Here is a 57671-nt window from a genome sequence, read left to right as displayed (position 1 = left end):
CGCCGCCGCGGCCGGGCAGCACCGACTTGACCGGGTCGTGCCGGAAGGCCGGGAGGGGAGACGAGTCGGCCGGCAGGCCGGGCGAGCCGGCCGGGAGGCTACTGGGCAAGGCTCATCTCGCTTTCCGCTCGGTCCGCACCGGGCCGGCCGGTGCGGCGCAGCGCGCGCCAGAACACGAACGCGAGGACGGCGGTGGGGATGCCCTTGCAGGCGACGGCGAGGAAGGTGGAGTCCAGGGCGAACACCGCGCACCAGGCGAGGGGGATGGTCAGCAGGTACGTCACCGCGGTGGAGGAGACGAACAGCAGCCCGCCGCGCTGGTGGACCGTGAGCATCTCGCCGAAGAGCTGCTCGAAGAAGTAGGCGGGTACGTACAGGAGATAGGCGAGCAGCAGGTTGCGCGCGAGGTCCCGGTCGAGGCCGGGACTGGCGAAGGCGTCGACCAGCCAGGGCGCGGCGAGCGCGGTGACGGCGGTCGCCACCACGGTGGGTACGGCGGCGTACAGGCGCATCTTGCGTACCGTGCGGGTGAGGTCGTCCGGGTCGCGGCCCAGGGCGTAGCCGTAGAAGACGAAGGACCCGGCGAAGCAGGCCTGCGGGACACGGCAGAACAGGGTGTAGATCTTGGTGGCCACGGTGGCGGCGGCCAGCTGGACCACGCCGAGCGTGCCGATGAACAGCAGCGGGATGGTCGTGCCCATGTAGTCGTTGAAGTGGCGCAGTCCGATGCCGGGTGCGGTGCGGGCCATCGAACGGAACTCGGTGAGGACCTCATGGCGTCGGGGGCGTACGAAACGGTCCGGGCGGGTGCGCAGCCGGCGGACCAGGACGATGCCGCCGGTGGTGGCCATGACCGCCTGGGCGACCAGGGTCGACGCGGCGACGGCCTGGGCCGGGGAGGCGAACAGGCGGGCCGCGCCGGTGTCCAGGAAGATCCAGTTGAACAGGGCGTTCACCGCGAGGCCGAAGACCAGGTTGACGGCCGACAGGTTCTTCAGGCCGCAGATCTTCAGCGACGCGCTGATGACGATGTAGCCGAGGACCAGGGCGATGCCGTAGGTGCGGACCTGGACGTAGTCGCCGACCAGCGGGATCAGCTCCGCCTTCTGCCCGGTGGCCCGCAGCAGCGGCTCGATGCCGAGGCCGAGGGCGATGCCCAGGAGCTGACAGGGGATCAGCAACAGCAGCAGGGCGGTGCCGAGCACCGGCAGGCGGTGGCCGGTCCGCTGCTCGCCCTCGGCCATGGCGAGCCGGCTGCTGAAGACGTCGACGACGCCGATGAAGACGGCGTAGATGGCCGAGATCAGCACATCCGCCTGGCCGACGGCCGCCGCCTGGTCCAGGCCCTTCGGCGCGACCATGATGAGGTCGAGGGCGCCGAACCCCACCGAGACCACGCCCAGGCCGAAGACCACCGCGGTGTAGCCGGTGTAGTTCCGTACGGTGAACCGGGTGTGCTCCATGGCGGCTACCGGTCCCCCGCCTGTGGGCCGGCGCCGCGGGTGCCGTCGTGGCCGAGCCGCTCCAGCGCGGCCTGGAACCGGTGGCGGGAGGTGTCGTCGCCCAGGCCGTCGGCCAGGTCGAGGCCGTCGCGCAGTACCTGCTCGTCCTCGGGGGCGAGGCGGGCCAGGTCCCGGTGGAGGGCGAGGGCGCGGTCGGCGGCGCCGGCCTTCCGGTGGCAGCCTGCTGCGCGCAGCATGTGGTGGCCGACGTACGGCGGACCGGCCGCGACCGCCTGCTCGTACAACTCGGCTGCCTCCCCGAGCCGGCCGAAGGCGGCGTAGGCCTCGGCGAGTTCGCCGTAGCTGGGGGCCCAGGCCGGGTCGAGGGCGATCAGGGCCCGACCCGCCTCCTCGGCCCGGTCGAGGTCGCGCGTGAGGTACATGTGCTCCTTGAGCGAGGACTCGTGGTACGTCTTCAGGAAGTGCGTCTCGTAGGCGCGGGGGCGGCGCGCCATGGTGTCCTCGGCGGCTTGCCGCGCGTACTCCATGTAGCGGCGGGTGGTCTCCGCCTCGCCGACGGCGGCCGGGACCATGGCGAGGGCGCGGTACCAGGAGGAGATCGCGCCGGAGTCGAGCCGGTCGTGTGCCTCGGCCAGCCGGACGCCGGTGGCGCGGAACCACTCGTACTCCGCCTCCGGCAGCTCCTTGCGCTTGAGGAACCAGACGACGGCCTGGGAGCAGGCGTCCAGGACGCGGTCCTCGGGCACCTCGCCGGTCTCGGCGGCCTCGCGCATGCGGTGGAACTGGCGGGGCGAGTCGGCGCCGTCGTCGCGGCGATTGGTGACGACGAAGGCGAGCATGGCGGCCTCGAACCGCTCGCGCGGTGTGGCGGCCCTGGCGTAGGCGTCGGCGAGCAGGCGTTCGGCGGGGTCGAAGCGGGAGACGCTGATCAGCGCGGCCGCGGTGTTGACCAGGGCGGTCACCGGGAGGTCGGCCGCGTCGCGGACGAGTGCGGCCAGCCGTTCGACCGGTTCCGTCGGCCGGTGGCTCAGGTCGGCCAGCGAGTCGTAGGACAGGCCGGCGAGGAGGGCGGCCTCGTGCAGGACGTTGGGTTCGAAGACCTGGGCGAGCAGGTAGCCGAAGCGATCGAGCCGCAGGTCGGCGTACTGCTCCACGCAGGCCCGGGAGAACAGGTCGGCCGGCCGGCCGGGGCCGGTGGTGTACTCCAGCCCGAGCAGGGTTTCCTGGAAGGTGTTGGCCTGGACCTCGACCGTCTCGAACGCGATCCGGTCCGGGGTTGCTCCGCTCATCGTCGTCACGCCCTCTCTGCCGCCTGGCGGCATGCCCAGTTGAGAAGATGCAGGAACACCAGTACGGCGCGGCCGGCATCCGAGAGCGTGGTGGCGTCGCGGGCGTCGGCCGGAGCGGCGAACTCCACCAGGTCGAAGCCGACGAGCCGGTTGTCCCGGAGCACCCAGTCGATGAGGCGCAGCAGGTCCCGGGTGCCCAGGCCGGCCTCCGCCGGATAGCCGGTGGAGGACATCACCGAACGGTCCAGGACGTCGATGTCGACGGTGAGGTAGACGTCGGTACCGGTGCCGAGGGCGGCGCGGAAGGCTTCGGGGTCGTCGAGTTCCGGGGCCAGCAGCGGCAGTTGCCGTCCGACCCCGTGCAGAAAGCCGTCCAGGCCGTCGGCGCTGTCGGCCTCCACCGTGGCGTACGGCGCCACCCCGACCTGGAGGAGACGCTCGGGTCCGACCAGGTCGGACACGTGGGACATCACGTTGGTGTTGAAGATCGGGTCCCGGGGAACGTCCCGGGTCGGTGCGCCGTCCCAGAGCTGGAGGTCCAGGTGGTGGTCGAACTGGACGACCGTGAAGGGGCGCCGGCGCCGCTTCCACAGCGCCTGGACGACCGGCAGGGTGACCGTGTGGTCGCCGCCGATCACCGCGGGGACGGTGCCGGCGGGCAGGGCGGCGATCACCTGGGCGAGCGCCTCCTGGGCGTCGGCGAGCGCCATGCCGTCGAAGAGCACGTCGCCGATGTCGACCGCGCGTTCCAGGGGGACGCGTCCGTTGCGCAGCTGGACGATACCGGGCTGTTCCGCACCCCAGGTATGCGCTTTGGAAAGCGTCCGGAGAAAGAAGGGGCCGTTTTCGGCCCCTTGGTGGGCGCTGCCGAGGGAATAACCGGAACCGACGACCGCCGCGGCGGCGTCCGGCGGCACTGCGCCGGGCGCGACCGTTCTCAGTCCGGCGAACGCGGTTTTCGTCCGCAGTCTTGGCACGTCAGCACGTTTCCTTCGGAAATTCGGAACAGCTCGCGGACGGAGGGAGCGGCCGGAGCCGCTCCCTCCTGGGTGCCTTGGTCAGCGCTCGCCGAGGATCGCGTCCAGCTCGGCGTCGACCTCCAGCTCCTCGCCGAGGCTGCTGATCACGGCCTCGGTCTCCATGGCCTCCGCCTCGAAGAAAACCTCCACGTCGGAGGCGCGGAAGAACGCGGGCTTCTTTTCCAGGGTGTACTTCGACATGGCTGCACTCCTTACTGTCGGTCAAACAGTGGGAAAGGGCTTGCCGATCGGCGATCGGCGGCCCAATGTGCTGCACGTACTTGCCGCGAATGCGACGAAGAAAGCCTTGGCGGTCACCTGTCCGGCCGTCAAGGGTCACGAACCGGCCAAGCCGCTTGCCGCCACTTCGAGCGATTATTTTCCGCCATGCCGGAAAGGGTGCGATTGCCCCGAATCGACGACCTGCACCTCGGCACGGGCCGCCTTCCGACTCACGCGGGCGACGATCGGCGCCCCGGCGCAAGTGGCCCGATCCGCTCGCTCGTCGGCCCGGCCACTACGGCCGGGAAGCCGCCCCTCGTCCGCCGTACGCGGACAGGAGCACCGTGGACGCGGTACCAAAGCAGACGTCCCACTGGCCGGTTCCAGTGGGACGGTGCCGAACACGGAACGGGCCCAGAATGCCCCGCCCAGCGGAAACCACACGCTGACAGTTCTTGTGGAACACCCGCTGCCGATCGGGTCCCGGAGTTGAACGGCGAGGCCAAGTTCGAAGGCACTGGAGTGTTTCCGTGCCCGGAGTTCCCGTTGAACCGGGACTGGAGGTCGTCCCCGTCGACGCGGGAACGTTCAGGCCGGCGCCGACCGAGATCCGGACCGTGCCCGGGCCACCGGTCACCTGCCCAGCGGCCAGGCTTTGTGTGGTCAGCTGTCGCCGGGTGTTCGAGGGCTCACACTGGCCCGTCGGCATACGTATGACCGTCCGGCGCGCGAGCCGACGGTGGGCGCCGAGGCCGTAGTGGTCCTTCCCGAGTACGACCTCTCCCCCGCGGCCCGCCACCCGGTGCCTCACCGAGCAGGACTACGCCGTCGCCCAGTAGGTGGTGGACGAGGGCGCGTCCCACGGTCTGGACGGCTCCCGGCCGGCCGTGTCCGGGGACTCGGTGGGCGGCAGCATGACCGCTGCGCTCACCCTGATGACCATGCGTGGAGGCCGGCATCACCCTGGCCACCCGCACGCCGCCCTGCAGCATAGGAGTCAGGTCAAGACGGGTGGACGTTCCGGGGAACCGTAGGGTGGGCAACCGACGCTTGGGCTGGGCAGGTGACGGCTACTGGCGTTGCTCCCGGGCGTCGGAAGGGTGGGGCCGGTTTGCTTGTCGGTCATGGCGTCACCAGCTGTCGGCGGCTGCCAACAGCTCGCCATAATCGCGGGTCCGCGATGCCTGCTCCAGGTCCGACTCGACCATCATCTGCATCAGTTCCTCGAACTTCACCGTGGGCGCCCAGTCCAACGCGGCTCGGGCCATGCCGGAGTCGGCGCACAGCGTCTCCACTTCAGCCGGGCGGACCAGCGATGGGTCGATCATGACGTGGTCCTCCCAGTTGAGGCCCACGGCGTCGAAGGCGATCTGCACCGCGTCACGGACCGAGTGCATGACGCCGGTCCCGATCACGTAGTCCCCCGGCTCGTCCTGCTGGAGCATCAGGTGCATCGCCTTGACGTAGTCGCCGGCGAAGCCCCAGTCACGCACCGCGTCCAGGTTGCCCAGCGCCAGCTTGTCCTGCAGTCCCAGCCTGATCCGAGCGACGGCCAGCGAGATCTTCCTGGTCACGAACTCGGCACCACGGCGCGGGGACTCGTGGTTGAACAGGATGCCGGAGACGCCGTACATATCGAACGACTCACGGTAGTTACGCGTGATGAAATGGCCATAGGCCTTGGCCACCCCGTACGGGCTACGGGGGTGGAACCGGGTCGACTCCCGCTGCGGAGTCTCCGCGACCTTCCCGAACATCTCCGAGGACGACGCCTGGTAGAACCGGATCCGACCGGAGCGGGTCGACCTGGATGTGTTCAGCCCACTGATCATGCGAATGGCCTCCAGCATTCGGAGCACACCGGCGCCGTTGACTTCGGTCACCAGTTCCGGCTGTTGCCAGGACATCGGCACGAACGAGACGGCTCCGAGGTTGTACACCTCGTCAGGCTGGACGTGGTCCAGCGCCGAGACCAGGCTGGCCTGGTCCATGAGGTCACCGTGCACAAAGGAGAGATCGGACGCGAGGCGGCTGACCCGTGACTTTCGCGGGTTGGCCTGGCCCCGTATCAGACCCCATACCTGGTAGCCCTGTGCCAGCAGGTGTTCTGCGAGGTACGAGCCGTCCTGACCGGTGACCCCAGTGATGAGAGCACGCTTGGACACGACATTCCCTTCTGCCGCGACGGGAAAAATGACCGCTACGCGCTGTGAACTTTTCGCGGGAGCAGTCCCTGGTAGTGACATTCACAGCCGCAAGTCCGCAGTGTCAACGAAAGTCGGAGCACCCTAGTGCATCACTGGGAATTGGCACGATCATTTCTCGGGACTGGGGATTCTCCGGTCAGGAATGGGACCTACTCGCCTCTGACGACTGCCCCGAGGAGACCTCATGCCCGTCCCCGGCACCGACGCGGAGCGCTGGCTGCGCCGCTTCCGGCCCAACGCCAGTACCCGCGTACGGCTCGTCTGCTTCCCGCATGCGGGCGGCTCCGCGAGCTTCTACCACCCCGTCGCGATGACCCACGCAGCAGCCGCCGACGTCGTGATCCTCCAGTACCCCGGCCGCCAGGACCGCAGACATGAGCCACTGGTGCCCAGCGTCGCGGAGTACGTCGCTCGCATCGGGCCGGTACTCGAGCAGGAAAGGCCGCTGCCGACTGTCTACTTCGGACACAGCATGGGTGCGGTGCTCGCGTTCGAGACAGCCCTGGCACTCGCTGACACACCCGCCGCGCCCCGAGCGATCGTGGCGTCCGGTCGGCGCGCGCCGGCCACACACCGCAACGAGCGCGTGCACCTGCGGGACGACGAGAGCCTGCTCGACGAGTTGCGGATGCTCAACGGCACCCAGGCGGACCTACTGGGCGACGAGGAGATCGTGAGGATGGCCTTGCCGGCGGTGCGCGGCGACTACCGGGTCATCGAGACCTACCAGGGCGTGCCGGGCAGCACGGTCGACTGCCCGATCACCGTACTGGTGGGGGATGACGACCCGAAAACAACCGTCGCGGAGGCCGACCAATGGCGCGAACACTCCACCGCCGCCTTTCGCCTCCGCACGTTCCCCGGCGGCCACTTCTACCTGGTCGAGCACCAGGCCGAGGTGAACGCCGAGTTGGCGTCCGCGCTGTCCGCCGTCTCCAACGGGGCCGCCATCAGGTAGTCGTTCCCGGGCCGGGTACGGCGGCGAGGCCGTCGTTTCCGAGCGTTCGGCGGTGAGGGCCGGGCGATCACGCCCGGCCCTCACCGCCCACGAATGCCCGGTCAGGCACCCGCTGCCACGACGCGCTCCCTGGTCCTCAGTTCAGGCCCAGCTCGTCATCGAGCAGGCGGAACATGTCGTCGTCGGTGGCCGACTCGACATCGAAGCCGTCTTCTTCCTGTCGATCTGCCGCCCACCTGCTGCGGAGCGCTTCCAGCCGGCCGGCGATCTGCCGATGCAGGCGCTCGTCGTCCACCGTGGTCTCGTCCAGCGCGCGCTCCAGCCGATCCAGATCCGCCAGCAGCGCGGCAGGCCCGGTGGGTTCGTCGGCGACGAGCCTGGGCAGCAGGTGGTCGACCAGGTCACCCGGAGTCGGGTAGTCGAACAGCAGTGCTGCGGGCAGCCGTTGCCCGATCTCCGCACCGATCCTGTTGCGGAACTCCACAGCGATCAGCGAGTCGAACCCGAGGTCCTGGAACCGCCGGTCCGGGGAGAGCTCCGCCGCGTCACCGTGCCCGAGGACGGCGGCGGCGTGCCTGCGAATCAGCTCGAGCACCAGCTCCGGCCGGTCGGCGGGCGCGGCCGCGCCAAGTGCCGCGACGATCCCGCCACCGGAGTACGCGGTGGCCGCCGTACGGCGGGCCGGGGTGCGGACGAGGCCGCGCAGCAGCGGCGGCACCTCACCGGAAGCCCGCAGTCCCGTCAGGTCCAGCTTCACCGGCACCATCGCCGGGTCGGTCGCGGCGTCGAACAGCGCCAGACCCTCCGCGGAACCCAGCGGCAGCACACCCGAACGCCGCATGCGCGCCACGTCCGCCCCGGTCAGCTCGCTGGTCATGCCCGCGCTCCGCTCCCACGGACCCCACGCCAGCGACACTCCCGACCAACCCAGAGCCCGACGATGAGCCGCCAGCGCATCCAGGAACGCATTGGCGGCCGCATAGTTCGCCTGACCGGCCGCACCGAACACCCCCGCCACCGACGAGAACATCACGAACTGATCCACATCCCCGACCAGTTCATGCAAATACCACGCCGCATCCGCCTTCGGCCCCAGCACCCCGTCCAGCCGCTGCGGTGTCATCGCCTCCAGCACACCATCGTCCACCACCCCAGCCGCGTGCACCACACCCGACACCACACGCCCGTGGAGCACCTTCGCCAACGCCGCCCGGTCCGCCACATCACACGCCACGACCTCGGCATCCGCACCCAACCGAGCCAACTCGGCCACCAGCTCCGACACACCCTCCGCAGCCGGACCACGCCGACTCAGCAGAAGCAGCCTGCGCACACCCTGCTCAGCCACATGCCGCGCCACCAACGCACCCAGACCACCCGTACCACCAGTGACCAACACCGTCCCCTCACCACTCCAGGACCGACGCTCACCACCCTCAGCCCCGGCCCGGACCAGCCGAGCCGCGAACGCCTCACCCCCACGCACCACCACCTCCGGCTCATCCGTGACAACCGGCTCACCCCCGCCCTCCACATCCACCAGCCAGAACCGACCCGGCAACTCCCGCTGCGCCGACCGCACCAGACCCCACACCACAGCAGCAGCCGGATCCGCACCACTGACCACACCCCGGGTCACGAACACCACCCGCGAATCCGGCTCCCGCACCAGCTCCAGCGCCCGAACCGCCAACGCACGCGCCGACGCCACCACATCAACGCCACCCACCAACTCCACGAACCGCACATCACCCACCTCGACCGCCGGCACCGACGTCACCCACTCCACCCGATACAAGGAGTCGACCTGGCCGAGCTGATCCGGCGTGACGGTACGCAGCGTGAGCGCATCGGCGGAGAGCACGAGAGTGCCCGCCGGGTCGACCGCGGTCAGCGACGCGGTGTCGCCGTCGACGGCCAGCCGGACCCGCAGTGCTGTGGCGCCGGTCGCGTGCAGGGACACGCCCTCCCAGGAGAACGGCACCCGGCTCGGCTCGCCGTGCGCGGTCGTGCCGAGGGTGTGCAGGGCTGCGTCGAACAGTGTCGGGTGCAAGCCGTACTGTCCCGACATGTGTTCGGGCAGTTCGACCTCGGCGAACAAGACGCCGTCGGCGGCGTGCCAGACCGACCGCAGACCCTGGAACGCCGGTCCGTAGTCGAAACCGAGCTCCAGCACGCGATCGTAGAACCCGTCGAGCGACAGGGGTTCCGCACCGGCCGGTGGCCACGCGCCGATGTCGGCGGCGGGCCTGGTGCCCTGGCCCAGGGTGCCGGTGGCATGCTGCGTCCACGGGCCGTCCGTACCGTCGGGCCGGGAGAAGACACCGATCCGGCCGGTCCCGTCGACCGACACCTGAAGGGCGACGCTGCCCTTCTCCGGCACCACCAGCGGCGCCGCCATGGTCAGTTCCTCGATCTGCTGGAGGCCGAGTTCGTCCCCGGCGCGCAGCGCCAGCTCCACGAAACCGGTGCCGGGGAACAGGACCCGGCCGTGTACGACGTGATCCGCCAGCCACGGCTGTGTCCGCAGCGACAGCCGGCCGGTGAGGACCACGCCGTCGCCGTCGGCCAGTGCCACAACGGAGTGGAGAAGCGGGTGGCCGGCCGTCGAGGGCGCTGCTTCCGACGGCTGCGGCCAGAACCGCTCGTGCTGGAAGGCGTAGGTCGGCAGTTCGACCCGATGGGCGCCCGTGCCGGCGAAGAACGCCTCCCAGTCCACCCTGACACCATGGGCGTGCAGCACCGCCAGCGCCGACACCGCAGCCGTTTCCTCATCCCGGTCTCGGCGCAGTGCGGGAACCGTGGTGACGGCCGCGCTCTCCTGGATCATCGCCGACAGCGTCCCGTCCGGCCCCAGCTCCAGGAACGTACCCACACCATCATCGACCATCGCCCGCACCGCATCGGCGAACCGCACGGCCTCACGCACATGCCGCACCCAGTACTCCGGACTCGTCGGATCACCCGACACCAACCGGATCACCGGCTCACGGAACTCGATCCCCTCGATCGCAGCCGCGAACTCCTCCAACATCGGATCCATCAACGGCGAATGGAACGCATGCGACACCGACAACCGCGTGTGCTTCCAACCCCGTTCACCCGCCGCCCGCGCAACGCTCTCCACGGCGTCTTCCGTGCCGGCCACGACCACCGACGTCGGGCCGTTCACCGCCGCCACACAGGTACCCTCCGGCAACACGGAGACAACATCCGCCTCCGTAGCCGACACCGCGAGCATCGCACCGCCCACCGGCAGCCCGTCCATCAAAGCGGCACGCGCACGCACCAACCGGCACGCATCCCCCAGCGAGAACACACCCGCCACATGCGCGGCCACCACCTCACCCAGCGAATGCCCGGCCACCACCTCAGGCCGCACACCCCACGACTCCACCAACCGAAACAACGCCACCTCCAGCGCGAACAACGCCGGCTGCGACCACCCCGTACGGTTCAACGCACCAGAATCCCCGCCCCACATCACCTCCCGGACATCCGCACCCAACTCCGCGACCACCGCATCGAAAGCCTCCGCAAACACCGGGAACCGGGCATACAACCCACGCCCCATCCCCAACCGCTGCGCACCCTGACCCGTGAACACAACACCCAACCGGCCATCACCAGCCACCCCCTCCACCCCGGCCGCCGACAGTTCGTCCTTGGTCCGTCCGACGAGCACAGCCCGGTACTCGAACGCCGAGCGGGTCGTCGCCAGCGAGTAGCCGATGTCCAGCGGCCGTCCGTGACTGCGGGCGAGCCGCGCGAGCTGCTCCTTCAGGGCGGCCGCTGTCTTGCCGGCCACCACCCACGGCACCACGACGTCGGCAGGTTCCGGCTCGACCGGGCTGACGATGTGCTGCTCGAGGACGGTGTGAGCGTTGGTGCCGGAAATACCGAACGACGACACAGCCGCCCGTCGCGGCCGTTCCACCTCCGGCCAGACGGTGTTCTCCGTGACGAGGTCGACGTCGCCGGCGGTCCAGTCCACGTGTGACGAGGGCCGGTCCACGTGCAAGGTCCGGGGCACAAGGCCGTTGCGCATGGCCATGACCATCTTGATCACACCGGCGACACCGGCGGCGGCCTGCGTGTGCCCGATGTTCGACTTCACCGAACCCAGCAGCAACGGCGTCTCACGATCCTGCCCGTAGGTCGCCAGCAGCGCCTGCGCCTCGATCGGATCACCCAGCGTCGTACCGGTGCCGTGACCCTCCACGACATCCACATCGAGCGGCGACAGACCTGCCCCGGCCAGAGCCTGGCGGATCACGCGCTGCTGCGACGGCCCGTTCGGCGCCGTCAGGCCGTTCGACGCGCCGTCCTGGTTCACCGCCGAACCCCGCACCACGGCAAGGATCTCGTGCCCGTTGCGCACCGCGTCCGACAGCCGCTCCACCACCAGCATGCCGACACCCTCGGACCACCCGACACCGTCAGCGGAGTCCGCGAACGCCTTGCACCGGCCGTCTGCCGACATGCCTCGCTGCCGCGAGAACTCCACGAACAGCTCCGGGGTGGACAGCACGGTCACCCCGCCGGCCAGCGCCAGATCACAGTCACCCGACCGCAACGCCTGGGCCGCCCAGTGCAGGGCCACCAACGAGGACGAACACGCCGTGTCGACCGTGACCGCCGGCCCCTCGAGGCCCAGCGAGTACGCCACGCGCCCGGAGGCCACGCTGGCGGAGCTGCCGTTGCCACGGAAGCCCTCGAACTCCGGGGTGTTCAGCAGTTCCGCGTAGTCGCCGTACATCACGCCGGCGAACACGCCGGTGCGGCTGCCCCGCAGCGACACCGGATCGAGGCCCGCCCGCTCCAGCGCTTCCCATGACGTCTCCAGCAGCAGACGCTGCTGCGCGTCCGTGGCGAGCGCCTCCCGGGGGCTCATGCCGAAGAACGCGGCATCGAACTCCCCGGCCTGGTGCAGGAACCCGCCGGATCGGGTGTAGGACGTGCCGGTGTGCGCCGCATCGGGATGGTAGAGGGCGTCGAGGTCCCAGCCGCGGTCGTCCGGGAAGTCACCGACGGCGTCGACGCCCTCGGTGACCAACTGCCACAGGTCCTCCGGCGACCCCACCCCACCCGGATACCGGCACGCCATGCCCACGATCACGACCGGATCGTCGGAGAGCGACGGCAGTGCCCCGGCGGGAACCGGGGTCTGCTCAGCGGTGCCGAGCAATTCGTCGAGCAGGTGGTGCGCGAGCGCGGCCGAGGTCGGGTAGTCGAACACGAGGGTCGCCGGCAGCCGTAACCCGGTGGCCGCCGACAAGCCGTTGCGTAGCTCCACCGCCGTCAGCGAGTCGAGGCCCAGTTCCTGGAACGAGCGCTCCGGATCGACCAGTGAACCGTCCACGTGCCCGAGCACGGTCGCCGCCCGCCCGCGCACCAGGTCGAGCACCAGGTCGGTGCGGGCCTCAGCGGGCAGGCCGGCCAGGCGGTGCGCGAGGTCACCGGCCTCGCCGGTGCGTGCGACACCACGGCGGGCCGGGGTGCGGACGAGGCCGCGCAGCAGCGGCGGCACCTCACCGGAAGCCCGCAGTCCCGTCAGGTCCAGCTTCACCGGCACCATCACCGGGTCGGTCGCGGCGTCGAACAGGGCCAGACCTTCCGCGGAACCCAGCGGCAGGACACCCGAGCGCCGCATACGCGCCACATCGGCCGCAGCCAACTGCTCGGTCATGCCCGCGCTCCGCTCCCACGGACCCCATGCCAGCGACACTCCCGACCAGCCGCGGGCCCGACGATGAGCCGCCAGCGCATCCAGGAACGCATTGGCGGCCGCATAGTTCGCCTGACCGGCCGCACCGAACACCCCCGCCACCGACGAGAACATCACGAACTGATCCACATCCCCGACCAGTTCATGCAAATACCACGCCGCATCCGCCTTCGGCCCCAGCACCCCGTCCAGCCGCTGCGGTGTCATCGCCTCCAGCACACCATCGTCCACCACCCCAGCCGCGTGCACCACACCCGACACCACACGCCCGTGGAGCACCTTCGCCAACGCCGCCCGGTCCGCCACATCACACGCCACGACCTCGGCATCCGCACCCAACCGAGCCAACTCGGCCACCAGCTCCGACACACCCTCCGCAGCCGGACCACGCCGACTCAGCAGAAGCAGCCTGCGCACACCCTGCTCAGCCACATGCCGCGCCACCAACGCACCCAGACCACCCGTACCACCAGTGACCAACACCGTCCCCTCACCACTCCAGGACCGACCCCCACCCCCCTCAGCCCCGGCCCGGACCAGCCGAGCCGCGAACGCCTCACCCCCACGCACCACCACCTCCGGCTCATCCGTGACAACCGGCTCACCCCCGCCCTCCACATCCACCAGCCAGAACCGGCCCGGCAACTCCCGCTGCGCCGACCGCACCAGACCCCACACCACAGCAGCAGCCGGATCCGCACCACTGACCACACCCCGGGTCACGAACACCACCCGCGAATCCGGCTCCCGCACCAGCTCCAGCGCCCGAACCGCCAACGCACGCGCCGACGCCACCACATCAACGCCACCCACCAACTCCACGAACTGCACATCACCCACCTCGACCGCCGGCACCGACGTCACCCACTCCACCCGATACAAGGAGCGCACGCGATCGGCGTGTTCGGGGGCGCGCAGGTGCAGCGTGCCGACTGTCGCAACCGACCTGCCGGTGCCGTCGGCGACCGCGATCCCGATACCGTCGGACGCGGAACCGCTCAGTCGCACCCGTACGGTGGCCGCGCCGCTCGCGTGCAGTCCCACGCCCGTCCACGCGTACGGCAGCAGGGTGCCGGGCTCAGCGCTCACGAGGAACGCGGCCCCGTGGAGCACGGCGTCGAGCAGTGCGGGGTGGATGCCGAAGGCCGCCACGTCTCGGACAAGCTCCGGCAGCGTGACCTCGGCGAACACGTCGTCCCCGACGCGCCAGGCAGCGGTCACGCCCCGGAAGGTCGGGCCGTAGTCGGTCCCGTCGTAGAAGCCGGTGAGGTCGAGCGCGACGGCCCCGGTCGGCGGCCAGTGCCCCGCGTCCCAGGCCGGTTCGACGGCCGCCGCACGGAGGACGCCGGTCGCGTGCCGGATCCATTCCTCTCCGTCGCGGGAGAAGACATCGAGTTCGGCGCGGCCGTTCGCGTCGGGCTCCGAGACCCTCACCTGCACGGGAACCGCACCCGTTTCGGGCACCTCCAGCGGGACGGACAGCGTCAGTTCCTCGATCTGCTGGAGGCCGAGTTCGTCCCCGGCGCGCAGCGCCAGCTCCACGAAACCGGTGCCGGGGAACAGGACCCGGCCGTGTACGACGTGATCCGCCAGCCAGGGCTGCGCACGCAGCGACAGTCGGCCAGTGAGGATGACACCGCCGCCGTCCGGCAGTTCGACGGCGGCACCGAGCAGCGGGTGTTCCACGGACTCGAGCCCGGCACCGGACACGCCGCCGGTCGATCCGAGCGTCTCCGGCCAGTACCGCTCGTGCTGGAAGGCGTAGGTCGGCAGTTCGACCCGGCGGGCGCCCGTGCCGGCGAAGAACGCCTCCCAGTCCACGGCCGCCCCGTGCGCGAACACGCCGGCCACGGCGGTGACCGCCGAAGTTTCCTCATCACGATCGCGCCGCAGCATCGGCACGGTCGTCACCTCGGCGCTCTCCTGGATCATCGCCGAGAGCGTCCCGTCCGGCCCCAGCTCCAGGAACGTACCCACACCATCGTCGACCATCGCCCGCACCGCATCGGCGAACCGCACGGCCTCACGCACATGCCGCACCCAGTACTCCGGACTCGTCGGATCACCCGACACCAACCGGATCACCGGCTCACGGAACTCGATCCCCTCGATCGCAGCCGCGAACTCCTCCAGCATCGGATCCATCAACGGCGAATGGAACGCATGCGACACCGACAACCGCTTGTGCTTCCAACCCCGTTCACCCGCCGCCCGCGCAACGCTCTCCACGGCCTCTTCCGTGCCGGCCACGACCACCGACGTCGGGCCGTTGACAGCGGCGATGGACACACCAGCAGCGAGCAGGCCACTCACATCGGCCTCCGAAGCCGACACCGCGAGCATCGCACCGCCCACCGGCAGCCCGTCCATCAAAGCGGCACGCGCACGCACCAACCGGCACGCATCCCCCAGCGAGAACACACCCGCCACATGCGCGGCCACCACCTCACCCAGCGAATGCCCGGCCACCACCTCAGGCCGCACACCCCACGACTCCACCAACCGAAACAACGCCACCTCCAGCGCGAACAACGCCGGCTGCGACCACCCCGTACGGTTCAACGCACCAGCATCCCCGCCCCACATCACCTCCCGGACATCCGCACCCAACTCCGCGACCACCGCATCGAAAGCCTCCGCGAACACCGGGAACCGGCCATACAACCCACGCCCCATCCCCAACCGCTGCGCACCCTGACCCGTGAACACAACCCCCAACCGGCCATCACCAGCCACCCCCTCCACCCCGGCCGCCAACAGCTCACCCGACGTCCGGCCCACCGAAACCAGACGGTGGTCGAACCGCGACCGCGCCAACAAGGAGTACGCCACGTCCAGTGGCCGCGCGGAAACCTCCGCCAACCGGGCCAACTGTTCACGGGCGGCCGCCCCGGACCGGCCGCACACCACCCACGGCACCACGACATCCACCGCCGCCGGCTCAACGACCTCACCGGCCGGCGCCTGCTCCAGGATCGTGTGCGCGTTCGTCCCCGAGATCCCGAACGACGACACCGCCGCCCGCCGCGGCCGCTCCACCACCGGCCACGCCCTCGCCTCGGTCACCAGCTCGACGTCACCGGCTTCCCAGTCCACGTGTGACGAGGGCCGGTCCACGTGCAAGGTCCGCGGCGCAACACCGCGGCGGAGCGCCATGACCATCTTGATCACACCGGCGACACCGGCGGCGGCCTGCGTGTGCCCGATGTTCGACTTCACCGAACCCAGCAGCAACGGCGTCTCACGATCCTGCCCGTAGGTCGCCAGCAGCGCCTGCGCCTCGATCGGATCACCCAGCGTCGTACCGGTGCCGTGACCCTCCACGACATCCACATCGAGCGGCGACAGACCTGCCCCGGCCAGAGCCTGGCGGATCACACGCTGCTGGGACGGCCCGTTCGGCGCCGTCAGGCCGTTCGACGCGCCGTCCTGGTTCACCGCCGAACCCCGCACCACGGCAAGGATCTCGTGCCCGTTGCGCACCGCGTCCGACAGCCGCTCCACCACCAGCATGCCGACACCCTCGGACCACCCGACACCGTCAGCGGAGTCGGCGAAGGACCGGCAGCGGCCATCGACGGACATACCCCGCTGGCGGGAGAAGTCGACGAACAGGTTCGGGGTGGACAGCACGGTCACCCCGCCGGCCAGCGCCAGATCACAGTCACCCGACCGCAACGCCTGGGCCGCCCAGTGCAGGGCCACCAACGAGGACGAACACGCCGTGTCGACCGTGACCGCCGGACCCTCGAAGCCGAAGGTGTAGGCGACGCGGCCGGACGCCACGCTCGGTGCGCTGCCGTTGCCGCGGTACCCCTCGAACTCCGGGGTGTTCAGCAGTTCCGCGTAGTCGCTGTACATCACGCCGGCGAACACACCGGTGCGGCTGCCCCGCAGCGACACCGGATCGAGGCCCGCCCGCTCCAGCGCCTCCCACGACGTCTCCAGCAGCAGACGCTGCTGCGCGTCCGTGGCAAGCGCCTCCCGGGGGCTCATGCCGAAGAACTCCGCGTCGAACTCCCCCGCGTCGTGCAGGAAACCCGCCTCACGCGCGTACGTGGTGCCGAGGTGGTCGGGGTCGGGATCGTACAGGCCGTCGAGGTCCCAGCCCCGGTTGTCCGGGAATGCCGACACGGCGTCCACCTCGTCGGTGACCAGCTGCCACAGGTCCTCCGGCGAGCGCACCCCACCCGGGTACCGGCACGCCATGCCCACGATCACCACCGGGTCGTCGGACACGGACGGCAGTGACGCGACCGGCGTCTCCGCCGGCTCGGTCCCCAGCAGTTCCCCGATCAGGTAGGCCGCCAGCCCGGCGGAGGTCGGGTAGTCGAACACGAGCGTCGCCGGCAGCCGCAACCCGGTCACGGCGGCCAGGCCGTTGCGCAGTTCCACCGCCGTCAGGGAATCCATGCCCAGCTCCCGGAACGAGCGCTCCGGATCCACCGGCGCCGAGGCGTCGTAGCCCAGCACGGCCGCCACACGGCCACGAACCAGGTCGAGCACGACCTCCGTGCGGCCGGCCTCTGGGAGCGCTGCGAGGCGGTGGGCCAGGCCGTCGGCCACCTCCCCTCCGTGCGCCGCGAGCCGCCGGCCCCGCATGCGCACGAGCCCGCGCAGCAAGGCGGGCACCTCGCCACGAGCCCGCACCGCCGCCAGATCGAGCAGCACGGGCGACACCACCGCCTCGTCCGGCACGGACAGGGCCGCGTCGAACAGCGCCATGCCCTGCTCGACCGTCAGCGGCGGCACGCCTTCACGGGCGAGGCGGGCGCGGTCGGCGTCGGTGAGCCCGGCGGTCATGCCGGTCCCGGGCGCCCACGCGCCCCACGCGAGCGACAGGCCGGGCAGTCCGTGGGCGCGGCGGTGGGCGGCGAGGGCGTCGAGGAACGCGTTGCCCGCAGCGTAATTGCCCTGGCCGGCCGCGCCGAGGATGCCGGCGACCGAGGAGAAGAGCACGAAGGCGTCGAGGTCGGTGGTCAGCTCGTGCAGGTGCCAGGCGGCATCCGCCTTCACTCGCAGCACCGTGGCGAGGCGCTCGGGCGTGAGGGAGTCGATGACACCGTCGTCCAGCACACCGGCGGCGTGCACGACGGCACGCAGCGGGTGCTCGGCCGCCACGGTGGCAAGTGCCGCCGCCAGCGCCTCCCGGTCCGTCACGTCGCAGGCGAGGACCGTTGCGGTGGCACCGAGTCCTGTCAGATCGGCGACCAACTCGGTGGCGCCCTCGGCGTCGGGTCCGCGGCGACTGAGCAACAGCAGGTGCCGCACGCCGTGCCCGGCGACGAGGTGCCGTGCGAGGCTCGCGCCGAGCCCGCCGGTGCCACCCGTGATCAGGACCGTCCCGTCGGCGTCCCAGTGCGTGCTCGCGGCGGGGGCGGTGAGGCGGGCGAGCCGAGCGGCCCGGACCTCGCCGTCCCGGACGCGCACCTGGGGCTCGTCCGTACCGAGGACCGCGCCCAGCGGCAGCGGTCCGTGGTCGGCATCGACGAGGACGAAGCGGCCGGGGTTCTCGGTCTGGGCGGACCGCACGAGGCCCCACGTCGCGGCCGTGGCCGGATCGGCGCCGTCGATGACGAACACCAGCCGGGTCCCGTCGGACGACACGTCGGACGCGAGCCAGCGCTGGAGCAGGCTCAGCACACGGGCGGCGAGATCATGGGTTCCGGTGAGCACATCACCGTCGGCAGCGAGAGGTACGACGACGGCGTCGGGGGCGCCGGGGGCGTCACCGAGCGTGGCCAGGTCGACGGTGGCCGAGACAGTGACACCTGCCGAACGCAACCGGTCGGCGACACCGCGCGGATCGTCGCCGAGCACGACGGCGGTCACCGGCTCGTTGCCGGCGCGTGCCCGTGCCGACCAGTCGATCCGGTAGAGCGCGTCGGTGCCTGGGCTGACCTGGTCGGCGGCGAACTCGCGGAACACGAGCGAGTCGACGGTGGCAACCATGTTGCCGGCTGTGTCTGCGGCGGCGATGGTGACGCCGTCAGCGGGATTGCCGGTCAGGGCCACGCGCAGCGCGGCGGCCGCCGAGGCGTGCAGGGTCACGCCCTCCCAGGCGAACGGGAGCACACTGCGATCGGTGCCCCCGGTCAGCGACGCCGCGTGCAGAACCGCGTCCAGCAGCGCCGGATGCAGGCCGTACGCGTCGGCCTGGCCGGCCGCCCGGTCCGGCAGCACGACCTCCGCGTAGATATCGCCGCCCCGGCGCCAGGCGGCCGTGAGACCGCGGAACATCGGGCCGTAGCCGAAGCCGAGGCCGGCGAGCCGCTCGTAGAAACCGTCCAGGGCGATGGCTTCCGCACCGGCCGGCGGCCACGTGGAGAAGTCGGCCGTGGCGGCCTCGGAGGCGGCCAGGGCGCCGAACGCGTGTTGTGTCCACGGACCGTCGCTGTGTTCGAGGCGGGAGAACACGCCGAAGGCAGTGCCGTCAACCCGCACCTGCATGTGCACCGCGCCGGTTTCGGGCAGAACGAGCGGGACCGCCAGGGTCAGCTCGTCGATCCGGTCGAGCCCGACCTCGTCGCCGGCGCGCAGCGCCAGCTCGACGAACCCGGTGCCGGGGAACAGAACCTGGCCGTGCACGGCATGATCCGCCAGCCACGGCACGGACCGCACGGACAGCCGCCCGGTGAGCACGGTGACCTCGCCACCGGCGACGGCAACGGCCGCGCCCAGCAGTGGGTGTTCGACCGAAGCGAGTCCGGCCCCGGACACGTCTCCGGTGGCACCGGTGCGCTCCGGCCAGTACCGCTCGTGCTGGAAGGCGTAGGTCGGCAGTTCGACCCGGCGGGCGCCCGTGCCTGCGAAGAACGCCTCCCAGTCCACGGCCACCCCGTGCGCGAACACGCCGGCCACGGCGGTGACCGCCGACGTTTCCTCATCACGATCGCGCCGCAGCATCGGCACGGTCGTCACCTCGGCGCTCTCCTGGATCATCGCCGACAGCGTCCCGTCCGGCCCCAGCTCCAGGAACGTACCCACACCATCATCAACCATCGCCCGCACCGCATCGGCGAACCGCACGGCCTCACGCACATGCCGCACCCAGTACTCCGGACTCGTCGGATCACCCGACACCAACCGGATCACCGGCTCACGGAACTCGATCCCCTCGATCGCAGCCGCGAACTCCTCCAGCATCGGATCCATCAACGGCGAATGGAACGCATGCGACACCGACAACCACGTGTGCTTCCACCCCTGCTCGTCCGCCGCCCGCGCAACGCTCTCCACGGCGTCTTCCGTGCCGGCCACGACCACCGACGTCGGGCCGTTCACCGCCGCCACACAGGCACCCTCCGGCAACACGGAGACAACATCGGCCTCCGTAGCCGACACCGCGAGCATCGCACCGCCCACCGGCAGCCCGTCCATCAAAGCGGCACGCGCACGCACCAACCGGCACGCATCCCCCAGCGAGAACACACCCGCCACATGCGCGGCCACCACCTCGCCCAGCGAATGCCCGGCCACCACCTCAGGCCGCACACCCCACGACTCCACCAACCGATACAACGCCACCTCCAGCGCGAACAACGCCGGCTGCGACCACCCCGTACGGTTCAACGCACCAGCATCCCCGCCCCACATCACCTCCCGGACATCCGCACCCAACTCCGCAACCACCGCATCGAAAGCCTCCGCGAACACCGGGAACCGGCCATACAACCCACGCCCCATCCCCAACCGCTGCGCACCCTGACCCGTGAACACAACACCCAACCGGCCATCACCAGCCACCCCCTCCACCCCGGCCGCCAACAGCTCACCCGACGTCCGGCCCACCGAAACCAGACGGTGGTCGAACCGCGACCGCGCCAACAAGGAGTACGCCACGTCCAGCGGCCGCGCGGAAACCTCCGCCAACCGGGCCAACTGCTCACGGGCGGCCACCCCGGACCGGCCGCACACCACCCACGGCACCACGACATCCACCGCCGCCGGCTCAACGACCTCACCGGCCGGCGCCTGCTCCAGAATCGTGTGCGCGTTCGTCCCCGAGATCCCGAACGACGACACCGCCGCCCGCCGCGGCCGCTCCACCACCGGCCACGCCCTCGCCTCGGTCAGTACCGACACCGCACCCGAGTCCCAGTCCACCCGGGACGACACTTCACCGACGTGCAGCGTCTTCGGCAGCTCGCCGCTGCGCAGCGCGAGGACCATCTTGATGATGCCCGCGACACCGGCGGCGGCCTGCGTGTGCCCGATGTTCGACTTCACCGAACCCAGCAGCAACGGCGTCTCACGGTCCTGCCCGTAGGTCGCCAGCAGCGCCTGCGCCTCGATCGGATCACCCAGCGACGTGCCCGTGCCGTGCGCCTCCACGGCGTCCACTCCGGACGGCTCGAGACCGGCACTGGCCAGCGCGGCCCGGATCACGCGCTGTTGCGAAGGTCCGTTCGGCGCCGTCAGGCCGTTCGACCCGCCGTCCTGGTTCACCGCCGAACCCCGCACCAGAGCGAGGACTTCGTGCCCGTTACGGACGGCGTCGGACAGCCGCTCGACCACGATCATGCCGATGCCCTCGGACCACCCCGTGCCGTCGGCGTCCTCGGCGAACGCCTTGCACCGGCCGTCCGGCGCCAGCCCGCCCTGCCGGGAGAACTCCACGAACAGCCACGGCGTCGTCATCAGCGTCACACCGCCGACCAGCGCCAGCGAGCATTCACCACCGCGCAGTGCCTGCGTCGCCCAGTGCAGCGCCACCAGCGAGGACGAGCACGCCGTGTCCACGGTGACCGCCGGTCCTTCCAGACCGAGCGTGTACGAGAGGCGGCCGGACAGCACACTGGCGGCGAGGCCCGTGCCGGTGTGTCCCTGGCGGCCGGCCTCGGTGCCGGCGAGCACGTCGCCGTAGTCCTGGCCGTTCGTGCCGACGAACACGCCCGAGGAGCTGCCGCGCAGCGACAGGGGGTCGATCCCCGCGCGTTCCAGTGCCTCCCACGACGTCTCCAGCAGGAGTCGTTGCTGCGGGTCCATCGCCACCGCCTCCCGCGGGGAGACCTCGAAGAACTCCGCGTCGAAGCCGGCGATGTCATGCAGGAAGCCACCCCGTTGCGTGGCGCTGCGGTCCGGTCGGTCGCCTGCGAGACCGTCCAGGTCCCAGCCACGGTCCGTGGGAAACGGCCCGATCGCGTCGCTGCCCTCGGCCAGCAGCGCCCAGAGGGCTTCGGGCGAGTCGATGCCGTTGGGGAAACGGCACGCCATGCCGACGATGGCGATCGGCTCGTCAGTGACGGCGGCGACCGGTGCCGTGACGGTGGTTCTCGGGCTGTCGAGCAGCTGGGCGAGCAGGAGCTCCGTCACCCGGGCCGGGGTCGGGTGGTCGTAGAGCAGGGACGCGGGCAGGCTGAGCCCGGTCGCCGCGACAAGCCGGTTGCGCAGCTCGACGGAGGCCAGAGAGTCGAAGCCCAGCTTGCCGAACTCGCGGTCCGGCGTGATGTCGCCGGGCATCCTGTGCAGGACCGCCGCCACGGCGCCCCGCACCACGCCGGCGACCCGTGCCAGGCGTTGGTCCTGGTCGAGAGCCCGCAGCTCTGCGGCGAGTCCGGACGCCGGAACGGCGGAGGATTCGGCGAAGCGGCGCGCCTCCGGCAGTGCCGACAGCAGAGGGCGGTGCGGCCGTGGTGTGAGCAGGGTGGCCACCACGTCGGGGTGGCGCATATCGAGCACGGTGAGCGTGGGGTCGGGCGCCGTGACGGCCTGTCCGAGCACCGTGAGGGCCAGTCGCGGGTCGAGCGCGGCGGCGCCGACGCCCGTCGCGCTGCCGCCCATGCCGTCCCCGGCCCACGCGCCCCACGCCAGCGAGGTGCCGGGCAGCCCCAGCGCGCGGCGACGCTGGGCGACGGAGTCGAGGACCGCGTTGGCCGCGGCGTAGTTCGCCTGGCCGGGGTTGCCGACGGAACCGGCGGCCGAGGAGAACAGGGCGAACACCGACAGGTCGTGACCGCGGGTCAGTTCGTCCAGCACCAGAGCCGAGGCGGCCTTGGCCCGGAACACCGTCTCGAACTGCTCTCCGCCCAGCCTGGTCAGCACGCCGTCCGCGAGGACGCCGGCCGCGTGGACGACGCCGGTCAGAGGCTGGTCGGCGGGAATCGCCGCGAGGACGGCCGCCATGGCGTCCCGGTCCGCTGTGTCCGCCGCGACCAGGTCCACCTCGACGCCGGAGGCGGTCAATTCGTCGTGCAGCTCGGTGGCGCCCGGCGCCGTGCCACCCCGGCGGCTCACCAGTACGAGACGTGCGACACCTCGGTCCGCGAGCCAGCGGGCCACGCGCGCGCCCAGCGCACCGGTACCGCCGGTGATGAGCACCGTGCCGGTCGGAATCCACTCCTGCGCGTCCCCGGCGGGCGCGGGTGTCAGCCGTCGGCCGAGCGCGACGCCCCCGTTGCGGATGGCGACTTCTTCCTCGCCGCCGGGATGCGCGAGCAGGGCGGCGCAACGCGTGAGTGCGGCGTCGTCGGGCTCGACGGGCAGGTCGATCACACCGCCCCAGCCGTCCGGGTGCTCGAGCGCGGCGACCCGGCCCAGCCCCCAGACGCCGGCGCGTTCGGGGTGCTCGACGGTGTCGTCCTCGACGGCGGCGACGGCGCCGCGCGTGACCGCCCACAGGGGCGCGGTGGTGCCGAGCCCGGAGAGAGCGCGGAGCAGCGTGGCCGTGGCAACCGGTCCGGCCGGGTCCTCGGCCAGTAACGACAGCACGCCCGCGAAGCCCGTGCCCTCCGCGATGGACAGCCGCGCGGCGAGAGCGTCGGCGTCGGCGGTCACCGGTACGTCCACACGGATCGCGCCCGGACCGGCCGTGCCGGCGACGCGGCTCACCCAGGTCTCGTCGGCTCCCTCCGGCACGATCACGAGCCAGGTGCCGCGCGGGGCGCCGGTGACGGCTCCGGTCAGCGGTGCCCACGTTTCGCGGTGGCGCACGGCATCGAGGTCGCGTTCGGTCCGTCGGCGGCGGCGCCATGCGGCGAGCGCCGGCACCACTCCGGACAGCTCCTCACCGGTGAGACCGAGGCCGGCGGCGAGGCTGTCGAGGTCCTCGCTCTCGATGGCGTCCCAGAACTCGGCGTCCACCGGGTCGGTCGCGCCCGGCTCGTCATCGGCCGGCTCGGGCCAGTAGTGGTGGTGCTGGAAGGCGTAGGTGGGCAGGTCCACGCGGGTGGCGTGCAGGGGCCCGAAGAACGCTGCCCACTCGACCTGCACGCCGGCCGAGTGCAAGGCGCCGAGCGCGGTGACGACCGACTCCTCCTCATCCCGGTCTCGGCGCAGTGCGGGAACCGTGGTGACGGCCGCAGTCTCCTGGATCATCGCCGAGAGCGTCCCGTCCGGCCCCAGCTCCAGGAACGTACCCACACCATCATCGACCATCGCCCGCACCGCATCGGCGAACCGCACGGCCTCACGCACATGCCGCACCCAGTACTCCGGACTCGTCGGATCACCCGACACCAGCCGGATCACCGGCTCACGGAACTCGATCCCCTCGATCGCAGCCGCGAACTCCTCCAGCATCGGATCCATCAACGGCGAATGGAACGCATGCGACACCGACAACCGCGTGTGCTTCCAACCCCGTTCACCCGCCGCCCGCGCAACGCTCTCCACGGCGTCTTCCGTGCCGGCCACGACCACCGACGTCGGGCCGTTGACAGCGGCGATGGACACCCCAGCAGCGAGCAGGCCACTCACATCGGCCTCCGAAGCCGACACCGCGAGCATCGCACCGCCCGCCGGCAGCCCGTCCATCAAAGCGGCACGCGCACGCACCAACCGGCACGCATCCCCCAGCGAGAACACACCCGCCACATGCGCGGCCACCACCTCGCCCAGCGAATGCCCGGCCACCACCTCAGGCCGCACACCCCACGACTCCACCAACCGAAACAACGCCACCTCCAGCGCGAACAACGCCGGCTGCGACCACCCCGTACGGTTCAACACATCAGCATCCCCGCCCCACATCACCTCCCGGACATCCGCACCCAACTCCGCGACCACCGCATCGAAAGCCTCCGCGAACACCGGGAACCGGCCATACAACCCACGCCCCATCCCCAACCGCTGCGCACCCTGACCCGTGAACACAACACCCAACCGGCCATCACCAGCCACCCCCTCCAGCGCGGCCCAGGCCGTCAGCTTCGCCGCGAGGCCGGCGGCGTCCCGGCCGACGAACGCGGCCCGGTGCGCAAGGTGCGCTCGGCCGGTGGCCAGGGTGAGGCCGACGTCCGCCGGATGCGCACCCGTGTCCAGCCGGAGTGCCAGCTGCTTCGCCTGCGCGCGCAACGCCGTCGGCGTGTGCCCGGACAGCACCCACGGCACGACCGCGTCGACCGGCGCTTCGGCGCGCGGCTCGGCATCCGGGGCCTGCTCCAGGATCGTGTGCGCGTTGGTGCCGGATATCCCGAACGACGACACCGCCGCCCGGCGCGGCCGGTCCACCGCCGGCCATGGGCTCGCCTCCGCCGCCAGTGTCACCGCACCCGCCGACCAGTCCACATGGGACGACGGCGTTTCGGCGTGGAGCGACTTCGGCACGAGCCCATGCTGCATCGCCATGACCATCTTGATCACACCGGCGACACCGGCGGCGGCCTGCGTGTGCCCGATGTTCGACTTCACCGAACCCAGCAGCAACGGCGTCTCACGATCCTGCCCGTAGGTCGCCAGCAGCGCCTGCGCCTCGATCGGATCACCCAGCGTCGTGCCCGTGCCGTGCGCCTCGACGACGTCCACTTCGGACGCTCGCAGCCCGGCGCTGTCCAGCGCCAACTTCATGACCCGCTGCTGCGAAGGTCCGTTCGGCGCGGTCAGGCCGTTCGACGCGCCGTCCTGGTTCACCGCCGAACCCCGCACCACCGCGAGCACCGGGTGGCCGAGCCGCCGTGCGTCCGACAGGCGCTCCAGCACGAGTACGCCCACGCCCTCGGCCCAGCCGGTGCCGTCGGCCGAGTCGGAGAAGGCCTTGCACCGGCCGTCCGCGGAAAGGGCGCGCTGGCGCGAGAACTCCACGAAGGTGCTCGGCGTGGACATCACCGTCACGCCGCCGGCCAGGGCCAGCGTGCAGTCGCCGTTGCGCAGCGCCTGCGCGGCCAGGTGCAGCGACACCAGCGACGACGAACACGCCGTGTCGACCGTGACCGCCGGCCCCTCCAGCCCCAGTGTGTAGGCCACGCGGCCCGAGGCGACGCTGGGCAGGCTGCCGTTGGTGCGGTAGCCCTCGAAGGCGTCGTCGGCGAGCAGTTCCCGGTAGTCGCTGTACATCACCCCCGCGTAGACGCCTGCGCGGCTGCCGCGCAGCGACGCCGGGTCGATACCCGCCCGTTCCAACGCCTCCCATGACGTCTCCAGCAACAGACGCTGCTGCGCGTCCGTCGCCATGGCCTCCCGCGGGCTCATGCCGAAGAGTTCGGCGTCGAAGTTCCCCGCATCGTGGAGGAATCCGCCGGCCCGCGCGTAGGACGTGCCCAGGTGCTCGGGGTCGGCGTCGTAGAGGGTGTCGAGGTCCCAGCCGCGGTTGGCCGGGAACTCGGTGACGGCGTCGGTGCCGTCCACGACCAGCTGCCACAGGTCCTCCGGCGAGCGCACACCGCCCGGGTACCGGCACGCCATGCCGACCACGGCGATCGGCTCGCGTCCCTTCAGCTCGAGTTCCTCTATGCGCTGGCGGGCGGTGCGCAGGTCGACCGTGACACGCCTCAGATACTCGACAACCTTGTCCTGCTGGCCGTGGTCATCCATCGCAGGTCCTCTTCTCCATCAACGAACGGGGGGCGGCGGGCGGTTCAGTTCTGGGAGATGCCCAGCTCGCCATCGATGATCGTGAACAGCTCGTCGACCGAAGCCGAGTTGATCTTGTCGACGTCGATCTCTCCGACGTGTCCGGCCGCGTCTGTTTCCGCCTGCCGCAGCCGTCGGCCGAGCTGCTCGAGCCGGTCGGCGAGGGCCGCGTGATCGGTCGTGGAGCCGGCGGCCGCGACGGCCGCCTCCAGCCGGTCCAGCTGCTCCAGTGGCGTGCCGGTCCCGGCCGCCTCGGGCTCGGCGGAAGGCGTGAGTTCGTCCCGCAGGTACTCCGCGAGCGCCGACGGAGTCGGGTAGTCGAACAGGAGCGTGGACGGCAGTCGGCGGCCGGTGACCGTGTTGAGCCGGTTCCGCAGTTCGACGCCGGTGAGCGAGTCGAAGCCGAGCTGCCGGAACTCGCGGAACTGCTCGATCGCCGCCGGTGAACCGTGGCCGAGGACGGCAGCGGCCTCGGTCCGTACCACGCCGAGCACCAGCCGCACGCGTTCGTCGGGAGCCGCGCCGGCAAGCCGCGATGCCAGTGTGGCGGTGTCCGCCGCTGCGGCGGAGGCGGCGGTGCGGCGTCCGGTGCCGGCGAGACCGCGCAACACGGCCGGTACGTCACTCCTCGCGCGCAGCCTGGGCAGGTCCAGCCGCATCGGCACCAGCACCGGGGCATCGACGGCCAGCGCGGCGTCGAACAACGCCATGCCCTGCTCCGTCGACAGCGGGGCCATGCCGTCGCGGGCCATTCGCGCGAGGTCCGCCTCGGACAGCGTCGCGGTCATGCCGGTGCCCGGCGCCCACGCGCCCCAGGCCAGTGAGAGGGCCGGCAGGCCCGAGGAGCGGCGGTGCGCCGCCAGTGCGTCGAGGAAGGCGTTCGCGGCGGCGTAGTTGGCCTGCCCGGCCCCGCCGACGACTCCCATGACCGAGGAGAACGCCACGAAGCCCGTGAGGCGCCTGTCCTTGGTCGCCTCGTGCAGGTTCCAGGCCGCGTCGACCTTCGCCCGCAACACGGTCGCCAGCCGCTGCGGCGTGAGCGAGCCGACCACGCCGTCGTCGAGCACACCCGCGGTGTGCACGACCGTCGTGAGATCGGGGATGCTCGTGACCAGCTCGCGGGTGGCGTCGGCGTCCGCGATGTCGCAGGCGACCATCCGCACCTCGGCACCGCGTCGTGCCAGTTCCTCGCGCAGTTGCGCCGCACCGTCCGCTGCCGGTCCGCGGCGTGAGGCGAGCACCATCCGGGCCACGCCCTGCCCGGCCAGATGCAGGGCGAGCTTGCTGCCGAGTCCGCCTGTGCCGCCGGTGACGAGGACCGTGCCATCGGTGGCGGGTCCCGCCGGCATCGTCAGGGCGATCTTGCCGATGTGCTTGGCCTGGCTCATGTAGCGGAACGCGTCGCGCGCGCGCCGCACGTCCCACGATCGCACCGGCAGCGGCGCCAGCGCCCCGGCCTCGAACAGCTCACCCAGTTCGGCGAGCATGGCGGCGACGCGGTCCGGTTCCACCGCCATCAGGTCGAACGGCAGGTACCGCACGCCGGGCAGACCGGCGGGGTCACGCACGTCCGTCTTGCCCATCTCCGCGAAACGGCCGCCGTCGGCGAGCAGGCCCAGGGACGCGTCGACGAACTCCCCGGCCAGCGAGTTGAGCACGACGTCGATCCGCTGCTCGCCCAGCACCCTGCCGAACGCCTCGGCGAAGTCGAGCGTCCGGGAGGTGGCGATGTGGTCGTCCGCGACGCCGAGGGCGCGCAGCGTGTCCCACTTGCCCTCGCTCGCCGTGGCGAACACCTCGGCGCCCAGGTGCCGCGCCAGCTGGATCGCGGCCATGCCCACGCCGCCGGCACCGGCGTGGACGAGTACGCGCTCGCCGCTGCGCAGCCCCGCCAGGTCGACAAGACCGTGGTACGCGGTGAGGAACACCAGCGGGACGGCTGCGGCCACCTCGTCCGGCCAGGCCGCCGGTACGGGCACGATCAACCGCTCGTCCACGACCGCCAGCGGGCCGAAGCCACCCGTGATCATGCCCATGACGCGGTCGCCGACTCGCACGCCCGTCACGTCGGGACCGACCGCCACGACCTCGCCCATGCCCTCGGCGCCGGGCGCGCCCGGGTCGCCGGGGTACATGCCCAGGACGTTGAGTACGTCCCGGAAGTTCACGCCCGCCGCGCGCACCCGCACGCGTACGTGCCGGCCGGTCGGTTCGCGCTCGGCCTCGGGGTACGGGACGAGGGCGATGCTGTCGATGCTTCCCCGTTGCGGAACGTCCAGCCGCCACCCGCTGCCGCCGGGCGGCAACAGACCCGCGTCCGCGCCGAGGCGCGCCAGCCGGGCGGCGTGCACGACGCCGTCCCGCACCCAGCCCTGGGGTTCGCCGGACGCCAGCAACGCGCCGTACGCCGTCGAGGGGTCCTGGCCTTCCGGCAGGTCGAGCAGCAGGAAGCGGCCGGGGTTCTCGGTCTGCGCGGTCCGCACCAGGCCCCACACGGCAGCCGAGGCCGGATCTTCGCCCGTCACCGCTCCGTGTGTCACGAAAAGCAGCGGTTCCGCCCTGTTGCCGGAAGTCCACTCCTGCACGGCCTCGAGCGCCTTGATCGCCGCCGCGTGCGTCGCCGCTGCGATGTCGCCGGTGGCCGGCGCGAACTCCATCACCGCGGCGGGCTCTATCGCCCCGGCTTCCGGCAGCGGCGTCCAGTCCAGTGCGAACAGCGAGTCGTAGGCGTGCGCGGCGACGGGCGTGGCGGCTGCCCGCAGCGTCAGCGACTCGACGACCGCGACCGGATCACCGAGCACGTCCGCGGCCGTGATGGACACGCCCGGGCCCTTCGTGGTCAGGCGGACCCGCAGTACGGCCGCGCCGGCGGCCGCCAGGGAGATGCCCTCCCACGCGAACGGCAGGGCCCCGGGTGCCACACCCATCTCGCCGAGGAACGCCACCTGCACGGCGGCGTCGAGCAGCGCGGGGTGCAGACCGAAGGCACCGGCCTGGCCTGCCACCACGTCGGGCAGCGCGACCTCCGCGAACACCTCGGCATCCCGCCGCCACACGGCGCGCACGCCCCGGAAGGCCGGGCCGTAGGCGAGGTTCATCGCGGCCAGCCGCTCGTAACAGTCGTCCAGCGGCAGGGCCTGCGCGCCGGCCGGCGGCCACGCGTCTCGCGCGAACGTCGTGTCCGGCGCGGGAGCGTCCGCCGTGAGGTGTCCGGTGGCGTGCAGCGTCCAGGTGCCGTCGGCCCACGACGACACCTTCACCGGGCGGCGGCCGCCCTCGTCCGCGCCGACCGCGACCTGCACGGGAACCGAGCCGCGCGCGGGCAGCGCGAGCGGCACGGCCAGCGTCAGCTCGTCCAGCCGTCGGCAACCGGCCTCGTCGCCGGCGCGCAGCACCAGCTCCACGAATCCCGTGCCCGGGAACAGGGTCCGGCCGCCGACCACGTGGTCCGCCATCCAGGGGTGTGCGGTGGCGGACAGCCGGCCGGTGAGCAGCACGCCATCGCCGTCCGCCAACCGCACGACCGCGCCGAGCAACGGGTGGCCGGCCTGGTCGAGACCGGCGCCGATGACGTCATCCGTCCTGCCGTTGTCCGGCCAGAACCGCTGATGGCGGAACGCGTAGGTGGGCAGGGCCACGGTGTGCGCTCCGGTGTCTGCGAGGAAGGCCGCCCAGTCCACCTTCGTGCCGCGCACGTGGAGCTCCGTCAGCGCGGTGACGGCCCGGTCCTCCTCGGGCCGGTCGCGGCGCAGCACCGGGATCGCGCGCAGGTCGACGTCGCCGGCGGCATCGGGAACCAGTGCGCTGAGCGTGCCGTCCGGTCCGAGTTCGAGCACGGTGCGGACACCGGCGTCGGCCATCGCCCGGACAGCGTCCGTGAACAGCACCGGTTGCCGCACGTGCTGCACCCAGTAGATTCCGCTGTCGGGCGTGTCGATCCGCCCGGTGAGTGCGGACACGAACGGGATACGCGGTTCCTGGAACGTGCAGTCCTCCAGCGCCTCGCCGAACTCGGCCAGCATCGGGTCCATCAGCGGCGAGTGGTAGGCGTGGGAGACCGGCAGCGGCTTCGTGCGACGGCCCAACTCCGTGAAGGTGTCGCGGATCCCGGCCACCACTTCGCCGACACCGGCCACCACGACCGACATCGGTCCGTTCACGGCCGCGATGGACACTCCTTCCACCAGCAGCGGGCAGACCTCGGCCGTGGTCGCCTCGACGGCGAGCATCGCTCCGCCCTCGGGCAGGGCCTGCATCAGGCCGGCCCGCGTGAGCACGAGCGTCGCCGCGTCGGCCAGCGACAGCACGCCGGCGACATGCGCGGCGGCGATCTCACCGACCGAGTGGCCACCGACCATGTCCGGCTCGACGCCCCACGACTCCACGAGCCGGTACAGGGCGACCTCCAGCGCGAAGAGCGCGGGTTGCGTCCAACGGGTCCGGTCGAGTTCCGCCGCGTCCCGGCCCCACATGACGTCCCGGACCTCGGTGCCCAGTGCCGCGACGACCTCGTCGTACGCCGTGGCGAACGCGGGGAACCGCTCGTACAGGCCGCGGCCCATGCCGAGGCGCTGCGAGCCCTGGCCGGTGAACAGCACGCCCAGCTTGCCCGGGACGACCGAGCCCTGGACCGCGTCGGTCAGGTCGGCCAGCGTGGCCCGCAGGGTGTCGCCGTCCCGGCCGGTCACGGCGAGACGATGGGCGAAGTGCGTGCGGGTGCCGGCCAGGGACAGCGCCACGTCGGCCGCACCGCCGGACGCGGTCGCGACCCGCGTCGCCTGCGCGCGCAGCGCCTCCGGTGTGGGTGCCGACACCACCCACGGAACCAGGACACCGTTCGTCTCGGGCGCGGGCTCCGGCTGGGCGACCTGCTCCAGGATGACGTGCGCGTTGGTGCCGGAGATGCCGAACGACGAGACCGCCGCGCGTCTCGGACGGCCCGTATCGGGCCATGGTGCGGCCTCGGTGAGCAGCTCCACCGCACCCGCTGACCAGTCCACGTGCGACGACGGCTGTTCGACGTGCAGGGTCTGCGGCAGCCTCCCGTGTTGCATGGCCTGCACCATCTTGATGACACCCGCGATACCGGCGGCGGCCTGCGTGTGGCCGATGTTGGACTTCAGCGAGCCGAGCAGCAGCGGCGTCTCCCGGTCCCGGCCGTATGTCGCCAGCAAGGCCTGGGCTTCTATCGGGTCGCCGAGCTTCGTGCCTGTGCCGTGCGCCTCGACCGCATCCACCTCGGACGGGCGCAGGCCCGCGTTCGCCAGCGCGGCACGGATCACCCGCTGCTGCGACGGTCCGTTCGGTGCGGTCAGGCCGTTGGAGGCTCCGTCCTGGTTGACGGCCGAGCCACGCACGACGGCGAGTACCCGGTGTCCGTTCGCGCGGGCGGCGGACAGCCGCTCCAGGACCAGCACGCCGACGCCCTCGGACCAGCCGGTGCCGTCGGCGGCGTCGGAGAACGACTTGCACCGACCGTCGACGGCCAGGCCGCCCTGCCGCGTGAACTCCACGAAGTTGTCGGGCGTGGACATGATGGTCACGCCGCCCGCCAGCGCGAGCCCGCACTCCCCGGCGCGCAGTGCCTGTGCGGCCAGGTGCAGCGCCACCAGCGACGACGAGCACGCGGTGTCGACGGTCAGCGCCGGGCCCTCGAGGCCGAGCACGTACGCCGTCCGGCCCGACATGACACTCGGCGTCGTACCGGTCATCACGAAGCCGCGGGAGTCGTCGCGCCGGCCGAGCAACGATGCGTAGCTGCCGCCGAAGGTGCCGACGAACACGCCCGTCCGGGTGCCGCGCAGGGAGGTCGGGTCCAGGCCGGCGTGCTCCAGCGCCTCCCACGTGGTCTCCAGCAGTTGGCGCTGCTGGGGATCCATCGCCTTGGCCTCTCGCGGCGAGACACCGAAGAACTCGGCGTCGAAGCCTGCCACGTCGGGGAGAAAGCCGCCGGAGCGAGTGGCGATGGCGGGCGTGCCGTCGAAGCCCGGGGCGAACAGGGCGTCCAGGTCCCAGCCGCGGTCGGCCGGGAAGCCGCCGACGACGCAACGTCCCTCGGCGGCGACCCGCCACAGGTCGTCGGGGCCGGCGACGCCGCCCGGGAACCGGCACGCCATGCCGACGATCGCGATCGGCTCGTCGACGGATGCCGAGGTGGCGGACGCCGAGGTCGTGGCGGATTCCTCGGTCTCGCCGGTGACGGAGGCGAGCAGGAAGTCGGTGAGCCGGTCGGGTGTCGGGTGGTCGTAGACGGTGGACGTGGGCAGCGCGATGCCCAGTGCGGCGACGAGCCGCTCACGGAGGTCGACGGCGGTGATCGAGTCGAAACCGAGGGCGCGGAACTCCCGGGACGTGTCGATCGCGGCCGGATCCGTGTGCCCCAGCACGCCGGCGGCCTGCGTCCGGACGGCGTCGAGGAGCGCCGCGCGATCGAGCGCCGGGACGTCGGCGACGGGCTCCGGTCGGCGCACGGGCCCGGCCGTGGCACCGGGACCGGCCAGCCAGTACCGGCGGCGGTCGAACGCGTAGGTGGGCAGGCCGATCCGGCGGCCGCCCTCGTACAGACCGGACCAGTCCACCGTCACACCCCGCACGAACACCTCGGCGAACGACGTGAACACGCGGTTCAGACCGTCCTCGCCACGGCGGAGCGTGCCCGTCACGACGGCCCGCACACCGGCCGCTTCGACCGCCTCGGCGATACCGACACGGAGCACGGGATGCGGGCTGCATTCGATGAAGGCGCGGTGTCCGTCGTCGAGCAGCGTGGCGATCGCGGGCCCGAAGTTCACCGTGTGGCGCAGGTTCCGGTACCAGTAGCCGGCGTCCATCGTCGCGGTGTCCAGCCATTCGCTGCTCACCGTCGAATAGAACGGCACCTGCCCGGTCCGGGGCCGGATCGGCGCGAGCAGGTCGAGCAGTTCATGCTGGATCGCCTCGACCTGCGTCGTGTGCGAGGCGTAGTCGACGGCGATACGCCGCACCCGTACACCGTCGGCGGTCAGCGTGTCGAACAGCGTCTCCAGCGCGGCGGGCAGACCGGCGACGACAACCGACGCCGGCCCGTTCACAGCCGCGATCTGCGCGGACCCGTCGGCGGGCAGCAACGGCTCGACGCGCTCCACCGGCAACGGCACCGACATCATGAGACCGTCACCCGCGATCCGTCGGGCGATGGCCCGGGCGCGCAGGGCGACCACGCGGGCACCGTCCTCCAGGGACAGCGCCCCGGCGACGACGGCGGCAGCGATCTCACCCTGCGAGTGGCCGACGACCGCGTCCGGATGCACGCCCCGCGAACGCCACAACGCCGCCAGGGACACCATCACCGCGAAGGACACCGGCTGCACCACGTCCACGCGATCCAGGTCCGGCGCACCCTCGGCCTGACGCAGCACATCCACCAGCGACCAGTCGGTGAACCCGGACAGCGCCGCCGCACACTCGCCGATCCGCTCCGCGAACACCGGTGACTCGTCCAGCAGCCGCGCCCCCATGCCGGCCCACTGCGCACCCTGACCGGGGAACACGAATACCGTCCCGCCCTCGACGTCCGCCACACCGGCGACAACGGCGGGCGTCACCTCACCCCGGGCGAACTGCTCCAGCCCGTCACGAGCGAGGACCACCGCCCGGTGCTCGAACAGCGAACGCGAGGTCAGCAGCGAATGTCCGAGATCCCGCGGATCGGCCTCCAGTCCGACCAGGCCGGCGGCCTGACCACGTAACGCCGCCGCGGAGCGCGCCGACAGCACCAGCGGCAACGCGGCCGGATGCGACACGGTCTCCCGTACCGCCGGGTCGGGTGCGGGCGGGGCCTCCTCCAGCAGGACATGGGCGTTGGAGCCGCTGAACCCGAAGGACGACACGCCGCACCGGCGCGGGGCGTCACCGGCCGGCCAGTCCCGTTTCCGGGTCAGCAGTCCGACGGCACCGGACGACCAGTCCACGTGCGGCGTCGGTGGTTCGGCGTGCAGGGTGGCGGGCAGGACGCCGCGCCGCAGGGCCTCCACCATCTTCACCACGCCGAGCACGCCGGCCGCGGCCTGGGTGTGCCCCACGTTGGATTTCAGCGACCCCGTGTACAACGGCCGGTCGCGGTTCTGTCCGTACGTGGCGATGAGCGCTCGGGCCTCGACCGGGTCGCCGAGCGGGGTGCCGGTGCCGTGTGCCTCCACGGCGTCCACCTCGGAGGGAAGCAGGCCCGCGTCGACGAGGGCCGCGACGATGACCTCGCGCTGCGCCTCTTCGCTCGGCGCGGTGAGTCCTGCCGAGGCGCCGTCGGAGTTGATCGCCGAGCCCCGCACCACGGCCAGCACCTCATGTCCCTCGGCACGGGCCGTCGACAGGCGCTCCACGAACAGCACGCCGACGCCCTCGCTCCACGCGGTGCCGTTGGCGTCCGCGCCGAAGGGCTTCGGCCGGGCGTCGGGCGACAGTGCGCGCTGCCGGCTGAACGCGACGAAGGCTGCCGGAGTCGGCATGACCGTGACGCCGCCGACGACGGCCTGCGCGCACTCCCCGCTGCGTATCGACCGCACCGCGAGGTGCAGAGCAACCAGCGAGCTGGACGACGCCGTGTCCACGGTGAGCACGGGTCCGCGAAGACCCAGTTCGTAGGCGACACGGCCGGAGGCGACACTGCCCGCGGTGCCCGTGAGCAGGTGACCCTCGGCACCGTGCGCGTTGGTCAGCCCCGGGCCGTACTCATGCGCCTCGGCACCGACGAACACGCCGGTGGCGGTGGAGCGCAGCGTCGCGGGATCCACGCCCGCGCGCTCCAGCGCCTCCCACACGACCTCCAGCAGCAACCTCTGCTGCGGGTGCATCGCCTCGGCCTCACGTGGTGAGATCCCGAAGAACGAGGCGTCGAACTCAGTGGCGCCGGCGAGAAACCCGCCCTCGCGCACGTAACTCCGGCCCGGTGCCGCCGGGTCGGGGTCGTACAACGCGTCGAGGTCCCAGCCGCGGTCCGTCGGGAACGGCCCGAAGACGTCCTCGCCGTCGCACAGCAGGCGCCACAGCTCCTCCGGCGAGTCGATGCCCCCGGGAAGGCGGCACGCGGTACCGACGATCACCACCGGGTCGGTCACTTCCGGGTTCTCGTTGCCGGCTTCGCTCATGACGTGGGACCACCTCAGACCGGTAGGTACGACAGGGACTCAGCGGTGGAGCGTATGCACGGTCCAACCCGTATTTCCCTACAGGTGCGGCACGGGCGCGGGGGCCTGCGCGGCTCCCTGCCGGTCTAGGGAATTCCGGCCGTCGACGGTGGGATAAACGGGACCTCGGGGGCGCATGCCGGTCCCGTCCGTGGATAAGCCCGCCCGAAAGGTGCCCCGCATGTCATCCAGCTCGCGGCCGATCCTGTTCGTCAGCCTCCCGGAGAGCGGTCTGTTCAACCCGGTCCAGACGATCGCAGGCGAGTTCGCACGGCGCGGCGTCCAGGACCTGTGGTTCGCCACCGACGAGGAACGTCGGGGCGACATCGAGGCGCTGGCCGACGTGTCGACGGTACGCTTCGCCTCACTCGGCGACGTGGTGCCGGAGCTGTCGGCCCTGACGTGGGACGAGGAAGTCTACGCCAAGGTGACGGGCCCGAAGCGGTTCGCCGCGCATGCCGCCGTGATCCGCCACACCTACGACCCGGCGCTGCACGTCGACAAGTACAGGCGGCTCCTGGAGATCGTGGAGAAACTCGAGCCCGCGCTGATGGTCATCGAGAGCCTCACCGCGTACGCCATCGACATCGCGATCACCCGCAGGATCCCGTACGTGCTCGTCTCGCCCTTCCTGCCGAGCAACTACGTCACCGCGTACACCCCCTTCACCAAGGCGTACACCGACCCCGACTTCCCCGTGCCGCACTCGGGCCTGTCCGTGCACATGACGCTGCGGCAGCGGATCGAGAACCGGCTCTTCCGTGTGCGCACCCTGGGGATCTTCCTGCGCCCGTCCATGGCGCGGGTCCTCAAGCGGGACAGACGGACCCGGCAGCAGCTGGGCATCGCCCCGGAGGCGCGGCGCTTCCTGGCCAGGATCGAACACGCCGAACTGGTCGTGAACGGCTCACTGGCCGAGTTGGACTACCCCTTCCGGGCGCCGGACAACATGAGGATGGTGGGCGCGCTGATCCCGCCGCTGCCTCAGGCACCCGAGGACGAGGACGTCAGCGGGTGGCTCGCCACGCACAACTCCGTGATCTTCGTCGGCCTGGGCACCACCACCCGCCTGACCTCCGAACAGGTGCGTGACATGCTCACGGTGGCACGGCGGCTGGGCAACGACCACCACATCCTGTGGAAGCTGCCCGTCGAGCAGCAGCGTCTGCTGCCCGACGAGCCGCTGCCCGAGAACGTGCGCATCGAGAGCTGGGTGCCCTCCCAGCTCGACGTGCTCGCCCACCCGAACGTGAAGGCGTTCCTGACCCACGGCGGTGGCAACGGCTTCCACGAGGGCCTCTACTTCGGCAAGCCCATGGTCATCCGCCCCCTGTGGGTGGACTGCTACGACCAGGCGGTGCGCGGCGAGGACTTCGGCGTCAGCCTGACCGTCGATCCGCACCGCGGCACCGGTGACGACATCTTCCGTGCGCTGCGACGGGTACTGGACGAGCCGTCGTTCAGCGAGCGCGCCCAGCACTTCGGCAAGGTGCTGCGCGCCGCCGGCGGCGCGGCTGCCGCCACCGATCTGGTGCTGGACCTGCCCGCCCTGGCTTCCTGACCGCCTCGAAGCGCTACCCCGAGCAATCCCCTTCGGCGCCGGCACCACTCAACGAACGAGGACCCCATGGGATTCAAGTACCCGGTCTCCAGGCCCAGCATGAAGGGGCGCGAACTGGAGTACGTCACCGACGCGGTCACCAGCGGATGGATCTCCGCGCAGGGACCCTACATTCCGCGATTCGAGCAGGCGTTCGCCCGATACAACGGGGTCGAGCACGCCGTCGCCTGTTCGTCGGGCACCACGGCACTGACCCTGGCGCTGCGGGCGCTGGGCATCGGGCCGGGCGACGAGGTGCTGGTTCCGGAGTTCACCATGGTCGCAACGGCCTGGGCGGTGTCGTACACGGGTGCCACGCCCGTGTTCGTGGACTGCGGCGACGACCTGAACATCGACGTCACGCTGATCGAGGACAAGATCACTCCGCGGACCAGGGCCATCATGCCGGTGCACGTCTACGGCAGGCGGTGCGACATGGACGCGATCATGAAGATCGCCTTCGAGTACAACCTCCGGGTGGTCGAGGACTCCGCCGAGGCGCACGGCATCCGCCCGGTCGGGGACATCGCGTGTTTCTCGCTGTTCGCGAACAAGATCATTTCCTCGGGCGAGGGCGGGGTGTGCGTCACCGACGACCCCCGTCTGGCCGCCCAGATGGAGCACTTGCGGGGCATGGCGTTCAGCCGGGAGCACAACTTCCTGCACAAGAAGCTCGCCTACAACTTCCGGATGACCAATCTGCAGGCCGCCGTCGCCCTGGCACAGACCGAGCGGATCGACGAGATCCTCGCGGCACGGGCGCGCATCGAAGCGCTCTACGACCGCGAGCTCTCCGGCGTCGACGGCATCACACTGATGCCGTCACGGCAGGTGCTGTGGATGTACGACGTGCTGGCCCGGGACCGCGACGAGCTCATGGAGTTCCTCACGGAGAACGGCATCGAGACCCGCTACTTCTTCCAGCCGATGAGCAGGCAGCCGATGTACCGCGACCCGGTGTGGCCTTCGCTCAGAGCCACCCGGTTCGCGCAGGAGGGCCTCTACCTGCCGACCTACACCGATCTGAGCCCCGAGGACCAGGACTTCATCGTCGGCCGGGTCCGCAAGTTCTACGGTGCCGGCTGACCGGCGCCCCGATCCCGATGGGACGTGTACCCATGACGCTTTCCGAACCCGAGGCGACGGAGTTCCCGGTACGGTTACCCGGCGAGTCCTTCCCGCCCCTTCAGTACGCCGACTTCCGCGAGCAGCCCGGTCTGATCCGCTCGACGCTGCCGACGGGCAGCCCGGTGTGGCTGGTGTCGCGGTACGAGGACGTGCGCACCGTGCTGACCGACCGCCGGATCAGCTCCGATCCCGCGCGCGAGGGCTTTCCCAACGTCGCCAGGACCGGCGGCGTGCCGACGCGGGATCAGATTCCCGGCTGGTTCGTCGGCATCGACCCTCCGGAGCACGACAGGTTCCGCAAGGCGCTGATCCCCGAGTTCAGCGTGCGGCGCATCCGGCAGTGGCGGCCCCTCATCCAGGAGACCGTGGACCGCTGCGTCGACCACCTGCTCTCCCTCGGCGACTCCGCCGATCTGGTCTCCGAGTTCGCGCTGCCAGTTCCCTCACTGGTGATCTCGACGATGTTGGGCGTGCCGTTCGTGGACCGGGAGTTCTTCGAGTCGCGCACCAAAACGCTGGTGAACCTGAAGACCACCACCGAGGACGAGCGGGGCGTGGCCGTCCAGGAGCTGCTGCGGTACATCGGAAGGCTCATCAAGGTCAAGCAGAGGCGGGCGGGTGACGACCTGATCTCCCGGCTGCTGGAGTCCGCGGTCCTGTCCCCGGAAGAGCTGACCGGGGTCGTCATGCTGCTGCTGATCGCCGGGCACGAGACCACCGCGAACAACATCGCACTCGGCGTGGTGACCCTGTTGTCGAACCCGCAGTGGATCGGCGACGACCGCGCAGTGGACGAGCTGCTGCGCTACCACTCGGTCGCGGACCTGGTCGCGCTGCGCGTGGCGGTGGAGGACGTGGAGATCGGCGGGCAGGTCGTCAGGGCCGGGGAGGGCATCATCCCGCTCATAGCCGGCGCCAACCACGACCTGAACAGCTTCGACCGGCCCGACGAGTTCGATCCGGGCCGGGCCGCGCGCCACCACGTCGCGTTCGGCTACGGGGTGCACCAGTGCCTCGGACAGAACCTGGTGCGTGCCGAGATGGAGATCGTCTACCAGACGCTGTTCCGCCGGGTGCCGACGCTCGCGGTCGACGCCGACGTCACCGCCCTGCCGTTCAAGTACGACGGCACCCTGTTCGGTCTGCACGAGTTGCCCGTCCGTTGGTGAACCAGAGGAGCGAAGTCATGAAGATCCATGTGGACAGGAGCCGGTGCGTCGGCGCGGGCCAGTGCGCGCTGACGGCGCCGGCGCTGTTCGACCAGGGCGACGACGACGGTCTGGTGGAGGTGCTCGACGCCGAGCCGGACGGCACGCAGGCCGCCGCCGCGGCGCTGGCGGCGCAGGTGTGCCCGTCCGGCACGATCACTCTGAGCCGCTAGGACGTCTTCCCTGCCGCGCAGCGTGCGCCCGCTTCCTGTTCGCGGGCGCACGCTGCGTCTTTGTGTGGTTGGCCGTCACAGCGTGGCCAGCCACTCCTTCATGACGGTCGCCGTGACGTTGGAGTCCCGCTGCGCCAAGGAGAAGTGGTCGGCGTCGATGGTGCGGACCGTCTCCGCGGGGACGAGCAGCTCCTGCTGCCCGTGCTCCACCCGTGTGTCGGGATCTCCGAGCAGGGGCACGCTGCACCGCACCAGCAGCGTCGGCGCGGTGGTCGGCGGAACTTCCAGGGCGGACATGCGGTTGAGGTAGTGCGCCATGGCCGACAGCCGGTTGCTGTCCACCGTCACGGTGGCCGAGTCCGTCTCGCCCATGAACCTCCTGGCCAGCTGCCGGTAGTCCACACTGTCCCCGTGCTCGTGCCGCAGGCTGAGCGTGTCGAGCATGATCACGCCGTCGGCGCGCACCCCCCACATGCTCTCCAGCAGCCCGGCCACCGCCAGGGCCAGCGCACCGCCCGACGAGTGGCCGACCAGCACGAACGGGTCCCCGTCGCTGGCGTGCAGCACACTCTCCGCGGCGGCCCGTGTGATGGCCCGGGACGAGCTGGGCAGGCACTCTCCGGCCGCGAACCCGACCAGTGGCAATGCCTGCACGCCACGGTCGCCGCGGAAGTGGGCGGCGAGACGGGCGTACTGGTGCGCGCCGCCGACGGACACCGGTGAGCTGATGCAGATCAGCCGTGGCTCGGCCGGCCCGTCCGCGAGGGTGACGGGCTGGGGCAGCTCCTCCAGCTCGGCCGGCGCCTCGAACAGCGGGCGGGTGAGGGCGACGGCCTTGAGCAACTCCCAGCCCTCGTCGACCTTGCCCGCCCGGACCGCGTCGAAGTACAGCGTGCCGACGGTGTCGCCGGACTGCCCAGGCGCGGCCGTCGGGGCCGGCCCGATGTGATCGGCGAGCCGGCCGCGCAGCCACCGGGCCAGCTCTGCGGGTGTCTTGTGGTCGAGTACGACCGTGCTGGGCAGCCGGAGACCGACCGTGCCGGCGAGCCGGTTGCGCAGCTCGACCGACATCAGCGAGTCGAAGCCGGCCTCCAGGAAGTCACGCTCCGGGTCCATGCCGCTCGCGTCGGCGTGGCCGAGCACGGCCGCCGCGTAGTCGACGATCAGCTCACACAGCACCGTGTGCTGGTCGGCGGCGGAGAGGCCGCTCAGCCGCTCGCGCAACGTCGCCGTGGACACCTCGGACGCGTCCGCGGCAGCCCGGCGGCGCGGTGCCCGCAGCAGGCCGCGCAGGATCGGGTGCGTGGCCGGTCCGCTCTTCACACCGGGCTTCACCGCCAGCGGCACCAGGAGCGCCTCGTCGGTGGCGGACGCGGCGTCGAACAGGGCCATGCCCTGTGCCACGGTGAGCGGCATCGAACCCGAGTTCGCCATCCGCCGCATCTCGGCCTGCGACAGCGCTCCCGTCATGCCGGCGTCCTGCGCCCACGCGCCCCACGCCAGCGACAGCGCGGGACGCCCGGCGGCTCGGCGCCGGGCCGCGATGGCGTCCAAAGCGGCATTGGCGGCCGCGTAGTTGCCCTGGCCGGCGCCACCCATCACGCCCGAGAGGGAGGAGTACAGCACGAACACGTCCACGTCGCCGACGAGTTCGTCGAGGTGCTGCGCCGCGTCCACCTTCGGCCGCAGCACGGCCGCCAGCCGGTCCGGCGTCAGCGTGCCGATCACGCCGTCGTCCAGCACACCCGCCGTGTGCACGACCGCCCGGACCGGGTGCTCGGCCAGGAGGGCGGCCACCGCATCGCGGTCGGTCATGTCACACGCCACCAGCGTGACGTCGGCGCCCTGCTCGGTGAGCCCGGCCGTCAGCTCCCGCGCGCCCGGGGCCTCCGGGCCGCGTCGGCTGACCAGCAGCAGCTTGCGCACGCCCCGTTCCGCGACGAGGTGCCGGGCCAGGGCGCTCCCGAGGCCGCCGGTGCCGCCGGTGATGAGGACCGTGCCGTCCGGGTCCCACGCCCGGGGCTCCGGCGCGCTGCCGAACCTCGCCAGCCGGGCGACGGCGGCCGCCCCGTCCGTGAGAACGGCCTGTGTCTCGTCCTCGTCCAGCAGGCCGGGCGCCGCGGCGACGAGCAGCCGGGACTCGTCCGTGTCGTCGACGTCGAGCAGCAGGAACCGACCAGGGTTCTCCGCCTGGGCCGCCCGCACGAGACCCCACACGCCGGCCGCGGACACGTCCGCACCGGTCACCGCACCGGAGGTGACCAGCACGAGCGGCACATCGTCGGCACGCTCGTCCGCCAGCCAGGACGTGAGCAGATCGAGTGCCGAAGTGGTGGCGTCCTGCACCGAACCGCCCGTGACTGGCGCGAGCACGAGGTCGGGCCGCGTGGCCAGCACCGCGTCGGCGGTGTCGCCGTGGCCGAGCACGTCGCAGCCCGCGCGCGCCAGCGCAGCACCGAGGCCGCAGGTGTCGGCGCCGAGCACCGCCCATCGCCTGCCCGGCACCGGGGCGACGTCGACCGGCGTCCAGTCGAGACGGAACAGCCAGTCCGACTCGGGCCGCACCGGCCCGGCGGCGACGGGCTCACGCAGCGCCAGCGACGCCACCGACACCACGGGACGGCCGGTCGGGTCGACCGCCCTGATGGAGACGGCGTCGCCGCCGAGCGAGCTGATCGCCACGCGCAGCAGCGCCGGCCCGGAGGCGTGCAGCGAGGCGCCCTCCCACGAGAACGGCGCCAGCACACGGCCGGCGGCGTCCGGCAGGAACGCCACCGCCTGCACCACCGAGTCGAGCAGTGCCGGGTGCACACCGAAGTCCGCGGCGTCCCCGATCGAATGCGGCAGCCCCACCTCGGCGTACACGGTGTCGCCGGCCCGCCGGACCTCGCGCAGGCACTGGAACGCCGGGCCGTAGCCGGAGCCGTCGTAGTGCGCGCTGATGTCGACGGATTCGGCGTCACGCTGCGGCCACTCCAAGGTCGCGCCGGTCACGCCGCGGGTCGTGAGGGTGCCGGTGGCATGGGGCAGCCAGGCGGCACCGATGGTGTCCTGGCGGGAGAACACGCCTACGCGGTGACGTCCCCGCTCGTCGGCGGCGGCGACCCGCACCTGCACCGCGACCGAACCGGTCTCGGGCAGGCCGAGCGGGGCCGCGATGGTCAGTTCCTCGACGGTGTCACAGCCGACCTCGTCGGCCGCGCGGAACGCCAACTCCGCGAAAGCGGTGGCCGGGAGCGCGACGGCGCCGGCCACGACGTGGTCCGCGAGCCACGGATGCGTGCGCAGCGACAGCCGTCCGGTCAGCACGGTGTCGCCGTCGGCGAGTTCGACGGCCGCGCCGAGCAGTGGGTGCGCGACCGAGCCGAGACCTGCCTCTGTGACGTCGGCCGCGGCGGAGCGGGCCTGTGGCCAGTAGCGGACGTTCTGGAAGGGGTAGGTCGGTAGATCGACCGGCCGCGCCGGCGGCAGCACCGTACCCAGATCGACGGCGACGCCGCGGGTGTGCAGGGTGGCGAGCGCGGTGAGTGCCGACTCCTCCTCCGGACGGTCCGGCCGCAGCATCGGCACCGTGGCAGCGGTGTCGACCGTCGCTGCGATCATCGCGGACAGTGTGCCGTCGGGCCCAAGTTCCATGAACGTGGTCACACCGCCCTCGGCCATGGTGGTGACGGTCTCCAGGAACCGGACCGGCTCGCGGACGTGCCGCACCCAGTAGCCGGGGTCGGTCGGGGCGCCGGAGACCAGGCCGATCGTCGGCCGCGCGAACGTGACGTCGGCGACGGCGGCGGCGAAGCCGTCGAGCATCGGGTCCATCAGCGCCGAGTGGAACGCGTGCGACACCGACAGCCGCCTGTGTTTCCAGCCTCTTTCGGCCGCCACGGCGGCGACCCGCTCCACCGCTTCCGTGCCGCCCGCGACGACGGTCGCCGCCGGCCCGTTCACCGCCGCGACGGCCGCCCCCTCGCCGAGCACGGCGACCACGTCGGCCTCCGCCGCCGAAACGGCGAGCATCGCGCCGCCCTCCGGCAGCGCACCCATCAGTTCCGCCCGCGCGGTCACGAGGCGGCAGGCGTCGGGGAGCGACAACACACCCGCGACGTGCGCGGCGGTGATCTCCCCCAGCGAGTGCCCGCCCACGACGTCGGGTCGGACGCCCCACGACTCCACCAGCCGGTAGAGCGCCACCTCCAGCGCGAACAACGCCGGCTGCGACCAGCGGGTGAGGTCCAGCACCTCGGCGTCCCCGCCCCACATCACGTCGCGGACCTCGGTGCCCAGCTCCGTGACGACGGCGTCGAACGCCTCGGCGAAGACCGGGAAACGCTCGTACAGCTCGCGGCCCATGCCCAGGCGCTGCGAGCCCTGGCCGGTGAAGACGATCCCGATCCGCCCGCGCTGCACCGTGCCGGCCACGACGCCCTGCGCCGCGCCGCCGGCGGCCCACGCGGAGAGCGCGTCGGCCAGGTCGCGCCGGGTGCGGCCGGTCGCCACCACGCGGTGCTCGAACCGAGTCCGTGCGGCAAGCGCCGCCGCGACGTCCGCGGCGCACCAGTCCGGCTCCCGCCGGGCGCGCTCCACCAACGCGGTCACCTGATCACGTAGCGCGGCGGCGGTCTTCGCCGACAGCGCCCATGGAATCACCGAGGTCTCCGGCGCACTCTCCACGGGTTCCTGCGTGGGCGCCTGCTCCAGGATCGTGTGCGCGTTGGTGCCGCTCACGCCGAACGACGACACACCGGCGCGGCGCGGGCGTCCGGTCTCCGGCCACGGCGTGGCGACCGTCGCCAGCCGGACCGCGCCCTGCGTCCAGTCCACATGGGACGAGGGCGTGTCCACGTGCAGGGTCTGCGGGACCACGCCGTGCCGCATCGCCATGACCATCTTGATGACGCCGGCCGCGCCGGCCGCGGCCTGGGTGTGGCCGATGTTGGACTTCACGGAGCCGAGCAGCACCGGCCGCTCGCGGTCCTGGCCGTAGGTGGCGAGCAGGCTCTGCGCCTCGATCGGGTCGCCGAGCCTGGTGCCGGTCCCGTGCGCCTCGACCACGTCGACATCGCCGGCGGTCAGGCCGGCGCCGGCCAGCGCCTGCTGGATGACCCGCTGCTGGGACGGCCCGTTGGGGGCGGTGAAGCCATTGGAAGCGCCGTCCTGGTTGACGGCGGAGCCGCGCACCACCGCCCAGACGGGGTGGCCCAGCCGCTGAGCGTCGGACAGCTTCTCCACCACGAACATGCCGACGCCCTCGGACCAGCCGGTGCCGTCCGCGGCGTCCGCGAACGCCTTGCACCGCCCGTCCGACGCGAGCGCGCCCTGGCGGGTGAAGCCGGCGAACCGGAGTGCGGTCGACATCACGGTGACGCCGCCGGCCAGTGCGAGGTCGCACTCCCCGGCCCGTAGTGCCTGCGCCGCCAGGTGCAGTGCCACCAGTGACGACGAGCAGGCGGTGTCCACGGTGACCGCGGGTCCCTCCAGGCCGAACGTGTAGGAGAGGCGGCCGGCGATCGCGCTCGCCGCGATGCCCGTGCCGGCGTGCCCCTCCGCGTCCTCGACGGAGTCCAGCACCAGCGAGGCGTAGTCCTGCCCGTCGGTGCCGGCGAACACCGCGGTGCGGCTGCCGCGCAGCGACGCCGGGTCGATGCCGGCCCGCTCGAACGCCTCCCATGACGTCTGCAGCAGCAGCCGCTGCTGCGGGTCGAGCACCACGGCCTCACGCGGCGAGATGCCGAAGAAGGCCGCGTCGAATCCGGCGACGTCGTGCAGGAAGCCGCCGCGCAGGGTGGCGCTGTGGCCGGGACCCTCGCCCGAGAGCAGGTCCAGGTCCCAGCCGCGGTCGGTCGGGAAGGGCACGATCCCCTCGCGGCCGTCGGCGACCAGCTCCCACAGCTGCTCGGGGGTGGTGACGCCGCCGGGGAACCGACAGGCCATGCCCACGATCGCGACGGGCTCGTGGTGGCCGGACCGGGCCTCTTCCAGTCGGCGCCGGGTCCGGTGCAGATCGGCCGTCACCCATTTCAGGTACTCGACCAGCTTGGTGTCGTCCGCCATCGCAAATGGCTACCTTTCGGTGCGGAATGTGGGGAGTTCAGCGGTCGTTGATCCGGCCGAGCTCGTGGTCGATGAAGGCGAGGATCTCGTCGGCGCTGGCCGAGGAGATCTGTTCCGTGACGGCCTCGGCGTCGGGCGTCGGTTCGACGCCGGCCCACTGCGCCGCGAGGCTCCGCAGCCGGGCCGTGATGCCGGCGCGTGTGATCGGGTCGGGGTCGGCGCCCGCCAGCGCGGACTCCAGCCGGTCCAGTTCCGCCAGCGGGTTCGCGGCCTGGGCCTTGGCGGTCGCCGCGCCGCTGAGCCGGGACAGCAGGTGGTCCGCGAGCGCGGCGGGCGTCGGGTAGTCGAACACCAGGGTCGCGGACATCCGCAGCCCGGTGGCCGTCGCGAGCCGGTTGCGCAGCTCCACGGCGGTCAGCGAGTCCATGCCGAGGTCGCGGAACTCGCGGTCATCGGCGACGCCGTCCGTGGAGTCGTGCGCCAGCACCGCCGCCACCTCGGCACGCACCAGGTCCAGGGCGAACCGCGAGCGCGCCTGCTCGTCCAGGCCTGCGAGCCGCGCCGTGACCGGCGCCGCCGGGGCCGCATCGGCCGACGGGCGCCGACGGCGCGTGCGCACGAGGTCGCGCAGCAACGGATGGGGGGCGCCGACGCCGGCGCCGGGGCGTACCGCCAGCGGCACCAGCACCGGCTCGTCGGTGGCGACGGCCGCGTCGAAGAGCGCCATGCCCTGCGCCACCGTGAGCGGCGCGGAGCCGGAATCCGCCATGCGCCTGAGGTCGGCCTCGGTCAGCGCACCGGTCATGCCGGCGTCCTGCGTCCACGGGCCCCACGCCAGCGACAGCGCGGTCCGACCGTCCGCATGGCGCTCGCGGGCGAGCGCGTCGAGGGCGGCGTTCGCGGCGGAGTAGTTGCCCTGGCCGGGGCTGCCGAGCGTACCCGCGACGGAGGAGAACAGGACGAACGCGTCCAGGTCCTCCGTCAGCTCGTGCAGGTGCCGTGCGGCGTCCACCTTGGGCCGTAGCACGCCGTCGAGCCGCTCCGGGGTGAGCGTGGTGACGAGGCCGTCGTCCAGCAGACCCGCGGCATGCACCACGGTGGTGACCCTGCGCCCCTCGAGCACGGCGGCCAGGGCGTCGCGGTCCGCGACATCGCAGGCGACGATGTCGACGTGCGCGCCGTGACCGGACAGCTCGGCCGCCAGCTCGCCCGCGCCGGGCGCCCGGAGGCCGCGCCTGCTGAGGAGCAGCAGCTTGCGCACGCCGTGCTCCGCGACGAGGTGCCGGGCCAGCTGCGCGCCGAGGCCGCCGGTGCCGCCGGTGACGAGCACCGTGCCGTCGGGGTGCCACTCGGACGGCCGCTCCGCGCCCGCGAACCGGGCCAGTCGGCCGACCTTCACGGTGCCGCCCTCGATGACGGCTTGGGTCTCCCCCGCCGCCACCAGTTCCGGTGCCACCGCGAGCAGCGGCCACTCATCGGCAGCGGCGTCGAGCAGCAGGAAGCGTCCCGGGTGCTCGGCCTGTGCGGTCCGCACCAGACCCCCCACGGCGGCGGCCGGAACGTCCGCGCCGGACACGGCGCCGTCGGTGACGAACACCAGCGGCACGTCCTCGGCGCGCCGGTCGGCGAGCCACTCCTGGACCAGGCCGAGCGCCCGCGTCGTCGCATCGAGCACGCCGGCGCCCGTGACCGGCGCGAAGACCACGTCCGGTGCGGCGGCGAGCGCGGCGTCGACGGTGTCGTACCGCACCGCGCCGGCGAGTCCGCCCGAGTCCGCGCCGAGCACCGCGAAAGCCCCGGTCACCGGCCGGACGGCCAACGGTGTCCAGTCGACGCGGAACAGCCAGTCGGGGCGCCGCGCCGTGTCCTCCTCCGACGGCGCACGCAGCATCAGCCTGCCCACGGTCACCACCGGCCGGCCCGCGCCGTCCACCGCCTCGATGCCGACGGCCCCCTGGCCGCCGCGGGTGAGCCGAACGCGCAGCCTTGTCGCGCCCGTGCGATGCAGGGCCACGTCCTCCCACGAGAACGGCAGTACGCCACGGCCGCCGTCCGGGGACTCGACCCAGCCGACGGCATGCAGCACGGCGTCCAGCAGCGCCGGGTGCATGCCCATCCGGTCCGCACCACGGGCCGTGGCCGGCAGTGCCACCTCCGCGAACGCCTCGCCGTCCCGCCGCCACACCGCGCGCAGGCCCTGGAAGGCCGGCCCGTAGTCACCGCCGTCGTAGAAGCCGGCCAGGTCGACCTGATCGGTGCCGGGCGGCGGCCACGCCGACGTGAAGTCGGTGCCGGCGTCAGGGCTTCCGGTCCCGAGCCTGCCCGCGGCGTGCTGGAGCCATTCGCCGGCGTGCTCGGCGTCGCGGGAGTAGATGCCCACCGGCCGGCGGCCGTCCTCGTCGGCCGCGCCCACCCGCACCTGGACGGCGACGGCGCCGTGCCGGGGCAGCTCCAACGGCACCGACAGCGTCAGCTCCTCGACGAGATCCGCGCCGACCTCGTCGGCGGCGCGCAGCGCCAGCTCCGCGAAGCCTGTGCCGGGGAACAGGATCCGGCCCAGGATGACGTGGTCCGCCAGCCACGGCTGGGTGGCCGGCGAGAGCCGGCCGGTGAGCACCACACCGCCGTCGCCGGCCAGTTCCACGGACGAACCGAGCAGCGCGTGGCCCAGCGCCGACTGCCCGACCGACGCGACGTCGCCGCCCACACCGCCGTCCGGCCAGAACCGGGAGCGCTGGAACGCATACGTGGGCAGCTCCACCGGACGTGTCCCGAGGGGCGCGAAGAACGCGTCCCACGCGACGTGCGCGCCGCGTGCGGACAGTCTCGCGAGCGCGCTCACCACGGTGGTCTCCTCGTCGCGGCCCGCACGCAGCACGGGGATGGCGGTGACGGGATCCGGCGCGGTGTCCTGCACCATCGCGCACAGCGTTGCGTCGGGTCCCAGTTCCAGGAAGGTCGTCGCCCCGGCGGCGAGCAGCGCGCGCACGGCGTCGGCGAACCGGACCGGTCGTCGCACGTGCGCCACCCAGTAGGCGGCGTCCTGGATCTGCGCCGCCTCCGCGACGCTGCCGGTCACGGACGACACCAGCGGGATCCGCGCGTCGCCGAACTCGATGTCCGCGATGGCGTCGGCGAAGTCGCTCAGCATCGGGTCCATGCGCGCCGAGTGGAAGGCGTGCGACACCGCGAGCCGCTTGTGCTTCCACCCGCGCTCGTCGGCCGCGCCGGCGACCCGCTCGACCGCGTCCTCGGCGCCGGCGACGATCACCGCCGTCGGGCCGTTGACCGCCGCCACCGACACCGCTGCGTCCAGCAGCGGCTCGACCTCCTCCTCGGTCGCCGCCACGGCGAGCATCGCGCCGCCGTCCGGCAGCGCACCCATCAGCACGGCGCGGGCGGCGACCAGCCGGCACGCGTCGGCGAGGCTCAGCACCCCGGACACGTGCGCGGCGGTGATCTCACCGAGCGAGTGGCCGGCGACGAGGTCGGCCTGCACGCCCCAGGACTCGACGAGCCGGTGGAGCGCCACTCCTACGGCGAACAGGGCGGGCTGCGACCAGTTCGTGCTGTTCAGGCTGTCGGCGTCGGTACCCCAGAGGACGTCACGGACCGAGCCGGGCAGATGCCGGTCCAGCTCGGCGGCGACCTCGTCGAAGGCCCTGGCGAACGCCGGGAACCGGGCGTGCAGTTCACGGCCCATGCCGAGCCGCTGCGCGCCCTGGCCGGTGAACAGCACGGCCAGCTTCCCGGTCCGCGCGGCTGTGTCCGACACCACGCCCGGCGCGGGGTCGCCCGACGCCCACGCCGACAGCGCCGCCGCGAGGTCCGTGGTGTCACGGCCGACGGCGGCCACACGGTGTTCGTGGGCGGTACGGCCGGTGGCCAGCGTGGCGGCCACGTCGGCGGCGCTCGTCGTCGCCCCGACGTTCGCGACCAGCCGCGCGACCTGGTCCCGCAGTGCGGGCAGCGTCCGACCGGACACGACCCACGGCACCACCGCGTCGCACACCGGGCCATGCTCGGCCGGCGCCGGCTCGGGCGCCTGCTCCAGGACGGTGTGCGCGTTGGTGCCGGAGATGCCGAACGACGACACGGCGGCACGGCGGGGCCGTCCCGTCTCCGGCCAAGGCACTTCCTCGGTCAGCAGCTCGACCGAGCCCGCCGACCAGTCCACGTGCGATGACGGATTGCGCGCGTGCAGGGTGCGCGGGAGCACGCCGTGCCGCATCGCCTCGACCATTTTGATCACGCCTGCGACGCCCGCGGCGGCCTGCGTGTGCCCGATGTTCGACTTCACGGAGCCCAGCAGCAGCGGGCGTTCCCGGTCGCGGCCGTAGGTCGCCAGCAGTGCCTGCGCCTCGATCGGGTCGCCCAGTGCGGTGCCCGTGCCGTGCGCCTCCACGGCGTCGACGTCGTTCTCGGTGAGCCGGGCGTTGGCCAGCGCCGCGCGGATCACGCGCTGCTGCGACGGCCCGCTCGGGGCGGTGAAGCCGTTGGACGCGCCGTCCTGGTTGACGGCCGAGCCGCGCACCACCGCGAGCACCGGGTGGTTGTTGCGGCGGGCGTCGGACAGCCGCTCCAGCAGCAGCATGCCGGCGCCCTCGGCCCAGCCGGTGCCGTCGGCCTCGTCGGCGAACGCCTTGCAGCGCCCGTTCGAGGCGAGGCCGCCCTGCTTGGAGAACTCCACCAGCGCGCCCGGCGTGCTCATCACGTTCACACCGCCGGCCAGCGCCAGCGTGCACTCGCCGGCGCGCAGCGCCTGCGCCGCCCAGTGCAGTGCCACCAGCGACGACGAACACGCCGTGTCCACCGTGATCGCCGGCCCCTCGAGGCCCAGCGTGTAGGAGAGCCGGCCGGACATCGCGCTGGCAGCTATGCCGGTGCCCACCTCACCCGTGCTCTCCGCGGGAGAGCGCACCATCAGGTACGCGTAGTCCTGGCCGTTGGTACCGACGAACACGCCGGTCCGGCTGCCGCGCAGCGACGCCGGGTCGACGCCGGCTCGTTCCACCGCCTCCCACGAGGTCTCCAGCAGCAGCCGCTGCTGCGGGTCCATCGCCAGCGCCTCGCGCGGTGATATGCCGAAGAAGGCGGCGTCGAAGTCGGCGGCATCCGGGAGGAACCCGCCGAGCAGCGTGGTGTCGCCGCCCGCCAGTTCCCCGATGTCCCAGCCGCGGTCGGCGGGGACCGGCGTGATGGCGTCGTCGCCGTCAGCGACGAGCCGCCACAGGTCCTCGGGCGACGTGACGCCGCCCGGGAACCGGCACGCCATACCGACGATCGCGATCGGCTCGGTGGTGGCGGAGACCAGCCGCTGGTTCTGGCTGCGCAGCCGCTCGGTCTCCTTCACGGCCGCCCGCAACGCCTCGACCACCTTGTCGGTGCTGTCCTTGGGTGTAGACACCGGATCTTCCCTCCCTCAGTCGACCGTCAGGTCGGACGAGCCGTCCAGCGCGGCTCGGACCAGGTCGTCCACGGTCATGTCGTCGACGTCCACCTGCTTGGCGGCGTCGTCCGGCTCGCCGCGGCCGGTCAGTTGCAGCAGGGGTTCCAGCACGCCGATCTCGCGGAGCCGGGCGAGCGACACGGAGGCGAGCAGCGAACGGATGGCCACCTCGTCGCCGTCGGCCACGGCGCCGTCGGTCTCCTCGTCCAGCCCGAGTTCGTCGAGCAGGTACGCGGTCATCGCCGAGGGCGTCGGCTGGTCGAACACCAGCGTGGACGGCAGGGTCAGCCCGGTCGCGGCGGTGAGCTGGTTGCGCAACTCGACGCCGCTGAGCGAGTCGAAGCCCATGTCCCGGAACGCCCTGTCGGGTCCGACCAGTTCGGCGTCGGCGTGGCCGAGCACCGCGGACGCGCTGTCCTGCACCAGCCGCAGTACCTGCTCCCGGCGCCGCACCGGCGTCAGGCCGGCGAGCCGCGTCAGCAGCCGCGGCGCCTCCTCCTGCCGCCGCGCCGGGGTGTCGATGTCCTCGCCGCCGGGCAGTTCCTGGAGCAACGTCCACAGGCGGGACCCCGTGGCGCCGCGCAGGAACGCCGCGGTGCTCACTCGGGCCACCACCGCGGCCGCCACCGGCTCCGCGACGAGTTGCCGCAGCGCCATCACGGCCAGCGCCGGGTCCATCGTGCCGACGCCGGTGCGCTGCGCGCCCTCCTCGGCACGTGCGGTGGCGGCCATGCCGCCGCCGTCCCAGGCGCCCCACGCGATCGACGTGGCCGGGAGGCCCTTCGACCGGCGCTGCTCGGCCAGCGCGTCCAGCACGGCGTTCGCGGCGGCGTAGTTGGCCTGGCCGGGGTTGCCCACCGCGCCCGATGCCGACGAGAACAGCACGAATCCGGTCAGGTCGAGATCACGCGTCAGCTCGTCGAGCAGTAGCGCCGAGGTCACCTTGGCGCGGAACACGTCCTGGAAGCGGTCCGGCGTCAGGGCGTCGACGACGCCGTCGTCCAGCACGCCCGCCGTGTGCACGACCGCGGTCAGCGGGTGTTCGGCCGGGATACCGTCCAGCAGCGCGGCCAGGCCGGCCCGGTCGGCCACATCGCACGCCGCGACGGTGACCCGCGTGCCGAGGCCCTCCAGTTCCGCCCGCAGTTCGGCGGCACCCGGCGCGGCCTCTCCGCGACGGCCGGCGAGCAGCACGTGCGGCACTCCCTCCGCGGCGAGCGACCTGGCGACGTGCGCGGCCAGTGCTCCGGTGCCGCCGGTCACCAGGACCGTGCCGTCCGGCGTCCACAGGCGGTCCGGGTCGGCCGCCGACGCCGGCACGAGCCGGCGGCCGAACACCGCGCCCGGCCGCACCGCGACCTGGTTCTCACCGCCCTCGCCGGACAGCGCGCCCGGCAGCCGGGTCGCCGTGGCGCCGTCCAGAAGGGACGGCAGGTCCACGAGACCGCCCCAGCGGTCGGGGTGTTCGAGAGCCACGACGCGGCCGAGGCCCCACACCGCCGCCTGCACCGGCTGCGTCAACGGCTCGTCGGCGTCCACCGACACCGCGCCACGGGTCGCGCACCACAGCGGCGCGGTGATGCCGGCGTCGCCGAGGGCCTGCACGAGCGCGGTGGTCAGCAGCGCGCCGTTCGGTACGGCGCCGACGATCGTCTCGTCCAGCGCCAGCAGTGACAGGACGCCCGCGACCCGCGTGCCGTCCACGGCCTCACGCAGCCGTACGGCCACCCGCCCGCGATCGGTGTCGCCGATCTCGACCCGGACCGTGTCCGGGCCGAGCGCGCCGACCACGGTGTCCGCCCAGGCGTCGCCGACCCGGTCGGCCGGCAGCACCGCGAGCCACGTGCCCGTGACGGCGGTACGGCGTCCGGTGACGGGGCGCCAGGCGATCCGGTGCCGCCAGCTGTCCACCGTGGACTGCTCGTCCCTCGCGCGCCGCCAGTCGAGCAGTTTCGGCATGACCTTCGCCAGCGCCTCGCCGTCGACGTCGAGCATGGACTCCAGCGCTTCGAGGTCGGTGTCCTGGACGGCCGCCCAGAACCCGTCGTCGTCGCGTCGGCCGGCGGGGACGACCGTGGTCGCCGTGGTCTCCGGCCAGAACCTCTCGTGCTGGAAGGGGTAGGTGGGCAGCCCGATCCTTCGGGCGCCGGCGTACACGGCGGCCCAGTCGACGCGGACGCCCCGCGTGAACAGCGTGCCGAGTGCCGCGGCCAGCGCCGCGTCCTCGTCCCGGTCGCGGCGCAGCGAGGCCACCGCGACCGCTCCTGCGCCGTTCATCGCGATGGTGTCCTGGGTCATCGCGGTGAGCACACCGTCGGGGCCGATCTCCAGGAACGTCGTGACGCCGCGGGCCAGCAGGGTCCGCACGCCGTCGGCGAACCGGACCGCGTCGCGGACGTGCCGGACCCAGTACGCCGGGTCGGTGACGAGGTTCCCCGGCTCGACGACCACGCCGGTGAGCGTGGAGACCAGCCGGATCGTCGGAACGTGGTAGGTCACCTGGTGGGCGAGGCGCTCGAAGTCGGCGAGCATCGCGTCCATGTGCGGGGAGTGGAACGCGTGGCTGACGTTGAGCCGCCTGGTCCTGCGTCCCCGGCGCGCGAAGTGCGCGGCGACCGCGTCGGCCGCGTCGGCGTCACCGGCGATCACCACCGCCTCGGGGCCGTTCACGGCCGCGATGGACACGGCATCGGTGAGCAGCGGGATCACCTCGTCCTCGGACGCCTGCACGGAGACCATCGCGCCGCCGGTCGGCAGCGCCTCCATCAGCCGCCCGCGGGCAGCGACCAGCGCCGCCGCGTCGGCCAGCGAGAACACACCGGCCACGTGGGCCGCGGCCAGCTCGCCGACGGAGTGCCCGGCCAGGAAGTCGGGCTTGATGCCCCACGACTCCACCAGCCGGTACAGGGCCACCTCCAGCGCGAACAGCGCGGTCTGGGTGAACTCCGTGCGGTCGAGCGCGCCGTCCGTGCCGTCCCACATCACCTGACGCAGCGGCTGTGCCAGATGCGGGTCCAGCTCCGCGACGACCGCGTCGAACGCTTCGGCGAACACCGGGTACAGCTCGTACAGGCGACGGCCCATGCCGGCGCGCTGCGCGCCCTGCCCGGTGAACAGGAACGCCACTGCGCCGCTGCCGGCGCGATCCGTGCGCACGGCCGCCGACGGCGTGCCCTCGGCGAGGGCGGTGAGCCCGGCCCGCAGGGTGTCGACGTCGGCCGCGAGCACGGCGGCGCGCCGATCGAACATGCTGCGGGTGGTACCGAGGGACAGCCCCAGGTCCGGCAGCGAAGTGACGCCCGTGTCGAGCAGACGGCGGGCCTGATCGCGCAGTGCCGCACCGGTCACCGCGGAGAGGGGCAACGCCAGCACCCCGTGCGGTCGTCCGGAGGCGGTCTCGGTCACCGCCGGCGGCGCCTGTTCCAGGATCAGGTGCGCGTTGGTGCCGCTGGCGCCGAAGGACGACACCGCCGCGCGGCGAGCCCGGTCGGTCTCCGGCCAGGCCGTCGCCTCGGTGACGAGCCGCACCGCACCGGACGACCAGTCCACGTGCGAGGACGGCTCGCCGACGTGCAGGGTCCGTGGCAGCATGCCGTGCCGCATGGCCAGCACCATCTTGATGACACCGGCGACACCGGACGCGGCCTGGGTGTGGCCGATGTTCGACTTCACGGAACCGAGCAGCAGCGGGCGTTCCCGGTCGCGGCCGTACGTCGCCAGCAGCGCCTGCGCCTCGATGGGGTCACCCAGCTTGGTGCCGGTGCCGTGCGCCTCCACGGCGTCCACGTCGGACGGTGCCAGGCCGGCAGCGGCCAGCGCCCGGCGGATGACGCGTTGCTGCGCGGGGCCGCTCGGCGCGGTCAGGCCGTTGGACGCGCCGTCCTGGTTGATGGCGGAGCCGCGCAGGATCGCCAGCACCTCGTGGCCGTTGCGCCGGGCGTCGGACAGCCGCTCGAGAACGACCATGCCTACGCCCTCGGCCCAGCCGGTGCCGTCCGCCGCGTCGGAGAACGCCTTGCAGCGGCCGTCCGGCGACAGCGCGCCGAGGTCGGTGAACTCCACGAAGTTGACCGGCGTGGACATCACCGCCACGCCACCGGCCAGTGCCAGGTCCGTCTCGCCGGACCGCAGCGCCTGCGCCGCCAGATGCATCGCGACCAGCGACGACGAGCACGCCGTGTCCACCGAGACGGTCGGTCCCTCGAGGCCGAAGGTATAGGCGAGGCGGCCGGACAGCAGGCTCGCCGACTGCGCGGTCTGCCAGTCACGCCCCTCCGCAACGGGCCGGTAGTCGCCGCTGATGCCACCGACGTAGACGCCGGTGTCCGAGCCCCGCAGCCCGGCCGGGTCGACGCCGGCTCGCTCCAGCGCCTCCCACGCCGACTCCAGCACCAACCGCTGCTGCGGGTCCATGATGACCGCCTCGCGCGGTGAGATACCGAAGACCGCCGGGTCGAAGTCGGCCGCTTCGGCGAGGAATCCACCGGCGCGCGCCACCGAGCGCGGCCGGCCGACCGGTCCAGGCTCGAACAGCCCGGCCAGGTCCCAGCCGCGGTCCGTGGGCATGGGGCCGATGGCGTCGGTGCCCGCGGTGATCAGTTCCCACAGCTCCTCCGGCGACCCCACCCCACCCGGGTAGCGGCAGGCCATGCCGACGATGACCACCGGGTCGTCGTCGGCGGCCACGGCGCGCACCGGTGCGAGGTCCTCGGTCCGCTCGCCGAGCAGTTCGGCGAGCAGGTGGTCGGCCAGCACGGCCGGCGTCGGGTGGTCGAAGGCGAGGGTGGCCGGCAGCGGCAGCCCGGTCAGCTCGGTGAGCTGGTCGCGCAGGTCCACCGCGGTCAGCGAGTCGATGCCGAGGTCCTTGAACGGCAGGTCCGGATCGATCGCCGTGCCGCCCGCATGGCCGAGCACCGCGGCCACCCGGTCGCGGACCAGGGTGCGCACCTCAGGGGCGCGATCCTGTTCGGGCAGGGTGAGCAGGCTCTCGCGCAGACCGTGCACCGCCGGTTCCGCGACGGCGGCCTCCGGCAGCTCGGTGAACAGCCTGCTGGGCCGGGTTCGCGCGAAGGCGGGGGCGAAGGTCTCCCATGCCACGTCGGCGACCGTCACATCGACGGCGCCGCCGAGCACGCCGTCCAGGGCGGCGAGCGCCCGGCCGGGCTCCATGGCCGGCAGGCCGTTGAGGTGCAGGTGCCGGGCCATCCCGTCGCCCTCGCTGCCGGCCCAGGCGCCCCACGCCACCGCGACTCCGGCCAGGCCACGGGCCCGTCGCGCGGCGGCGACGGCCTCGCGCCGCGCGTCGGCGGCGGCCTGCCCGGCCCGGTCCCGCACGCCCCAGGTGCCGGCGACCGACCCGAACAGCACGAACGCGTCGAGCGGGGTGTCGTGCAGCAGTGCGGCGAGGTTGTCGGCTCCGGCGTCGCCGGTGACGAAGACCGTCGAGACGATGTGCTCGGCGAGCAGCGCGGCCAGCGCGTCCCGGTCCTCGGGGTCCACATCGGACGCCGTGACCGGGACGCCCAGGTCGCCGGGGTCGCTGCCGAGCAGCAGCAGGCCCGGCACCCGGCGGTCGGCCAACCAGCGCGCCGTGCGCGCACCTTCGGGGGTGTCCGCGCCGGTGACGAGCACCGTGCCGGTGGCGTTCCATTCCGCGGCGAGACCCGCGGCACGGACGAGCCGGCGGCCCAGCACGCCGTGATCGCGCACGGCGACGTTGTCCTCCGCTCCGCCGAGCGCCGACCTGACGTGCTCGACGGTGGTCGTCGTCACCGGGCCGGACAGGTCGAGCAGGCCACCCCAGCGGTCGGCGTGGTCGAGGGCCGCGACCCGGCCGGCGCCCCACAGCGCGGCGCGAGCGGGCACCGGTTGCTCACCGTCTACGACGGCGACGGCCCCGCGCGTCACGAGCCAGACCGGGAGCCCGGTTCCCCCGAACGCTGCCAGCAGCGCCTCGGGCCACGCCTCGTCGGGGACGTCGTCGCTGTCGGTGGCGGCGAGCAGGGACAGGATCCCGGCGAAACCGTCGGTGTCGGGGAGGTCCGCGCCCGGCACCACGGGCACCATGTCCAGCGCCGCCACGACGGAGGCCACGGTCTCGTCCGCCTGCCAGCCGGCCGGCACGAGTGCCAGCCAACGCCCGTCGCCGGGTTCCTGCCGGACGGGACGCCACGTGATGCGGTAGCGCAGGTCGGCCGTTGCCGCACGGTCACGGCGACGGCGACGCCACT

The 57671-nt window shown here is 72.4% G+C and carries 15 protein-coding genes and 2 pseudogenes (2 of these 17 cut by a window edge); 6 read left to right on the top strand and 11 right to left on the bottom strand.

Going from position 1 to position 57671, the window contains the following annotated elements; all coding sequences use genetic code 11:
- The 5 genes from S1361_RS34535 to S1361_RS34515 all read right to left on the bottom strand — a co-directional run.
- Window positions 1-109 carry the 5' portion of a PQQ-binding-like beta-propeller repeat protein gene (locus tag S1361_RS34535; RefSeq protein WP_208035763.1) on the bottom strand. Its footprint begins 1112 nt before the window's first position, so the window shows 109 of its 1221 coding nt (coding positions 1-109); the start codon lies at window positions 107-109; its stop codon lies off the left edge, out of view.
- Entirely contained in the window at window positions 99-1463 is a 1365-nt protein-coding gene (locus tag S1361_RS34530) for an MATE family efflux transporter (RefSeq protein ID WP_208035762.1), read from the bottom strand. The genes S1361_RS34535 and S1361_RS34530 overlap by 11 nt, the downstream gene beginning before the upstream one ends.
- Window positions 1464-1468: 5 nt before the next feature.
- Window positions 1469-2752 (bottom strand): tetratricopeptide repeat protein, encoded by a 1284-nt coding sequence (locus S1361_RS34525; protein ID WP_208035761.1) that lies wholly within the window; start codon window positions 2750-2752, stop codon window positions 1469-1471.
- A gap of 5 nt (window positions 2753-2757) precedes the next feature.
- Window positions 2758-3729, bottom strand: coding sequence for an arginase family protein (locus S1361_RS34520; protein ID WP_208035760.1), 972 nt, complete (start codon window positions 3727-3729; stop codon window positions 2758-2760).
- Between the two features lie 81 nt (window positions 3730-3810).
- Window positions 3811-3972 carry a hypothetical protein gene (locus S1361_RS34515; RefSeq protein WP_208035759.1) on the bottom strand — a complete coding sequence of 54 codons (162 nt, stop codon included), beginning with the start codon at window positions 3970-3972 and terminating at the stop codon, window positions 3811-3813.
- Between the two features lie 727 nt (window positions 3973-4699).
- Here S1361_RS34515 and S1361_RS39580 point away from each other — a divergent pair.
- Window positions 4700-4946, top strand: a pseudogene (locus S1361_RS39580) (alpha/beta hydrolase fold domain-containing protein); the annotation flags it as partial.
- A 177-nt stretch (window positions 4947-5123) separates the two neighbouring features.
- Here the strand turns inward: S1361_RS39580 and S1361_RS34510 are convergent.
- Window positions 5124-6158 (bottom strand): GDP-mannose 4,6-dehydratase, encoded by a 1035-nt coding sequence (locus tag S1361_RS34510; protein ID WP_208035758.1) that lies wholly within the window; start codon window positions 6156-6158, stop codon window positions 5124-5126.
- A 226-nt stretch (window positions 6159-6384) separates the two neighbouring features.
- On the opposite strand from S1361_RS34510, the gene S1361_RS34505 reads away from it, so the two are divergent.
- Entirely contained in the window at window positions 6385-7158 is a 774-nt protein-coding gene (locus S1361_RS34505; protein WP_208035757.1) for a thioesterase II family protein, read from the top strand.
- Between the two features lie 136 nt (window positions 7159-7294).
- Here S1361_RS34505 and S1361_RS39575 read toward each other — a convergent pair whose 3' ends face one another.
- Entirely contained in the window at window positions 7295-26596 is a 19302-nt protein-coding gene (locus tag S1361_RS39575; RefSeq protein WP_425088111.1) for a type I polyketide synthase, read from the bottom strand.
- Window positions 26597-26679: 83 nt separating this feature from the next.
- Window positions 26680-35814 (bottom strand): type I polyketide synthase, encoded by a 9135-nt coding sequence (locus S1361_RS34440; RefSeq protein ID WP_481906725.1) that lies wholly within the window; start codon window positions 35812-35814, stop codon window positions 26680-26682.
- A gap of 202 nt (window positions 35815-36016) precedes the next feature.
- Between S1361_RS34440 and S1361_RS34435 the strand changes: the two genes are divergently transcribed.
- From S1361_RS34435 to S1361_RS34420, 4 genes are all read left to right on the top strand, one after another.
- Window positions 36017-37396 carry a glycosyltransferase gene (locus tag S1361_RS34435; protein ID WP_208035755.1) on the top strand — a complete coding sequence of 460 codons (1380 nt, stop codon included), beginning with the start codon at window positions 36017-36019 and terminating at the stop codon, window positions 37394-37396.
- A 66-nt stretch (window positions 37397-37462) separates the two neighbouring features.
- Window positions 37463-38521 carry a DegT/DnrJ/EryC1/StrS family aminotransferase gene (locus S1361_RS34430; protein ID WP_208035754.1) on the top strand — a complete coding sequence of 353 codons (1059 nt, stop codon included), beginning with the start codon at window positions 37463-37465 and terminating at the stop codon, window positions 38519-38521.
- A 32-nt stretch (window positions 38522-38553) separates the two neighbouring features.
- On the top strand, window positions 38554-39732 hold the full coding sequence (locus S1361_RS34425; protein WP_208035753.1) for a cytochrome P450: 1179 nt from the start codon (window positions 38554-38556) through the stop codon (window positions 39730-39732).
- Between the two features lie 17 nt (window positions 39733-39749).
- Window positions 39750-39944, top strand: a complete 195-nt coding sequence (locus tag S1361_RS34420; RefSeq protein ID WP_208035752.1) for a ferredoxin — start codon at window positions 39750-39752, stop codon at window positions 39942-39944.
- Window positions 39945-40019: 75 nt separating this feature from the next.
- Here S1361_RS34420 and S1361_RS34415 read toward each other — a convergent pair whose 3' ends face one another.
- From S1361_RS34415 to S1361_RS34405, 3 genes and pseudogenes are all read right to left on the bottom strand, one after another.
- Window positions 40020-45992: a type I polyketide synthase gene (locus tag S1361_RS34415; protein ID WP_208035751.1), complete on the bottom strand. Its 5973-nt coding sequence runs from the start codon at window positions 45990-45992 to the stop codon at window positions 40020-40022.
- A gap of 37 nt (window positions 45993-46029) precedes the next feature.
- Window positions 46030-51348: pseudogene (locus S1361_RS39570) on the bottom strand (type I polyketide synthase); the annotation flags it as partial.
- A gap of 66 nt (window positions 51349-51414) precedes the next feature.
- Window positions 51415-57671: the 3' portion of a type I polyketide synthase gene (locus tag S1361_RS34405; protein ID WP_243769404.1), read on the bottom strand. Its footprint extends 21430 nt past the window's final position; the window shows 6257 of its 27687 coding nt (coding positions 21431-27687); the start codon falls outside the window, past its right edge — the gene reads right to left on this strand; its stop codon occupies window positions 51415-51417.

The organism is Streptomyces cyanogenus, from assembly GCF_017526105.1.
Lineage (GTDB): Bacteria > Actinomycetota > Actinomycetes > Streptomycetales > Streptomycetaceae > Streptomyces > Streptomyces cyanogenus.
The sequence above is the reverse complement of the archived record's forward strand: the minus strand, read 5'-3'. Positions and strand labels throughout refer to the sequence as shown.

What these genes read in the sequence shown, in the direction of transcription:
- S1361_RS34530 (WP_208035762.1), bottom strand. Translation starts at nt 1,463, where the DNA reads ATGGAGCACACCCGGTTCACCGTACGGAACTACACCGGCTACACCGCG.
- S1361_RS34525 (WP_208035761.1), bottom strand. Translation starts at nt 2,752, where the DNA reads ATGAGCGGAGCAACCCCGGACCGGATCGCGTTCGAGACGGTCGAGGTC.
- S1361_RS34515 (WP_208035759.1), bottom strand. Translation starts at nt 3,972, where the DNA reads ATGTCGAAGTACACCCTGGAAAAGAAGCCCGCGTTCTTCCGCGCCTCC.
- S1361_RS34505 (WP_208035757.1), top strand. Translation starts at nt 6,385, where the DNA reads ATGCCCGTCCCCGGCACCGACGCGGAGCGCTGGCTGCGCCGCTTCCGG.
- S1361_RS34435 (WP_208035755.1), top strand. Translation starts at nt 36,017, where the DNA reads ATGTCATCCAGCTCGCGGCCGATCCTGTTCGTCAGCCTCCCGGAGAGC.
- S1361_RS34430 (WP_208035754.1), top strand. Translation starts at nt 37,463, where the DNA reads ATGGGATTCAAGTACCCGGTCTCCAGGCCCAGCATGAAGGGGCGCGAA.
- S1361_RS34425 (WP_208035753.1), top strand. Translation starts at nt 38,554, where the DNA reads ATGACGCTTTCCGAACCCGAGGCGACGGAGTTCCCGGTACGGTTACCC.
- S1361_RS34420 (WP_208035752.1), top strand. Translation starts at nt 39,750, where the DNA reads ATGAAGATCCATGTGGACAGGAGCCGGTGCGTCGGCGCGGGCCAGTGC.
- S1361_RS34415 (WP_208035751.1), bottom strand. Translation starts at nt 45,992, where the DNA reads ATGGCGGACGACACCAAGCTGGTCGAGTACCTGAAATGGGTGACGGCC.